This is a genomic window from Streptomyces sp. NPDC085524 (assembly GCF_044541755.1).
GTDB lineage: Bacteria > Actinomycetota > Actinomycetes > Streptomycetales > Streptomycetaceae > Streptomyces.
On sequence record NZ_JBITTH010000013.1, the window covers coordinates 168,756 to 226,426 of the forward strand.

42 protein-coding genes (2 of these 42 cut by a window edge) are annotated in these 57,671 nt (G+C 72.1%); 22 read left to right on the forward strand and 20 right to left on the reverse strand.

Features of this window, described 5'->3' with window-relative positions:
- Positions 1-987, reverse strand: the 5' portion of a protein-coding gene (locus ACIGFK_RS21705; RefSeq protein ID WP_376658851.1) for a DUF5937 family protein. It extends 21 nt beyond the left edge of the window; only the first 987 of its 1,008 coding nucleotides appear in the window; its start codon is at positions 985-987; its stop codon lies off the left edge, out of view.
- Positions 988-1,262: 275 nt separating this feature from the next.
- On the opposite strand from ACIGFK_RS21705, the gene ACIGFK_RS21710 reads away from it, so the two are divergent.
- The 4 genes from ACIGFK_RS21710 to ACIGFK_RS21725 all read left to right on the forward strand — a co-directional run bounded on the left by ACIGFK_RS21710 (position 1,263) and on the right by ACIGFK_RS21725 (position 5,222).
- Positions 1,263-2,507, forward strand: a complete 1,245-nt coding sequence (locus ACIGFK_RS21710) for an MFS transporter (RefSeq protein WP_386469134.1) — start codon at positions 1,263-1,265, stop codon at positions 2,505-2,507.
- Between the two features lie 21 nt (positions 2,508-2,528).
- Positions 2,529-3,038 carry a MarR family winged helix-turn-helix transcriptional regulator gene (locus ACIGFK_RS21715; protein ID WP_376658853.1) on the forward strand — a complete coding sequence of 170 codons (510 nt, stop codon included), beginning with the start codon at positions 2,529-2,531 and terminating at the stop codon, positions 3,036-3,038.
- Between the two features lie 55 nt (positions 3,039-3,093).
- Positions 3,094-3,423: a DUF3817 domain-containing protein gene (locus ACIGFK_RS21720; protein ID WP_376658854.1), complete on the forward strand. Its 330-nt coding sequence runs from the start codon at positions 3,094-3,096 to the stop codon at positions 3,421-3,423.
- Positions 3,424-3,521: 98 nt separating this feature from the next.
- Positions 3,522-5,222, forward strand: a complete 1,701-nt coding sequence (locus ACIGFK_RS21725) for a methylmalonyl-CoA mutase (protein WP_376658855.1) — start codon at positions 3,522-3,524, stop codon at positions 5,220-5,222.
- 246 nt (positions 5,223-5,468) lie between these two features.
- On the opposite strand, the gene ACIGFK_RS21730 is transcribed toward ACIGFK_RS21725, so the two are convergent.
- Positions 5,469-6,089, reverse strand: coding sequence for a TetR/AcrR family transcriptional regulator (locus tag ACIGFK_RS21730; protein ID WP_376662217.1), 621 nt, complete (start codon positions 6,087-6,089; stop codon positions 5,469-5,471).
- 258 nt (positions 6,090-6,347) lie between these two features.
- Between ACIGFK_RS21730 and ACIGFK_RS21735 the strand changes: the two genes are divergently transcribed.
- The 4 genes from ACIGFK_RS21735 to ACIGFK_RS21750 all read left to right on the forward strand — a co-directional run bounded on the left by ACIGFK_RS21735 (position 6,348) and on the right by ACIGFK_RS21750 (position 10,564).
- Positions 6,348-7,349, forward strand: coding sequence for a tetratricopeptide repeat protein (locus tag ACIGFK_RS21735; protein ID WP_386473794.1), 1,002 nt, complete (start codon positions 6,348-6,350; stop codon positions 7,347-7,349).
- 617 nt (positions 7,350-7,966) lie between these two features.
- Positions 7,967-8,605, forward strand: a complete 639-nt coding sequence (locus ACIGFK_RS21740) for a DUF6230 family protein (RefSeq protein WP_376662219.1) — start codon at positions 7,967-7,969, stop codon at positions 8,603-8,605.
- Between the two features lie 113 nt (positions 8,606-8,718).
- Entirely contained in the window at positions 8,719-9,294 is a 576-nt protein-coding gene (locus ACIGFK_RS21745; RefSeq protein WP_376662220.1) for a DUF6114 domain-containing protein, read from the forward strand.
- A complete protein-coding gene (locus ACIGFK_RS21750; protein ID WP_376662221.1) occupies positions 9,284-10,564 on the forward strand; it encodes a hypothetical protein in 1,281 nt (426 codons plus the stop codon). The genes ACIGFK_RS21745 and ACIGFK_RS21750 overlap by 11 nt, the downstream gene beginning before the upstream one ends.
- 122 nt (positions 10,565-10,686) lie before the next feature.
- Here the strand turns inward: ACIGFK_RS21750 and pyk are convergent, their stop codons facing one another.
- The 3 genes from pyk to pta form a co-directional block, all read right to left on the reverse strand.
- Positions 10,687-12,117, reverse strand: a complete 1,431-nt coding sequence (gene pyk / locus ACIGFK_RS21755; protein ID WP_382639961.1) for a pyruvate kinase — start codon at positions 12,115-12,117, stop codon at positions 10,687-10,689.
- 63 nt (positions 12,118-12,180) lie between these two features.
- Positions 12,181-13,395: an acetate kinase gene (locus ACIGFK_RS21760; RefSeq protein WP_400053181.1), complete on the reverse strand. Its 1,215-nt coding sequence runs from the start codon at positions 13,393-13,395 to the stop codon at positions 12,181-12,183.
- A gap of 34 nt (positions 13,396-13,429) precedes the next feature.
- Complete coding sequence (gene pta / locus ACIGFK_RS21765) at positions 13,430-15,517, reverse strand: phosphate acetyltransferase (protein ID WP_376659539.1); 2,088 nt, start codon at positions 15,515-15,517, stop codon at positions 13,430-13,432.
- Between the two features lie 270 nt (positions 15,518-15,787).
- On the opposite strand from pta, the gene ACIGFK_RS21770 reads away from it, so the two are divergent.
- Positions 15,788-16,813 (forward strand): ATP-dependent 6-phosphofructokinase, encoded by a 1,026-nt coding sequence (locus ACIGFK_RS21770; RefSeq protein ID WP_376659538.1) that lies wholly within the window; start codon positions 15,788-15,790, stop codon positions 16,811-16,813.
- 154 nt (positions 16,814-16,967) lie between these two features.
- Here the strand turns inward: ACIGFK_RS21770 and ACIGFK_RS21775 are convergent, their stop codons facing one another.
- Positions 16,968-17,660 (reverse strand): helix-turn-helix domain-containing protein, encoded by a 693-nt coding sequence (locus ACIGFK_RS21775; RefSeq protein ID WP_400053183.1) that lies wholly within the window; start codon positions 17,658-17,660, stop codon positions 16,968-16,970.
- 418 nt (positions 17,661-18,078) lie between these two features.
- On the opposite strand from ACIGFK_RS21775, the gene ACIGFK_RS21780 reads away from it, so the two are divergent.
- Complete coding sequence (locus ACIGFK_RS21780) at positions 18,079-18,471, forward strand: MerR family transcriptional regulator (RefSeq protein ID WP_400053185.1); 393 nt, start codon at positions 18,079-18,081, stop codon at positions 18,469-18,471.
- A gap of 82 nt (positions 18,472-18,553) precedes the next feature.
- Complete coding sequence (locus ACIGFK_RS21785) at positions 18,554-18,907, forward strand: thioredoxin family protein (RefSeq protein ID WP_376659535.1); 354 nt, start codon at positions 18,554-18,556, stop codon at positions 18,905-18,907.
- On the opposite strand, the gene glgB is transcribed toward ACIGFK_RS21785, so the two are convergent.
- The 4 genes from glgB to ACIGFK_RS21805 form a co-directional block, all read right to left on the reverse strand.
- Entirely contained in the window at positions 18,897-21,194 is a 2,298-nt protein-coding gene (gene glgB, locus ACIGFK_RS21790; RefSeq protein WP_376659534.1) for a 1,4-alpha-glucan branching enzyme, read from the reverse strand. The genes ACIGFK_RS21785 and glgB overlap by 11 nt on opposite strands.
- On the reverse strand, positions 21,191-22,624 hold the full coding sequence (locus ACIGFK_RS21795; RefSeq protein ID WP_376659533.1) for a maltokinase: 1,434 nt from the start codon (positions 22,622-22,624) through the stop codon (positions 21,191-21,193). Before ACIGFK_RS21795 ends, glgB begins: the two co-directional genes overlap by 4 nt.
- A 153-nt stretch (positions 22,625-22,777) precedes the next feature.
- On the reverse strand, positions 22,778-24,496 hold the full coding sequence (gene treS / locus ACIGFK_RS21800; protein ID WP_376659532.1) for a maltose alpha-D-glucosyltransferase: 1,719 nt from the start codon (positions 24,494-24,496) through the stop codon (positions 22,778-22,780).
- A complete protein-coding gene (locus ACIGFK_RS21805; protein ID WP_400053188.1) occupies positions 24,493-26,487 on the reverse strand; it encodes a maltotransferase domain-containing protein in 1,995 nt (664 codons plus the stop codon). Before ACIGFK_RS21805 ends, treS begins: the two co-directional genes overlap by 4 nt.
- A 451-nt stretch (positions 26,488-26,938) precedes the next feature.
- On the opposite strand from ACIGFK_RS21805, the gene ACIGFK_RS21810 reads away from it, so the two are divergent.
- Positions 26,939-27,910, forward strand: a complete 972-nt coding sequence (locus ACIGFK_RS21810; protein ID WP_386470441.1) for a helix-turn-helix domain-containing protein — start codon at positions 26,939-26,941, stop codon at positions 27,908-27,910.
- Positions 27,911-28,059: 149 nt separating this feature from the next.
- A complete protein-coding gene (gene glgP, locus ACIGFK_RS21815) occupies positions 28,060-30,696 on the forward strand; it encodes an alpha-glucan family phosphorylase (protein WP_376659529.1) in 2,637 nt (878 codons plus the stop codon).
- A gap of 18 nt (positions 30,697-30,714) precedes the next feature.
- Here the strand turns inward: glgP and ACIGFK_RS21820 are convergent, their stop codons facing one another.
- Positions 30,715-31,740, reverse strand: coding sequence for an Lrp/AsnC family transcriptional regulator (locus ACIGFK_RS21820; RefSeq protein ID WP_400053190.1), 1,026 nt, complete (start codon positions 31,738-31,740; stop codon positions 30,715-30,717).
- 146 nt (positions 31,741-31,886) lie between these two features.
- Between ACIGFK_RS21820 and ACIGFK_RS21825 the strand changes: the two genes are divergently transcribed.
- Together ACIGFK_RS21825 and ACIGFK_RS21830 are read left to right on the forward strand one after the other, a co-directional pair.
- A complete protein-coding gene (locus ACIGFK_RS21825) occupies positions 31,887-33,416 on the forward strand; it encodes an MFS transporter (protein WP_400053191.1) in 1,530 nt (509 codons plus the stop codon).
- Positions 33,417-33,681: 265 nt separating this feature from the next.
- The gene (locus ACIGFK_RS21830) at positions 33,682-34,242 is read left to right on the forward strand and encodes a hypothetical protein (RefSeq protein ID WP_400053192.1); all 561 of its coding nucleotides are present in this window, start codon (positions 33,682-33,684) and stop codon (positions 34,240-34,242) included.
- A 206-nt stretch (positions 34,243-34,448) separates the two neighbouring features.
- Here ACIGFK_RS21830 and ACIGFK_RS21835 read toward each other — a convergent pair whose 3' ends face one another.
- A complete protein-coding gene (locus ACIGFK_RS21835; protein ID WP_376661630.1) occupies positions 34,449-36,713 on the reverse strand; it encodes a M4 family metallopeptidase in 2,265 nt (754 codons plus the stop codon).
- A 381-nt stretch (positions 36,714-37,094) separates the two neighbouring features.
- Here ACIGFK_RS21835 and ACIGFK_RS21840 point away from each other — a divergent pair, with 381 nt between their 5' ends.
- Complete coding sequence (locus ACIGFK_RS21840; protein WP_376661631.1) at positions 37,095-38,570, forward strand: sugar transferase; 1,476 nt, start codon at positions 37,095-37,097, stop codon at positions 38,568-38,570.
- 15 nt (positions 38,571-38,585) lie between these two features.
- Here the strand turns inward: ACIGFK_RS21840 and ACIGFK_RS21845 are convergent, their stop codons facing one another.
- Positions 38,586-39,551, reverse strand: coding sequence for a GDP-L-fucose synthase family protein (locus ACIGFK_RS21845; RefSeq protein WP_376661632.1), 966 nt, complete (start codon positions 39,549-39,551; stop codon positions 38,586-38,588).
- A 540-nt stretch (positions 39,552-40,091) separates the two neighbouring features.
- Here ACIGFK_RS21845 and gmd point away from each other — a divergent pair.
- From gmd to ACIGFK_RS21860, 3 genes are all read left to right on the forward strand, one after another.
- Positions 40,092-41,105, forward strand: coding sequence for a GDP-mannose 4,6-dehydratase (gene gmd / locus ACIGFK_RS21850; RefSeq protein WP_376661633.1), 1,014 nt, complete (start codon positions 40,092-40,094; stop codon positions 41,103-41,105).
- Between the two features lie 235 nt (positions 41,106-41,340).
- On the forward strand, positions 41,341-44,130 hold the full coding sequence (locus ACIGFK_RS21855) for a DNRLRE domain-containing protein (RefSeq protein ID WP_400053195.1): 2,790 nt from the start codon (positions 41,341-41,343) through the stop codon (positions 44,128-44,130).
- A gap of 157 nt (positions 44,131-44,287) precedes the next feature.
- Positions 44,288-44,962 (forward strand): hypothetical protein, encoded by a 675-nt coding sequence (locus ACIGFK_RS21860; RefSeq protein WP_386470455.1) that lies wholly within the window; start codon positions 44,288-44,290, stop codon positions 44,960-44,962.
- 151 nt (positions 44,963-45,113) lie between these two features.
- On the opposite strand, the gene ACIGFK_RS21865 is transcribed toward ACIGFK_RS21860, so the two are convergent.
- Together ACIGFK_RS21865 and ACIGFK_RS21870 are read right to left on the reverse strand one after the other, a co-directional pair.
- Positions 45,114-46,235, reverse strand: a complete 1,122-nt coding sequence (locus ACIGFK_RS21865) for a glycosyltransferase (RefSeq protein WP_400053214.1) — start codon at positions 46,233-46,235, stop codon at positions 45,114-45,116.
- 17 nt (positions 46,236-46,252) lie between these two features.
- Positions 46,253-46,792, reverse strand: coding sequence for a WcaF family extracellular polysaccharide biosynthesis acetyltransferase (locus tag ACIGFK_RS21870; protein WP_376656768.1), 540 nt, complete (start codon positions 46,790-46,792; stop codon positions 46,253-46,255).
- A 122-nt stretch (positions 46,793-46,914) separates the two neighbouring features.
- Here ACIGFK_RS21870 and ACIGFK_RS21875 point away from each other — a divergent pair, with 122 nt between their 5' ends.
- Positions 46,915-48,429: a hypothetical protein gene (locus ACIGFK_RS21875; RefSeq protein WP_376656769.1), complete on the forward strand. Its 1,515-nt coding sequence runs from the start codon at positions 46,915-46,917 to the stop codon at positions 48,427-48,429.
- A 62-nt stretch (positions 48,430-48,491) separates the two neighbouring features.
- Positions 48,492-49,742: a Gfo/Idh/MocA family protein gene (locus ACIGFK_RS21880; protein WP_376656770.1), complete on the forward strand. Its 1,251-nt coding sequence runs from the start codon at positions 48,492-48,494 to the stop codon at positions 49,740-49,742.
- Between the two features lie 37 nt (positions 49,743-49,779).
- On the opposite strand, the gene ACIGFK_RS21885 is transcribed toward ACIGFK_RS21880, so the two are convergent.
- Genes ACIGFK_RS21885 through ACIGFK_RS21895 form a run of 3 tightly spaced genes read right to left on the reverse strand, consistent with a single transcriptional unit; the run spans position 49,780 to position 53,935 of the window.
- Complete coding sequence (locus ACIGFK_RS21885) at positions 49,780-50,991, reverse strand: hypothetical protein (RefSeq protein ID WP_376656771.1); 1,212 nt, start codon at positions 50,989-50,991, stop codon at positions 49,780-49,782.
- On the reverse strand, positions 50,988-52,733 hold the full coding sequence (locus tag ACIGFK_RS21890; protein ID WP_376656772.1) for a lipopolysaccharide biosynthesis protein: 1,746 nt from the start codon (positions 52,731-52,733) through the stop codon (positions 50,988-50,990). Before ACIGFK_RS21890 ends, ACIGFK_RS21885 begins: the two co-directional genes overlap by 4 nt.
- Complete coding sequence (locus ACIGFK_RS21895; protein ID WP_400053216.1) at positions 52,730-53,935, reverse strand: glycosyltransferase family 4 protein; 1,206 nt, start codon at positions 53,933-53,935, stop codon at positions 52,730-52,732. Before ACIGFK_RS21895 ends, ACIGFK_RS21890 begins: the two co-directional genes overlap by 4 nt.
- A gap of 171 nt (positions 53,936-54,106) precedes the next feature.
- On the opposite strand from ACIGFK_RS21895, the gene ACIGFK_RS21900 reads away from it, so the two are divergent.
- Positions 54,107-54,607, forward strand: coding sequence for an adenylyltransferase/cytidyltransferase family protein (locus tag ACIGFK_RS21900; RefSeq protein ID WP_376656773.1), 501 nt, complete (start codon positions 54,107-54,109; stop codon positions 54,605-54,607).
- Here ACIGFK_RS21900 and ACIGFK_RS21905 read toward each other — a convergent pair.
- Positions 54,588-55,310, reverse strand: coding sequence for a CDP-alcohol phosphatidyltransferase family protein (locus tag ACIGFK_RS21905; protein ID WP_400053197.1), 723 nt, complete (start codon positions 55,308-55,310; stop codon positions 54,588-54,590). The genes ACIGFK_RS21900 and ACIGFK_RS21905 overlap by 20 nt on opposite strands.
- Before the next feature lie 61 nt (positions 55,311-55,371).
- Positions 55,372-57,671 carry the 3' portion of a glycogen debranching protein GlgX gene (gene glgX / locus ACIGFK_RS21910; RefSeq protein WP_376656775.1) on the reverse strand. 49 nt of this gene lie beyond the right edge of the window, so the window shows 2,300 of its 2,349 coding nt (coding positions 50-2,349); its start codon lies off the right edge, out of view; its stop codon occupies positions 55,372-55,374.

A 57,671-nucleotide genomic window follows, 5' to 3' on the forward strand; every position in this document is an offset into this window, starting at 1 on the left:
CACCGAGGTCAGGGCGATGGCCAGCGGGGTGCGCTCGTACAGGACCTGGTGGCCGTGGCGGGCGGAGGTGAGCAGGCCGGCCGCGTGCAGGACGCCGAGGTGCGCCGAAACGGTGGACGCGGCCAGGCCGAGCCGGCGGGCCAGCGCGGTCGTCGAGGCCGGTTCGTCGAGCGCGCAGAGCACCTCGGCCCGCGCCCGGCCGAGCAGCCGGGCCAGCGCGTCCGGAGCCGGGCCCGCCGTGGCCGCCCACAGTGCGCCGATGCCCCGCGCGGGGTAGACGAGCGTGGGCTGCCAGGGCGGGTCGTAGCCGCCGACCACCTCCGGCCAGCCGAACGCGCTCGGCATCAGCAGCAGGCCCTGGCCGGCGAGCGCGCGGTCGTGGCGGCCGGGCCGGTCGATGGTGAGGGTGTCGGTGTCCCCGTGCCACCGCAGGTCCGGATGCAGGCCGTCGAACAGCGCCTGGAGCCCGCCGGCCGCCAGCCGCCGGGAGTGGAACAGGACGTCGGCCTCCAGCAGGGCGCGCAGCCGCGGCCAGTCCGGGGCGACCAGCATCCGCCAGGCGCGCTCCATCAGGTCGGCGAGCTCGCGCACCGCGCGGGCGGGATCGGCGAGCAGGTGCTGCCCGATGTCGCTCTCCAGGGCGCCCGGGGTGCAGGCGAGGGAGCGCCGCAGATCCTCCCGGACCAGGCCCGGATCGGCGGCCCGCACCCGGGCCAGCTCCTCCTCGAACGTGACGGAGGGCCCCGGCGGGGGCGGGCTGAGGAAGTCCGGGTTGTGCCCGGTCCGCGGCATGAGCAGCCAGAGCGGCCGCAGGTCCAGCCCTTCGGCTGCCGCCGCCGCGCGGACCCGGCGCAGCCAGGGCAGGTGGTACGCCTGCCGGTGCGGGCGCAGCAGGGTCCGGACCGCCTCCTGCGTCTCCCAGCGGGGCGACACCGCGAAGCGGCACCGCAACAGGTCCCCGCGGCCGAACCGATAGTGAAACCCCATCGCTTCCCCCTCCCCCCACCCGGTCCCCGCCCGGTTTTCACCCCGGGCTCCGCCCCGTCCCCGCATGGGCTCCGCCCCCGCCCCTTTCCGGCTCCGCCGGGGCGAATCCAGCCCGCCGGAGGGGCTGGAGTTTGCCCGGCGGAGCCGGACCTGTGCGGCAAAGCGGGGATGCGCGGGACCGGGCGGAGCCCGGTGGGGCCGGGGCCGGAGCCGGGGAAGATTCGGGGCTGGGCGAATGTCTACCCGGTCACGGTAGCCGCCGCGAGGCTGCCGGCATGGCAACCGTCACCCCCGCCGCCCCCGGCGGCTACCGCTCCGTGTTCCGGATACGGGAGTTCCGGGCCGTCTTCGCCGCGCACCTGATGTCCGTACTCGGCATCGTCGTCGCCGAGATCGCCCTCACCGTCCTCGTCTACCGGGTCACCGGCTCGCCCCTGATGAGCGCGCTCACCTTCGCCCTCGGGTTCCTCCCGTACGCCCTCGGCGGCACCCTGCTCGCCGGGACCGCCGACCGGTACCCCGCCCGGCGGGTGCTCGTCGGGTGCGACCTGGTCTGTGCGGCCTGCGCGGCGGCCATGGCCCTGCCCGGTACGCCCGTCGCGCTGCTCCTCGTACTGCGCTGCGCCATGGCCTTCGTGGCACCGCTGTTCCAGGGCACCCGCAACGCCTCCCTCGCCGACGTCCTCGGCCCCGGCGACGCCTTCGTACTGGGCCGCTCGCTGCTGCGCATGGTCGCCCAGAGCGCCCTGCTCATCGGGTTCGGCCTCGGCGGGCTCCTGCTCACCGTCCTCGCGCCGCGCGGCGCCATCGCACTCACCGCCGCCGGGTTCCTCGCCTCCGCCCTGCTGCTGCGGTTCGGCACGCTGCTGCGGCCCGCCCGCGGCGCGGGCACCCGTACGTCTGCGCTCGCCGGAGCCCGGGCCGTGCTCGGGGACCGCCGGCTGAGGGCGCTCACCCTGCTCTTCTGGCTGCCGCCGCTCTTCGCCGTCGTCCCCGAGGCGCTCCTCGCCCCGTACGCCTCCGGCATCGGGGCCGGCACCGCCGTGCTCGGCCTGCTGATGTGCGCCATGCCCGTCGGCACCATCGCGGGCGAACTCTGGGCCGGCTCCGCCCTCACCGCCCGAACGCGTTCCCGGATCACGGCCCCGCTCGCCGCCGCCGCGCTCCTCCCGCTGCTCCTCTTCGCGGTCCGGCCGGGCGTGCCCCTGGTCCTCCTCGCCCTGCTGCTCGCAGGCCTCGCGCACGCCCACACCCTCGGGCTCGACCAGTGGTACGTCGACGCCGTCCCCGAAGAGCTGCGCGGCCGTGCGATGACCCTGCTCAGCACCGGACTGATGACCCTCCAGGGCGTCGGCATGGCCCTGGCCGGCCTCGCCGCCGAGTTCCTGCCCGTGCACGCGGTCGTCGCCGCGTCCGGGACCCTCGGCACGGTGGCCGTCCTGCTGCTCCTCGCCGAGCTCCGTAGCTGCGCCCGGCCGCGGCGAGGGCCGAGGAATGAGACGGGGGTGGCCACCAAATGACCGCCCGGTAGGGTCGGGTGCGTGCCCAAGCCGCTCAGCCTTCCCTTCGACCCCATCGCCCGCGCCGACGAGCTCTGGCGGCAGCGCTGGGGGCCGGTGCCCTCGATGGCCGCCATCACCTCGATCATGCGGGCGCACCAGATCCTGCTCGGCGAGGTCGACGCGGTGGTCAAGCCGTACGGACTGACGTTCGCGCGCTACGAGGCGCTGGTGCTCCTCACCTTCTCCAAGGCGGGCGAGCTGCCGATGTCGAAGATCGGCGAGCGGCTCATGGTCCACCCGACGTCGGTGACGAACACGGTGGACCGGCTGGTGCGCTCCGGGCTGGTCGACAAGCGGCCCAACCCCAACGACGGGCGCGGCACGCTCGCCTCCATCACCGACAAGGGCCGCGAGGTCGTCGAGGCCGCCACCCGGGACCTGATGGAGATCGACTTCGGTCTGGGCGTCTACGACGCGGAGGAGTGCGGGGAGATCTTCGCGCTGCTGCGCCCGCTGCGCGTGGCGGCCGCCGACTTCGACGAGAAGTAGGGCGGGAACCGGCCCGCGTCAAGATCGCTCAAAACGGACGGCTACGCTCGACGGCATGAAACGAAGCGTGCTGACCCGCTACCGCGTCATGGCCTACGTGACCGCGGTCATGCTCCTGATCCTCTGTGCCTGCATGGTGGCGAAGTACGGCTTCGACACCGGCGCCGACCTGACCTTCGCGGTCTCGCAGGCCCACGGTGTCCTCTTCATGATCTACCTGGTCTTCGCCTTCGACCTGGGCTCCAAGGCCAAGTGGCCCTTCGGCAAGCTGCTGTGGGTGCTGGCCTCCGGCACCATCCCGCTGGCCGCGTTCTTCGTCGAGCGCAAGGTCCGCGCCGAGGTCGAGCCGCTCGTGCTCGGCGTTCCGGCCGCCGCGAACGCCTAGTGACCGGCTAGAGCCGCACCGCGACATCCGACCCCGGGGAGACACTCCCCGGGGTTGCCCATCGACATTTACTAGGACGTCCTAGTAAATTCATGGGTATGGACGCAGACGCCATCGAGGAGGGCCGCCGCCGCTGGCAGGCCCGTTACGACAAGGCCCGCAAGCGCGAGGCAGACTTCACCACGCTCTCCGGGGATGACGTCGATCCCGTCTACGGGCCCCGGCCCGGGGACTCGTACGAGGGGTTCGAGCGCATCGGGTGGCCGGGGGAGTACCCGTACACCCGCGGCCTGCACGCCACCGGCTACCGGGGGCGGACGTGGACGATCCGGCAGTTCGCCGGCTTCGGCAACGCGGAGCAGACCAACGAGCGCTACAAGATGATCCTGGCCGCCGGCGGCGGCGGGCTCTCCGTGGCCTTCGACATGCCGACCCTCATGGGCCGCGACTCCGACGACCCGCGCTCGCTGGGCGAGGTCGGGCACTGCGGGGTCGCCATCGACTCCGCCGCCGACATGGAGGTCCTGTTCAAGGACATCCCGCTCGGCGACGTCACGACCTCCATGACGATCTCCGGCCCCGCCGTGCCCGCCTTCTGCATGTACCTGGTCGCCGCCGAGCGGCAGGGCGTCGACCCGGCCGTGCTCAACGGCACGCTCCAGACCGACATCTTCAAGGAGTACATCGCCCAGAAGGAGTGGCTCTTCGAACCGGAGCCGCACCTGCGCCTCATCGGCGACCTGATGGAGTACTGCACCAAGGGCATCCCCGCCTACAAGCCGCTGTCCGTCTCCGGCTACCACATCCGCGAGGCCGGGGCCACGGCCGCGCAGGAGCTCGCGTACACCCTGGCGGACGGCTTCGGCTACGTGGAGCTCGGGCTCTCGCGCGGCATGGACGTGGACGACTTCGCGCCCGGCCTCTCGTTCTTCTTCGACGCCCACCTCGACTTCTTCGAGGAGATCGCCAAGTTCCGCGCGGCCCGCCGGATCTGGGCGCGCTGGATGAAGGAGGTCTACGGCGCCAAGAGCGACAAGTCCATGTGGCTGCGCTTCCACACCCAGACCGCCGGTGTCTCGCTGACCGCGCAGCAGCCGTACAACAACGTCGTGCGCACCGCCGTGGAAGCCCTCGCGGCCGTGCTCGGCGGCACGAACTCCCTGCACACCAACGCCCTCGACGAGACCCTCGCGCTGCCGAGCGAGCAGGCGGCCGAGATCGCCCTGCGCACCCAGCAGGTGCTGATGGAGGAGACCGGCGTCGCCAACGTGGCCGACCCGCTGGGCGGTTCGTGGTTCGTCGAGCAGCTCACCGACCGCATCGAGGCCGACGCCGAGAAGATCTTCGACCAGATCAAGGAGCGCGGCCTGCGCGCCCACCCGGACGGGCAGCACCCCATCGGCCCGATCACCTCGGGCATCCTGCGCGGCATCGAGGACGGCTGGTTCACCGGCGAGATCGCCGAATCGGCCTTCCAGTACCAGCGTTCGCTGGAGAAGGGCGACAAGCGGGTCGTCGGCGTCAACGTCCACCACGGCTCGGTCACCGGCGATCTGGAGATCCTGCGGGTCAGCCACGAGGTGGAGTGGGAGCAGGTCCGTGCGCTCGGTGCGCGCAAGGAGCGCCGCGACGACGCGAAGGTGACGGCCGCCCTGGAGGCCATGCTGGCTGCTGCCCGTGACGGGTCGAACATGATCCCGTCCATGCTGGACGCGGTGCGTGCCGAGGCGACGATGGGCGAGATCTGCAACGTGCTCCGCGAGGAGTGGGGCACGTACACGGAGCCTCCGGGCTTCTAGCCGGTCCGGCTCCGCCGGGGTTCGGGGGCGGGTGCGGCGCCGTTGCCGGGGGCCGGCCCCCGGTCCCCCGGGCCTCAAACGCCGGACGGGCTGGATGTGCCTCCGGCTGCGCCTCACACGCCGGCGGGGCTGGAGTTCCAGCCCCGCCGGCGTGTGAGGCGCGGGGTCTGGGGCGGAGCCCCGGGGAACGGTGGAAGGGCGGGTAGGGGACGGGCCCCGCAGGGTTGCCCGACCCGCAGTGCCGGGTCAGGCCGGGGCCGGCCCGCGGAGGCCGTGCATCAGGAGGGTCGTGAACATGCCGACCCACAGTTCGTCCACCGGTTCCGAGCTGACCAGCGCGCGGTGGACCACCGTCCCCGCGATCACGTCGAAGATCAGGTCCGTGGTGTGGCCGGCGACGGCCGCGTCCTCCTCGTACGCGAGCTCGCCGCGGGCCTGCGCCCGCTCGCGGCCCAGTACGACGAGACGTTTCTGCCGGTCCACGATCGCCGACCGGATCCGGTCACGCAGGGCCTCGTCCCGGGTGGACTCGGCGACGACCGCCATCAGGGCCGTACGGGCCTCCGGGCGCCGGAGCAGCCCGGCGAACTGCAGCACCACGTCCTCGATGTCGGCTTCGAGCGAGCCCCGGTCCGGGAGTTCGAGGGCGTCGAAGAGTTCCGCCACCGCGTCCACGACCAGCTCGTTCTTGCCCGCCCAGCGGCGGTAGAGGGTGGTCTTGGCGACGCCGGCCCGGGCCGAGACGTCTCCCATCGTCAGCTTCGACCAGCCCAGCTCGACCAGCGCGTCCCGCGTCGCGGCCAGGATGGCCGCGTCCGCTGCGGCGCTGCGAGGACGGCCGGTCCGGCCGGGGCTGGGGTTGCGCATGGCCGAGACCATACCCGTCAGTAGCGGAACCGTCGGGTCCCGAATCGGTGTGCTTCAAATCACGGGGCGCCGAGGACTCCGGAGGAGTTACGCTACGGCTCGTAGCGTAAGAGCGACAACCACGCGAAGAGCTACAGGCGCCAGGTGGGGACCCGGCGCCGACCGCAGGACACGGCATCACGATCGCGCCACGGCGGCACTACGGCCAAATCACGCGATCTTTTTCGTCGGCGCGCGCACACGGGGGAGGATGTACGCATGCAGCCCAGAAACATGTCCATGAGCGGCGTCGTCGACCTCGCCGCGGTGAAGGCGGCCGGCGAGGCCAAGGCCAAGGCCGAGCGGGCCCGCGCCGAAGCGGCGCGCCAGGCCGGCCAGGGCGGCGGGAGCGGCCCGGCCGCCGGAGCCGTGCCGCCGTCCGCGCTCGTCATCGACGTAGACGAAGCCGGCTTCGAACGCGATGTGATCCAGCTTTCCGCAGAGGTTCCGGTCGTCCTGGACTTCTGGGCCGAGTGGTGCGAGCCGTGCAAGCAGCTCAGCCCCCTCCTCGAGCGGCTGACCGTCCAGGCGAACGGCCGCCTCGTGCTGGCCAAGGTCGACGTCGACGCCAACCAGATGCTGATGCAGCAGTTCGGCATCCAGGGCATCCCGGCCGTCTTCGCCGTGGTCGCGGGCCAGGTCCTGCCGCTGTTCCAGGGCGTCGCGCCCGAGCAGCAGATCCGCGAGACCCTCGCCCAGCTGGTCCAGGTCGCCGAGGAGCGCTTCGGGATCATCGGCATCGAGGTGGACCCGAACGCGGAGGCGGCCGCTCCGGCCGAGGCGGCGACCGAGGTCCCGGCCGGTCCGCACGACGCGCTGCTGGAGGCGGCCGTCCTCGCACTGGACGCGGGCGACCTGGGCGGAGCCGTGCAGGCGTACAAGAACGTACTCGCGGACGACCCGGCCAACAGCGAGGCCAAGCTGGGCCTGGCGCAGGCCGAGCTCCTCGCCCGGGTCCAGCACATGAACCCGCAGGCGGTGCGCGCCGCGGCCGCCGAGAACCCGCGCGACCCGGCGGCGCAGATCGCCGCGGCCGACCTCGACCTCGTCGGCGGTCACGTGGAGGACGCCTTCGGGCGGCTCGTGGACACCGTGCGCGTGACGTTCGGTGAGGAGCGGGACGCGGTGCGGCTGCGGCTCCTGGAGCTGTTCGAGGTCATCGGCGCGGACGACCCGCGGGTCACGGCGGCGCGTACGGCGCTGGCGCGGGTGCTGTTCTAGAACGGGCTCCGCATCGGGCCCGGATCGGGCCCGATGCCCGGTCGGCGGAGGCTCGAGAAGCCGACGATTTGTTGACACGGAGATAAACAGCGGCCGCACTTTGCCAAAACTTGGTAATCGCGGCCGCTGTTACTCGTAGTAAGTCGAACCCCGTGAACTGTCCGGAGTGTTCACTCTTCCGCCGTTCTGTCGTGGCCTTCGGTGACACCCTGTGTCGTCACCCGGCGGCAGCGGGTCGCGTCCCGGTTATCTTGCCGTTACCCGCCAGTAACGAACCCCCTTGTGCCCCGGCCTGGAATGGACCACGATCGGCGACGCTCGGTCCTTCCCGCAGAGCCGCTCACTCGGAACCGCGGTGGAGGGTCCCCACCGAGCCGGCCGGTGGCAGTGGCACCGGCCGTGGGACAGGGGGGTTCCTGCCACACGGTGGGGCCTGTCCTCCAGGTTGCGCGAACGCGTGGCCCAGTGGTTGTCGCTCGGGGGTGATCGCCGGTGTTTCGGACGTGGCATTGCCGCGGCCCGGCCGCCTGCGCTCCTTCCCGAGGACGTAGCACTTCTCCCATCCCAGGACGGGCAGGGCCCGGACCGGAGATGTACGTCCGAGAAGGAGGAACGAAATGAGTTCTCAGGTTCGTGGCGGGACCAGATGGAAGCGCTTCGCGCTCGTCATGGTGCCGAGCATCGCGGCCACCGCCGCGGTCGGTGTGGGTCTGGCGCAGGGTGCCCTCGCGGCGTCCTTCAGCGTCTCCGGCCAGGACTTCAAGGTCTCGGCCGACAAGCTCGACGGTGACAACCTCATCCAGTACGGCGGCATTGCCGAGGGCCACGACCTCAAGGGCAACGCGCAGCACCACCCGGTCACCATCTCCGGGTTCAGCCACGCCGAGATCACCAACATGTGCCAGTCGCTGGTGACCCCGACTCCGCTGGGCAACATCACGCTGCAGCTGCGCACCGGCCACAAGGGCAAGCCGGCCGTCGCCGACAACATCTACCTGGATGTTGCGGAGCTCGACACCGACGCCGAGTTCAAGAACCTGGACATCGGTGTCGCGGTCGGCGACCCGAGCCACAAGACGAAGCCGCAGGCCGGCACGGTCGCCAGCCCGTACGCGTTCTCGCAGCGCGCGGACAAGGCGATCCTGACGAACGTGCGCCAGAAGGCGTGGGCGACCACGGCGGGCACGTTCAAGCTTCCCGACCTGAAGCTGCGTCTGCTCGGCGGCGACCAGCCGTGCTACCAGGACGAGAAGTAGTCCGTCCCGGTTGAGCGACCGGAGGGGCGGCCGGCGGCGTGATTTCGCCGCCGTCCGCCCCGTCCGGGCTCCACAGAGTTCTCCGTACCACCGTTTCCAGGGAGCTGTTGTCCATGAACCCCCAGGCCCCGGTTTACGTTCGCGCCGAAGACGACGCCTGGCTCACCGTGGTGTACTACTACGTCCACGCCTGGACCGGTAGGCGTCCGTTCTGGGCCGGGCTGTTCACGCTCGTCAGCGGCTTCCCGATCGCGTACTTCCCGTACGCCGACCTCCGCCTGGGCAACATCACCCTCGCCATGGCCACCACGGGTGGCGCCGGTGCGCTGATCATCGGCGTCCTGCTGATCACGCTGGGCCTGGCCCTGTGGTTCCAGCAGGCCATCCGCGTCTTCGCCGGTGTCGCCGCGATCCTGCTGGCCCTGGTCTCGATCCCGGTGTCCAACCTCGGCGGATTCGGCCTCGGCTTCATCCCCGCGATGATCGGCGGCGCCCTCGCGCTGTCGTGGGCCCCCGGGCAGCCCGCGGAGGAAGAGCCCGCGGACCAGCCGCCGGCCGCCGGAGTCGACATGGCCAAGGCGGAGCCGATGGCGGGCCCCCAGGGCGTACCCGCGCCGCGCGGGGCGGAAACGGCACACCCGAGCGAGATGACTGCCCACGCCGATGGCGGGAGGAACAGTGCGGGGTGACGAGACGCAGCGGGGTGTGGCCCCAGGCGCAGAGTCCCGTGAGATCAAGGGTCCGCGGCACGCGGCCCCCAGGAAGTCGCTGCTGAACAAGCTCCAGATACCCGTCGGCAAGACGATGGCGCTGGCGGCGATGCCGACGGCCGTGTTCGTCGGGATGGGCATGGCGCCGAAGCTGGCCGTGGCCGACGACAAGGACATCCCCTTCGCGCCCGGGCCGTGCGTGACGCGGTCCGACGAACCCGCGGAGACCGAGTCGAAGTCGCCGTCGCCTTCGCAGTCGCCGTCCCCGAGCGCATCGGCGAAGGAGACCCCCAAGCCGTCCGCGTCGGCGAACCCGAAGCCGAGCGGTACGACGTCCCCGAGCCCGACGGCCACCAAGCCCGCGGCCGGCACGTCCACGGCGGACAAGAAGGCGGCTCCCGTGGCGGCGGCGCCCGCTCCGGCCAAGACCACCAACCCGCTGGACCCGCTGGGCGTCGGAGACGCGCTCAAGGGCCTCGTCGACGGGCTCACCAAGCCCCTGACGGACCCGACGGCCACCCCCGCGCCCACGCCGTCCGCGACCGCGTCCACGCCCCCGGCCAAGACCCCGCCGAAGGCCCCCGCCCCGGACCCGGCCGCGGACGCGATCCGCGACGCCGCGAAGACGGCGGGCGTCGACGTCACGGAGCTGTCCGACGAGGTCAAGGACACCGTCAACACCCCCAAGGACGAGACGGGCAAGAAGGCCGACGAGGAAAAGGCCAAGGAAGAGGCGGCGAAGGACCCGGACGGGAAGGAACCCTTCCCCTGTCCGACCTACGACGCCAAGGCCCTGGCCGACGCCGAGCTGGAGCAGGGCATCCCGCTCCTGCCGGACGAGCCCTGGTACCTCGACAGCTCGCTGCTGACCCTCTACGGCCTGGACTACCACGGCATCGTCGAGGTGAAGACGGCCGGCGGCAAGACCAAGAAGGTCCTGAAGTTCACCGCGGACTCGCTGGACATCAAGGACCTGTACCAGACGGTCGGCAAGGACGGGAACGTCGCCCACCTGAAGTCGCGCCCGGGCTCCACGTCCAGGATCCGCGGCGGCACGGTGACGATGTACACGGAGAGCCTCAAGGGCAACCTCTTCGGCCTGATCCCGATCGAGTTCACCCCGAACAGCCCTCCGCCGCTGAACGTCCCCTTCGCGTTCTTCACGAACGTCAAGGTCGTCCAGGCCGGACAGTTCGGCGGCACCCTGACGGTGCCCGGTCTGAAGAACTACATCGGCCCGCCGGAGTAGTCACGGGCGGTCCCGCAGCGCACAGGAACACATGCCGAGGGCCGGCACCCCGATCGATCGGGGTGCCGGCCCTCGGCCTCTGTGCGGCAGAGTTGCAGCGGTGTGGCGCAGAGCCCGCGACGTCAGTCGCGCTCGCCGCCGCCCAGGTGGTGGACCCGGACCATGTTGGTCGTGCCCGGGACGCCGGGGGGCGAGCCGGCGGTGATGACCACGGTGTCGCCCTCGTTGTTGCGGCCGAGCTTCAGAAGCTCGCCGTCCACCAGGTCGACCATCGCGTCGGTGGTGTCCACGTGCGGGACGATGTACGACTCGACGCCCCAGCTCAGCGTGAGCTGGTTGCGGGTGTGCGGGTCGGTGGTGAAGGCCAGGATCGGCTGCGTGGCGCGGTAGCGCGACAGGCGGCGGGCCGTGTCACCGGACTGCGTGAAGGCGATGAGCGCCTTGCCGTCGAGGAACTCCGCGATCTCGCAGGCCGCGCGGGCGACGGATCCGCCCTGGGTACGGGGCTTCTTGCCCGGCACCAGCGGCTGCAGGCCCTTGGAGAGGAGCTCCTCCTCGGCCGCCGCGACGATCTTCGACATCGTCTTGACGGTCTCGATCGGGTAGGCGCCGACCGAGGACTCGGCGGACAGCATGACCGCGTCGGCACCGTCGAGGATCGCGTTGGCGACGTCGGAGGCCTCGGCGCGGGTCGGCCGGGAGTTGGTGATCATCGACTCCATCATCTGGGTCGCGACGATCACCGGCTTGGCGTTGCGGCGGCACATCTCGATGAGCCGCTTCTGGACCATCGGGACCTTCTCGAGCGGGTACTCGACGGCCAGGTCGCCACGGGCCACCATGACCGCGTCGAAGGCCGCGACCACGGCCTCCATGTTCTCGACGGCCTGGGGCTTCTCCACCTTGGCGATGACGGGGACCCGGCGACCCTCCTCGTCCATGACCTTGTGGACGTCCTTGACGTCGTTGGCGTCGCGGACGAAGGACAGGGCGACCATGTCGCAGCCCATCCGCAGGGCGAAGCGGAGGTCGTCGACGTCCTTCTCCGACAGGGCGGGGACGTTGACGGCGGCACCCGGCAGGTTGATGCCCTTGTGGTCCGAGATGACACCGCCCTCGATGACGATGGTCTTGACCCGGGGGCCGTCGACCTCGGTCACCCGGAGCTCGACGTTGCCGTCGTTGATCAGGACCTGGTCACCCTTGGCGACGTCGCCCGGGAGGCCCTTGTAGGTGGTGCCGCAGATGGACTTGTCACCCGGGACGTCCTCGGTGGTGATGGTGAACTCGTCACCGCGCACCAGCTCGACGGGACCCTCGGCGAAGGTCTCCAGACGGATCTTCGGGCCCTGGAGGTCGGCGAGGACGCCGACGGCGCGCCCGGTGTCCTCGGAGACCTTCCGGACGCGGTCGTACCGCTCCTGGTGTTCTGCCTGGGATCCGTGGCTGAAGTTGAATCGGGCCACGTTCATACCTGCCTCGATGAGCGCTTTCAGCTGCTCATACGAGTCGACGGCGGGGCCCAGCGTGCAGACGATTTTGGAACGGCGCATGAAGCGGATCCTATCCGTTTGTTTCGTAGCGGAATATTCCGTCTGGCGGAAAGTCCAAAGTGACTACCGGGTAACCAGCGCGTAGGCCTGGGAGGCGATCTCCAGTTCCTCATCGGTCGGGACCACGGCCACGGCCACCCGGGCGCACTCCGCCGAGACCAGCCGCGGCTCGGGGGAGCGCGCCGCATTGGCCTCCAGGTCCAGCGCCAGGCCCAGCTCGGCAAGACCCTCCACGGCAGCCTTCCGGATCCAGGAGGAGTTCTCCCCGACCCCGGCGGTGAAGGCGACCGCGTCCACCCGGCCCAGCACCGCCGAATAGGCGCCGATGTACTTCTTCAGCCGGTGCACGTACGAGGCCAGCGCGAGCTGCGCCGAGGCGTCGCCCTCCTCCGCCCGCCGCTGCACCTCGCGCATGTCGTTGTCGCCGCACAGGCCCAGCAGACCGCTCTTCTTGTTCAGGAGCGAATCGATCTCATCCACCGAGAGGCCCCCCGCCCGGGCCAGGTGGAAGACGACCGCCGGGTCGAGGTCGCCCGAGCGGGTCCCCATGACCAGCCCCTCCAGCGGGGTCATCCCCATGGAGGTCTCCACGCAGACCCCTCCGCGCACGGCCGAGGCGGAGGCGCCGTTGCCCAGGTGGAGCACGATCACGTTCACGTCCGAGGGCGCCCTGCCGAGGAGCGCCGCCGTCGCCCGCGACACGTAGGCGTGCGAGGTTCCGTGGAACCCGTACCGCCGGATGGCGTACTTGTCGGCCGTCGCGGCATCGATCGCGTACCGGGCCGCGTACTCCGGCATCGTCGAGTGGAAGGCCGTGTCGAAGACCGCCACCTGCGGGATGTCCGCGCGCAGCGAGCGCGCCACCTCGATGCCCGTCACGTTCGCCGGATTGTGCAGCGGGGCGAGCGGGATCAGGGACCGGATCTCCGCCAGCACCTCGTCGTCGATCACCGTCGGCTGCGTGAACCGCGTCCCGCCGTGCACCACCCGGTGCCCCACCGCGGCCAGTTCGGGGGAGTCCAGGCCCAGCCCGTCGGCGGCCAGCTCGGCCGCGACCGCCTCCAGGGCGGCCCCGTGGTCGGCGATCGGGCCGAGCCGCTCCCGCCGCCCGCCTGCGGCGCCGCTTCCGGTGAGCGGCTCGTGGACCAGCCTGGAGGTCTCCTCGCCGATGCGCTCCACCAGGCCTGCCGCGAGACGGGACCGGTCCGCCATGTCGAGGAGCTGGTACTTGACCGACGAGGAGCCGGAGTTGAGGACGAGTACGCGCGATGCGGTCACGATGAGGGGTCTTTCCTTCGGGTGCGGTGGAGGATCAGTGGGCCTGCGGCAGCGGCTGGGACTGCGCCTGGATCGCGGTGATCGCCACGGTGGTGACGATGTCCTGGACCAGCGCCCCGCGCGAGAGGTCGTTGACCGGCTTGCGCAGGCCCTGGAGGACCGGTCCGACCGCGACGGCGCCCGCCGAACGCTGCACGGCCTTGTACGTGTTGTTGCCCGTGTTGAGGTCGGGGAAGATCAGCACCGTCGCACGGCCGGCCACCTCGGAGTCGGGCAGCTTCGTCGCCGCGACCGAGGGCTCCACGGCCGCGTCGTACTGGATCGGCCCCTCGACGGCCATGTCGGGGCGCTGCTCGCGCACGATCTCGGTGGCCTTGCGGACCTTGTCCACGTCGGCGCCCGAACCCGAGGTGCCCGTCGAGTACGACAGCATCGCGATCCGGGGCTCGACGCCGAAGGCGGCGGCGGTGGCGGCCGACTGGACGGCGATGTCCGCCAGCTGCTCCGCGTTCGGGTCGGGATTGACCGCGCAGTCCCCGTAGACGAGGACCTTGTCGGCCAGGCACATGAAGAAGACCGACGAGACGATCGAGGCCTCCGGCTTCGTCTTGATGATCTCGAAGGCCGGGCGGATGGTCGCGGCCGTGGAGTGCACCGAGCCGGAGACCATGCCGTCGGCCAGGCCCTCCTGGACCATCAGCGTGCCGAAGTAATTCACGTCGGTGACCACGTCGTTGGCCAGCTCGACGGTCATGCCCTTGTGGGCGCGGGCCCTGGCGTAGTACTCGGAGAACCGTTCCCGCAGCGGGGAGGTCTCGGGGTCGATCAGCTCCGCGCCCGAGATGTCGACGCCGAGGTCGGCGGCCTTCTTCAGGATCGCCCGCTCCTCGCCCAGCAGCGTCAGGTCGCAGACCCCGCGGCGCAGCACCACGTCCGCGGCGCGCAGCACGCGCTCCTCGGTGCCCTCCGGCAGCACCACCCGGCGCCGCTCGGAGCGGGCCCGCTCCAGCAGCCCGTGCTCGAACATCATCGGGGTGATCCGCTCCGAACGGGCCACCGACAGCAGGCCGCGCAGCTCCTGGATGTCCACGTGACGCTCGAACAGGCCGAGCGCGGTCTCCAGCTTGCGCGGGGTCGCCGAGTTCAACCGGCTCTGCAGGGAGAAGAGTTCGGCGGCGGTCGGGAAGCTGTTGCCGGCCACCGAGACGACCGGGGTGCCCGGCGCGAGCTTCGAGGCCAGGGTCAGGATGTCCTGCGTCGGGCGCTCGTTCAGCGTCAGCAGCACGCCGGCGATCGGCGGGGTGCCCGAGGAGTGCGCGGCCAGCGCGCCCACGACCAGGTCGGAGCGGTCCCCGGGGGTGACGACCAGGCAGCCGGGCGTCAGGGCGTTCAGGAAGTTCGGCAGCATGGCGCCGCCGAAGACGAAGTCCAGGGCGTCGCGGGCCAGCCCGGCCTCGTCGCCGAGCAGCACCTCGCCGCCGAGCGCCCGGGTGATCTGGGCGACGGTCGGGGCGGACAGCGACTTGTCGTCCGGCAGCACGTAGCAGGGCACGGGGAGCCGGGCGGCAAGACGCCCGGCTATGACGTCGCGGTCCTCGGGGGCCACCCGGTTGACCACCATCGCGACGACGTGGCAGCCCAGGCTCTCGTAGGCCCGGTAGGCGTTGCGGGCCTCGGCGCGCACGGCGTCGGCGGGGTGCTTGGTGCCGCCCACCACGGGGACGACCACCGCACCGAGCTCGTTGGCCAGGCGGGCGTTGAGGGCGAGTTCGTCGGGGAGGTTCGTCTCCGCGTAGTCCGTACCGAGGACGAGCATGACCTCGTAGTCGCGGGCCAGCCGGTTGTAGCGGTCGACCAGCTGCGACACCAGCTCGTCGGTGCCCTTCTCCGCCAGGATCGCCGAGGCCTCCTGGTACTCCATGCCGTAGGCCGTCGCCGAGTCCTGGTCTATCCGGTACCGGGCCTTCAGGAGCTCGAACAGCCGGTCGGGTCCGTCGTGGAGCAGGGGACGGTAGACGCCCACCCGTCCCGTCTGCCGGGTCAGGATCTCCATGATCCCCAGCTCGACGACCTGACGGCCGTCGCCCCGCTCGATGCCGGTCACGTACACGCTGCGCGTCACGCGTGAATCTCCGTCCCGTGGTGGAGTCGATTGACCCGATTGGTAGGGGCTTGCCCTCTTGACGATACCGCCGCGGACGGATAGCACGCCCGCCGGAAATGGGCCTGTCAGGGGGGTCGAAAGGCCTTCGGAGCCGGGCGGCACGAAGCGCGCCCCACCCGGTGCCCGTGGAACAATCGGACACGCTTCACCAATACGCCCTTCATATGTACGGCCGGTCGGTCGCCCGCACGCGCAGGCCGGACGATCAGGAGCAGGAGACACAGCACGATGCGTATCGGAGTTCTCACCGCAGGCGGCGACTGCCCGGGTCTCAACGCTGTCATCCGATCGGTCGTACACCGCGCCCTGGTCGGCCACGGGGACGAGGTCATCGGCTTCGAGGACGGTTTCAAGGGCCTCCTCGACGGCCACTACCGCCCACTCGACATCAATGCCGTCAGCGGCATCCTCGCCCGCGGCGGCACCATCCTCGGCTCGGCCCGCATGGAGCGCGCCCGGCTGCACGAAGCCGCCGAGAACGCGCAGGAACTGGCGAAGCGGTACGGCATCGACGCACTCATCCCGATCGGCGGCGAGGGCACCCTGACCGCCGCCCGGATGCTGGCGGACGCCGGGATGCCGGTGGTCGGCGTGCCGAAGACGATCGACAACGACATCTCCTCCACCGACCGCACCTTCGGCTTCGACACCGCCGTCATGGTCGCCACCGAGGCCATCGACCGCCTGAAGACCACCGCCGAATCGCACCAGCGCGTGATGGTCGTCGAGGTCATGGGCCGCCACGCGGGCTGGATCGCCCTGGAGTCCGGCATGGCCGGCGGCGCCCACGGGATCTGCCTGCCGGAGCGCCCCTTCGAGGTGGACGCCCTGGTGAAGATGGTGGAGGAACGGTTCTCCCGCGGGAAGAAGTTCGCCGTCGTCTGCGTGGCCGAGGGCGCGCACCCCGCCGAGGGCAGCATGCCGTACGAGAAGGGCGAGATCGACGCGTACGGACACGAGCGCTTCGCCGGCATCGGCAACCGCCTCGCGATCGAGCTGGAGCGCCGCCTGGGCAAGGAGGCCCGCCCGGTCATCCTCGGCCACGTCCAGCGCGGCGGCACCCCCACCGCCTACGACCGCGTCCTCGCGACCCGCTTCGGCTGGCACGCCGTCGAGGCCGTCCACCGCGGTGAGTACGGCAACATGACCGCCCTGCGCGGCACCGACATCGTGATGACCCCGCTGGCCTCCGCCGTCACCGAACTCAAGACGGTCCCCGAGGACCGCATGTACGAGGCCGAATCGGTCTTCTGAGTCCCGCGGCCCCTGTGGCCCCTCGGGCCTTCGCGGCCCCTCGGGTCCTTTGCCGCCGGACCGGGACCTTCGACCCCACTCCGGCAGCCGAACGGCCCCGGTTCCGTCCCTCTCCAGGACGGACCGGGGCCGTTCGCACAGGCCCGGACGTGTCCTAACCCGCACCGCCCGCGAGGCTCCAGAACCGGTCCACGATGCCGGCGAGGAACTCCCGCCCCGCGTCCCCGCTCGCCGCCTCGCCCCCGCCGCCGCCCCAGCTGAGCGTCGCCACCATGCGCGACTGGTACTCGGCGTGCAGCTTCTCCAGCGCCTGCTCCAGGTGGCCCCGGGGGATCGGCAGCAGCTTGCCCAGCGGCTTCACGTACGCCTGCCAGCGGGTGGTCACCGCACTGCGCAGGGCCTCGGCGAGCTCGTCGTTCTTGCCGGTGGCGGTCAGGAACTGGGCCAGACTCAGCCCCAGCACCGTCGCCAGCGCGGCGGACTGCCGCTCGTTGCCCTTCCAGCGCCCGGAGTCCTCCATCTTCTGGTAGGCCCCCGGTTCCACACCGATCCGCCGGGCCAGCTCCTCGGGTGCCAGCCCGCGGGCGATGCGGTGCTCCCGCAGGGTGACCGGCTCGGCGAGCAGCTCCCCGGGCGAACACCACAGGACGCCCGCCAGCGCGGTGAGCTCGGCGGACGTGGGTGATATCTCGCCACGCTCCCACGCCATCACGGTCTCGGGCGCGACGACGAGTCCGTACTGGGCGTGAAGGCCGTAGGCGACGTGACCGGGTGCCATGCCCAGGGCCGCGCGCAGGCGGCGCGCGGCGGGGGCATTGAAAGGTGGGCTGGATTGCACACGGCACACCGTAGAAGTGGCCAAGGCGCGGCGCCTACAGACCAAACAAACAAGCCCATAACTCGTAGGAAAGTCCTACGGAGTTAAGGGCTTTTGCCGGTCTACGAGGCGACTGTCCGGTAATCGGGGCACTTGAAGATCCACTTCCGTATACGGTTCCAGGTGGAGCCCGTCCGCGCAAGGGTCTTCACAGCGGCTTCACCAAGAATCCGGAAGTGCGTCGTCCTCCGGGCCGAGGGAGCAAGGCTGCCCCCGGCTGCCGGGCCGAGGAGGGCTCCCACCAGGGCACGGCCTGAAGGGGCGACGGATCGGCGGAGGCGGGGGAGGGCGGGTGCGCCCGGTACGCCTTCCGGCGTGAGTCAGAAATCCCGAGGGCCCAGCGGCACTTCCTTGCCTTGACGTCGGCGTCAAGGAATAGCGTCGGGGCATGCGAATCGGCGAACTGGCGGAGCGGGCCGGGACCAGCACGCGGGCCCTGCGCTACTACGAGTCCCGCGGGCTGCTGTCCGCGCGGCGGAGCGGCAACGGGTACCGCACCTACGACGAGGAAGACCTGCGCCTGCTGCGCCAGATCCGGATGCTCCAGGACTTCGGCTTCGAGCTGGAGGAGACCCGCCCGTTCGTCGACTGCCTGCGGGCCGGGCACCCCGCCGGGGACTCCTGCCCGGCCTCGCTGGCCGTCTACCGGCGCAAGCTCGCCGAGATGGACGCGCTGATCGGGCAGCTCGCCGACGTACGGGAGCAGGTCGCGCGCCAGCTGGCCGAAGCCGAGGCGGTCGCCGGGGAGGAAGCCGTTCCGCGCTGCGAGATGACCGGCTGAGGAGCGGGCGCGCGGCCGCGCCGGAGCGCTCGCGGGACGATCGGCGAACCGGCTTGAGACGAGAGACGAGAGGGGAAACGACATGATCCGTGCCCACGGTGTGCCCGAGGTGACCGACGACGACTTCGAGGCAGAGGTGCTGGAGGAGCGGGGGCGGCCCGTCCTCGTGGAGTTCACCGCCGACTGGTGCCCACCCTGCCGCCAGCTCGCGCCCGTGCTGTCCGCCGTGGCCGCCGAGGAGGCCGACAGGCTCAAGGTCGTGCAGCTCGACGTGGACAGCAGCCCCGGAACCGTCGCCCGGTACGGGGTGCTGTCCATGCCGACCCTGCTCGTCTTCCGCGACGGCGAGCCCGTTCAGCAGATGGTCGGGCTGCGCGCCAAGCGCAAGCTCCTCCAGGAGCTGGAAGAGGAGATGGCGAAGGCCGTTACGGCCTGAGCCAGATCGTCGCCAGCGGCGGGAGCGTCAGGCGCAGGCTCGCCGGCCGCCCCTGCGCCGGCACCGGCTCAGGCCGCAGCGGCCGCGCGTGGTGGACACCGCTGCCGCCGTAGAGCTCCTGGTCGGTGTTGAGCACCTCCCGCCACAGCGGCACCTCCTCCGGCACACCGATCCGGTACCCGTGCCGGACCACCGGGGAGAAGTTCGACACCGCCAGGAGCTGCGAGCCGTCCTGCGCGTACCGCAGGAAGGCGAACACGTTGTCCTCCGCCGCGTCGGCCTCCACCCAGGCGAAGCCCTCCGGCACGGTGTCCCGCTCCCACAGGGCGGGCGCCGCGGCGTACGTACGGTTCAGGTCGCGCACGAGGTTCCGTACGCCCCGGTGGTCACCGGCCGCCGCGTACGAGTCGTCCAGCACCCACCAGTCCGGCCCGTACACCTCCGACCACTCCGACCCCTGCGCGAACTCCTGCCCCATGAAGAGCAGCTGCTTGCCCGGGTGGGCCCACATGAAGCCCAGGTACGCCCGGTGCGCGGCCCGCTGCTGCCACCAGTCGCCGCCGGGCATCTTCGACACCAGCGAGCGCTTGCCGTGCACCACCTCGTCGTGCGAGATCGGCAGCACGTAGTTCTCGCTGAAGGCGTAGATCATCCCGAAGGTCATGTCGTGGTGGTGGTACTTGCGGTGCACCGGGTCCTTCGACATGTAGCGCAGCGTGTCGTGCATCCAGCCCATGTTCCACTTCAGGCCGAAGCCCAGCCCGCCCGAGTCCGTGGGCCGGGTGACCCCGTCCCACGCCGTGGACTCCTCCGCGATCGTCACCACGCCGGGGCAGCGCCGGTACACGGTCGCGTTCATCTCCTGGAGCAGCGCCACCGCGTCCAGGTTCTCCCGCCCGCCGTGCTCGTTCGGCGACCACTCGCCCTCGCCGCGCGAGTAGTCGAGGTAGAGCATCGAGGCCACCGCGTCCACGCGCAGCCCGTCGACGTGGAACTCCTCGCACCAGTAAACCGCGTTGGCGACGAGGAAGTTGCGGACCTCCTTGCGGCCGTAGTCGAACTCCAGCGTCCCCCAGTCCGGGTGCGCGGCCCGGCGCGGATCCTGGTGCTCGTACAGCGGCCGCCCGTCGAACTCCGCGAGCGCCCAGTCGTCGCGCGGGAAGTGCGCCGGGACCCAGTCGACGATCACCCCGATCCCCGCCCGGTGCAGCGCGTCCACCAGGGAGCGGAAGTCGTCCGGCGTGCCCATCCGCGAGGTCGGCGCGTAGAAGCCGGTGACCTGGTAGCCCCACGAGCCGCCGAAGGGGTGCTCGGCGACCGGCATGAACTCCACGTGGGTGAAGCCCAGCTCCTTTACGTACGCCGGGAGCTGCTCCGCCAGCTGCCGGTAGCTGAGCCCCGGCCGCCAGGAGGCCAGGTGCAGCTCGTACACCGAGAACGGCGCCTGGTGGGCGGGGCGGGCGCCGCGCGCCGCCATCCACTCCGCGTCCTGCCACTCGTAGCGGGAGGAGGTGACCACCGAGGCGTTCGCCGGCGGCACCTCCGCCGACCGGGCCATCGGGTCGGCGCGCAGGGTGTGGCTGCCGTCGGGGCGCGTGATGTCGTACTTGTACAGTGCGCCGGCGTCCACACCCGGCAGGAACAGCTCCCACACGCCCGTGGACCCCAGCGAGCGCATCGGGTAGGCGACGGAGTCCCAGTACGAGAAGTCCCCGGTGACCCGGACCCCCTGCGCGTTCGGCGCCCACACCGTGAACCGGGTCCCGGCCACGCCCTGGTGCTCCATCGGCTCGGACCCGAGCGCCTTCCACAGCTCCTCGTGGCGGCCCTCGCCGATCAGGTGCAGGTCCAGCTCGCCGAGGGCGGGCAGGAACCGGTAGGGGTCGTGCACCTCGATCTCGTCGCTGTCGTAGGCGACCAGCAGCCGGTAGTCGGGCACCCCGGTGAGCGGCAGCAGCCCGGAGAACAGCCCGTCGCCCTCGTCGAAGAGTTCGGCGCGCAGCCCCTTGGCGACGACGGTCACCGTCTTGGCGTAGGGGCGCAGCACGCGGAAGGCCACCCCGCCCCGCTGGGTGCGGGCGCCGAGCACGGAGTGCGGATCGTGGTGGCGGCCCTCCAGGAGCCTGGCCCGTTCCTCCCCGCCGAGCGCGGGCGCCGGCCGGACCCCGCGGGGCGGGGCGGCGCGGCGGGCCCGCGGGGCGCGGGCCTTCTTCGCCGGCGCCGCCGCCGGTACGGGTGCAGCGGCTTCGTCGCGGACGGTCGGTGACGGCTGTCGTGCGGCGCTCACGCGAGCGGCCTCCTCGGGGGCTTCGGGTGGGGGGTGGTGCCCGGGGTGGGCGGGGGCATGCGGTGGGCGGGCCGCTGCGGCTCCGACAGCCGGCGGATCGCGGCCATCGGGACGTGCAGCCAGTCGGGACGGTGCCGGGACTCGTAGCGGGCCTCGTACACCGCCTTGTCGGTCTCGTACGCGCGCAGCAGTACGGGGTCCTCGCGCGGGTCGCGGCCGGTGGTGCGGGCGTAGCCCTCGCAGAAGGCGGCCCGGCAGTCGTCCGCCCAGGCAGGGGCGAAGGGCCGGTGCGAGCGGGCCGCGTAGTCGAAGGAACGCAGTATCCCCGCGATGTCCCGGACGGCCGGTTCGGGGCGGCGCCGGTCCGCGAGCGGCCGGGCAGGCTCGCCCTCGAAGTCGATCAGCGCCCAGCTCCCGTCGGTGGTGCGCAGGGTCTGGCCCAGGTGGAGGTCGCCGTGGATGCGCTGGGCGGACACCCCGGTGCCGCGGGAGGCGGCCAGTGCGTCGAAGGCGCCCCGCAGCCCCGCCTCGTAGGGCCGCAGCGCAGGGACCTCCCGGGCGGTGGCCGCGAGCCGCGCCGTCATCCCGGCGGCGAGCCGGGCCGTCTGCTCCGGGCCGAGGGCGAGGGTGGGCAGGGCCGAGGCGAGCGCGCTGTGCACCTCGGCGGTGGCCCGGCCGAGCGCGTAGGCCTCGGGGGTGAAGTCCGCCCCCGCGCCGAGCCGGCGCAGCGCGAGCTGCCAGCCGTCGTCGGAGCCGCGCAGGTAGGGCTGGAGCACGCCCAGCGTCAGCGGCTCGCTGCCGGGCAGCCCCGCCTCGTACCAGGCGACCGGCGCCGGGACGCGGGAGCAGCCGGCGGCGGCCAGCGCCCGGGGCAGCTCCAGGTCGGGGTTGACCCCGGGGCCGACCCGGCGGAACACCTTCAGGATGTACGAATCCCCGTAGATCAGCGAGGAGTTGGTCTGCTCGCCGGACAGCTGCCGGGGCACCAGCCCGGCCGGGATCGGCGCGCTCGGGTCCCGGTCGAAGCAGAGCGGCCCGAGCGTGCCGGGGGAGCGCAGCCGTTCCAGCAGCATCGCCGCGAGCCGGGGGTCGCCCAGCGCCTCGTACACCGCCCGGCCCCGGTAGGGGCCGTCCTCGGCGTGCCCGATCAGGGCGGGTGCGAGGCCCGGCGGGAGCGGGGACGGGCGGATTCCCAGGAGCAGTTGGTAGCAGTCCCCGTCGACGTCGAGGAGCAGGTGGAGCAGCCCGGGCGTGGAGCCCGGCGGCAGCAGTTCGGCCGCCGAGACGGCCCTGAGCCTGTTGATGGTGCGGCCCTTGCCCGCGAACCATCGCTGTGCGGGCAGCCAGGCCCGCAGCATCGGTTCCAGCGGGCCGATCCCGGCGGCCCGGTCGGCGGTCAGCCGGTTCCGGGCGGATGCAGCCTCCGACATGGCGTCGCGTCCTTTCCCCGGGCCGTCACAGAATGCGCAGAGTGTCCCGGATGTGCGGCAGTTGCTTCTCCGGTATGTGGGGGTGTCGGGTCAGGATGATCCGTACAGGGGCGGGCGATTGACCCATCCGAGCTGCCCGCCCCGTACCGGGTCCTACTCGGCGCGCAGTTCGGTGCGCTGTTCCTTGCGTAGCCGGAACCAGTAGAAGCCGTGTCCCGCCAGCGTCAGCAGGTACGGCCACTCGCCGATCGGCGGGAAGCGCACGTCACCCGTGAGCTCCACCGGAACCCGCCCGTTGAACGACCGCAGATCCAGCTCGGTGGGCTGCGCGAAGCGGGAGAAGTTGTGCACGCACAGCACCAGGTCGTCCCCGAACTCGCGCAGGAACGCGAGCACCGCCGGGTTGGACGAGGGCAGTTCGGTGTACGACCCGAGGCCGAAGGCCGGGTTGGCCTTGCGGACCTCGATCAGCCGGCGGGTCCAGTGCAGCAGCGAGGAGGGCGAGGACATCGCGGCCTCGACGTTGGTGACCCGGTACCCGTAGACGGGATCCATGATGACCGGCAGGTTCAGCCTGCCCGGATCGCAGGAGGAGAAACCGGCGTTGCGGTCCGGGGTCCACTGCATCGGCGTGCGGACGCCGTCGCGGTCGCCCAGCCAGATGTTGTCGCCCATGCCGATCTCGTCGCCGTAGTAGAGCACCGGCGAGCCGGGCAGCGACAGCAGCAGGGCCGTGAACAGCTCCATCTGCTTGCGGTCGTTGTCCAGGAGCGGGGCGAGTCGGCGCCGGATGCCGATGTTGGCCCGCATGCGCGGGTCCTTGGCGTACTCGGCGTACATGTAGTCGCGCTCTTCGTCCGTGACCATTTCGAGGGTGAGCTCGTCGTGGTTGCGCAGGAAGATGCCCCACTGGCAGCGGTCCGGGATCGCCGGGGTCTTGGCCAGGATTTCGGAGACGGGGTAGCGGGACTCCCTGCGCACCGCCATGAAGATGCGCGGCATGACGGGGAAGTGGAACGCCATGTGGCACTCGTCCCCGCCCTGCCGGAAGTCGCCGAAGTAGTCGACGACGTCCTCCGGCCACTGGTTGGCCTCGGCGAGCAGCACGGTGTCCGGGTAGTGCGCGTCGATCTCGGCGCGGACCCGCTTGAGGAGCTGGTGGGTGCGCGGGAGGTTCTCGCAGTTGGTGCCCTCCTCGGCGTACAGGTAGGGCACGGCGTCGAGGCGGAAGCCGTCGATGCCGAGGTCCAGCCAGAAGCGCAGCGCCGAGATGATCTCCTCCACCACGGCCGGGTTCTCGTAGTTGAGGTCCGGCTGGTGGGAGAAGAAGCGGTGCCAGTAGTACTGCTTGCGCACCGGGTCGTACGTCCAGTTCGACGTCTCGGTGTCGACGAAGATGATGCGGGCGTCCTGGTACTGCTTGTCGTTGTCGGCCCACATGTAGTAGTCGCCGTACGGGCCGTCGGGGTCCTTGCGGGACTGCTGGAACCACTCGTGCTGGTCGCTCGTGTGGTTCATGACGAAGTCGATGATCACCCGCATGCCGCGTTGGTGGGCGGCGTCCACGAACTCCACGAAGTCGGCGAGGTCGCCGAACTCGGGGAGCACGGAAGTGTAGTCGGCGACGTCGTAGCCCCCGTCGCGCAGGGGCGAGGCGAAGAACGGCGGCAGCCACAGGCAGTCGACGCCGAGCCACTGGAGGTAGTCCAGCTTGGCGGTGAGCCCCTTGAGGTCGCCCACGCCGTCGCCGTTGCTGTCGTGGAAGGAGCGGACGAGGACCTCGTAGAAGACGGCCCGCTTGAACCAGTCGGGGTCGCGGTCCTTGGCGGGGGTGTCCTCGAAGGTGTCGGGGACGGGATCGTTGATCATCATGTGGTGGGTGACCCTCCGGTGGGCGGGGACGGTCGCAGAGCGGCCAGTACGTGCGCGGGCGTGCGGCCCGGCTCTAGGCGCACGTAGTTCGCCCTGCCCCAGTGATAGGTCTCGCCGGTGAGCTCGTCGCGCACCGCGAGGGACCCGTGCCAGTCGAGGCCGAGTACCGGCATGTCCAACGAGACCGTCGCCTCCTGGGTGTGGTGCGGATCGAGGTTGACGACCACCAGTACGGAATTGGCGCCCGCGTGCTTCGAATAGGCGATCACCTGTTCGTTGTCGGTCGAATGGAAGTGGATGTCGCGCAGCTGCTGGAGCGCGGGGTTCCGGCGGCGCAGCCGGTTGAGGGAGGTGATCAGCGGGGCGATGCTGCGCCCCTCGCGGTCGGCGGCGGCCCAGTCGCGCGGCCGCAGCTCGTACTTCTCGGAGTTCAGGTACTCCTCGCTGCCCTCCCGCACCGGCTCGTTCTCGCAGAGCTCGTAGCCGGCGTAGACCCCCCAGGTGGGCGAGAGCGTGGCGGCGAGCACCGCGCGCACCTCGAAGGCGGGGCGGCCGCCCTTCTGGAGGTACTCGTGGAGGATGTCCGGGGTGTTGACGAAGAAGTTCGGCCGCATGACCGAGGCCGAGGGGGTGTCGGCGAGCTCCGTCAGGTACTCGGTGAGCTCGGCCTTGGTGTTGCGCCAGGTGAAGTACGTGTACGACTGCTGGAAGCCGATGGAGGCGAGCGCCCGCATCATCGCGGGCCGGGTGAAGGCCTCCGCGAGGAAGATGACGTCCGGGTCGGACTTGTTGATGTCCGCGATCACCTTCTGCCAGAAGACCACCGGCTTGGTGTGCGGGTTGTCGACGCGGAAGATGCGGACGCCGTGGTCCATCCAGTACCGCAGGATCCGCACGGTTTCCTCGACGATGCCGGCCATGTCGGCGTCGAAGTGGATCGGGTAGATGTCCTGGTACTTCTTCGGCGGGTTCTCGGCGTACGCGATCGTCCCGTCGGCGCGGTGGCGGAACCACTCCGGGTGCTTCTCCACCCACGGGTGGTCGGGGGAGCACTGGAGGGCGAAGTCCAGGGCGATCTCCAGGCCCAGCTCGCGGGCGCGTTCGACGAAGGCGTCGAAGTCCTCGATGGTGCCCAGGTCCGGGTGGACGGCATCGTGCCCGCCCTCGGTGGAGCCGATGGCCCAGGGCACGCCCGGGTCCCAACAACCGGCGGAGAGCGTGTTGTTCGGGCCCTTGCGGAAGGTGGAGCCGATGGGGTGGATCGGCGGCAGGTAGAGCACGTCGAAGCCCATCGCCGCGATCGCGGGCAGCCGCTCGGCGGCCGTCCGGAAGGTGCCGCTGACCGGCGCCTCGCCGGGCTCGACCACCGCCCCCTCCGACCGGGGGAACATCTCGTACCAGGAGCCGAAGAGGGCCCGACGGCGCTCGACCACCAGCGGCAGCGGCTTGGAGGCGGTGACCAGCTCGCGCAGGGGCTTCTTCGCGAGGGCGGCGGCCACCTCCGGGGCGAGGGCGGCCGCGTAGCGCTCGGCCACCTCGCCGTCGTCGTCCCGCATGAGCTCGGCGGCGGCCAGCACGGCATCGCGGCCGTCGCGCTTGGGGATCTTGGCGGCGGCCCGGGTGTAGAGCTCGGCCCCCTCCAGGAGGGTCAGCCCGGTGTCGATCCCGGCGGGGATCTTGATGGCGGCGTGGGCCCGCCAGGTGGCCACCGGGTCGCTCCACGCCTCGACGGTGTACGTCCACCTCCCCTCGACCTCGGCGTGGACCCTTGCCCCCCACCGGTCGGTGCCGGGGGCGAGCTCCCGCATCGGAACGGGCGGCCGCAGCCGCCCGCTCGGATCGCGGAGCACGACGTGTGCGGAGAGGGCGTCGTGGCCCTCGCGGAACACCGTGGCGGAAATCTCGAACACCTCGTCCACGACCGCCTTGGCGGGTCTGGCGCCGCAGTCGACGGCAGGGCGGACGTCCAGCACGGGAATGCGACCGATCATGATGGGATCACCTGGGGGCAGTTCGCAGGGCTCGGTGACAACAGGCCAGCCGGTATCACGGCTGGTAGTGCACGCTCTGTTCGCTCTGTTTCTAGCCGCTCAAGGGACGGCTGGGCTGCGGGCATGGCCGCTCCTGTCCGCGTTCACTCGGGTGGCGGGGAAAGGTTGTGTGCGGGTGCGCCGTGCGTGTACGGCGCGTGCACCGTGTCGTGCGACGTGCGTACCCGGGGAGCCCTTCCCACTCTCGCCCCGCCCAATCCGGGTGCTTGGTTAACTACTCGTACGTACTGGCACGGTCGATACCAAGAGCCGGGTCGACATCCGCCGAGGCTCCGTCAGGTCGGTGTCGGCGCAGCGTCCGTGGGCGGCGCGCGGGGGAGAATGCCCTGTCACCCCGAGGGGCGGGAGTGGCCGATGTGGCGGGCGGGGGTCCTGGAAGATGTGGTCGAAAATGTCCTCGGCCGCGGTACCGCCGGCGGACCGGTTCGCATGGTTCGCCGACGTCGTCGCCAACGAACTGGCACCGACGGAGCTCCTCGGCCCACCGGCCGCCGGCGGCTTCCGGGCGGAGGCGGGGGCGCTCGTTTTGGACGTCCTGCAACTGTCCACTTTCGAGTGCACCCCGTGCCGATCGCGGCGTACGCCCGCACAGGTCAGGCAGAACGACCCGGAGCGGTACCAGTTCTCGCTCATCACGGGATCTCCCATGTGGCTCGAGCAGAACCGCAACGGGTGCGAGGTCAACCCCGGCGACATGGTGCTTTTGAACACCTCGCACCCCAACGCCGTCGGGGCCCGCGGTGAGGACCGCGCCATCCGCAACGTCGTCGTCCAGCTCCCCAGGGACGAGCTGCCCCTGGCGTCCGGCAAGGCGGACCGGCTGGTCGCCCAGCGGATCTCCGGGGAGTCGGGCATGGGCGCGATCCTGGCCGGATTCATGACCACGCTGGCGACCCACGGCGCCGAATGCGGGCCCGGTGAGCGTCGCCGGCTCGGCCGGGTCGCCGTCGACCTGATCAGCGCCTGCCTCGCCGAGCGCTGCGACGGCTACGACGACCTGCCGTCCGAGTCGCGCACGCGGGTCCTGATGGAGCGGATCGACTCCTTCATCGACCACAACCTCGGCGACCCGGCCCTCACCCCGCAGCTCATCGCCGACCGCCACCACATCTCGGTGCGCCGGCTGCACCGGATGTTCCAGGACCGGAGGGAAGGCGTCGCCGCCTCGATCCGGCTGCGCCGCCTGGAACGCTGCCACGCGGACCTCGCCCGCCCCGAACTCCGCGCCCACCCCATCGCCGCGATCGCCGCCCGCTGGGGCTTCGGCAACCCGGCCGTCTTCAGCCGCGCCTTCCGCGAGGCGTACGGCATCAGCCCGAGCGAGTGGCGCGCGCTCGCGCCGGGGGCCCGGCACGGGGCCTGAGACCGGCCGGACTCCCGGCGGCGGCCAGGGCCGCCGCCGAGGCGCCATGGCCGGGAGGGAGGCTCGTCGCTAGCCTTCCGGGGGTGTTGCGCGGGTGCACAGCGTGGTGCGGCCGCTCCGATCCGCAATCCCCTGCGAAGGTGGAACACGTGAAGGCTATCCGTCGATTCACCGTGCGCCCCGTCCTCCCGGAGACCCTGCTGCCGCTCACCGACCTCGCGCGCAATCTGCGCTGGTCGTGGCATGCCGAGACCCGCGAACTCTTCCAATCCGTCGACCCCGAGGGCTGGCAGGCCGCAGGCGGCGATCCCGTCCGGCTGCTCGGCTCCGTCTCCGCCGCCCGGCTCGCCGAACTGGCGGGCGACCGCCGGTTCCTGCGGCGGCTCGCCGTCGTCGCCGCCGATCTCGATGACTACGTGAACGGCGGGAGGTGGTACCAGGGACAGGAGTCCGAGAGCGGTCTGCCCGCGGCGATCGCCTACTTCTCGCCCGAGTTCGGGATCACCGCCGCCCTGCCCCAGTACTCCGGCGGCCTCGGCATCCTCGCCGGGGACCACCTGAAGGCCGCCAGCGACCTCGGCGTCCCGCTCATCGGAGTGGGACTCCTCTACCGGCACGGGTACTTCCGCCAGTCGCTCTCCCGCGACGGCTGGCAGCTGGAGCACTATCCCGTGCTCGACCCCAACGAACTGCCGCTCTCCCTGCTGCGCGAGGCGGACGGCGCACCCGCCCGGGTGTCCCTGACCCTGCCCGGCGGACGCGCCCTGCACGCGCACATCTGGCAGGCCCGCGTGGGCCGGGTGCCGCTGCTGCTCCTGGACTCCGACGTCGAGGACAACGACGCCGCGGCCCGCGAGGTGACCGACCGGCTCTACGGGGGCGGCAGCGACCACCGGCTGCTCCAGGAGATGCTGCTGGGGATCGGCGGGGTGCGCGCGGTGCGTGCGTACTGCGCGATCACCGGACATCCGGATCCCGAGGTGTTCCACACCAACGAGGGGCACGCGGGGTTCCTGGGGCTGGAGCGCATAAGGGAACTGGAGCGGGAGCAGGGGCTCGGCTTCGACGCCGCCGTCGAGGCGGTGCGCGCCGGGACCGTGTTCACCACGCACACCCCCGTCCCCGCCGGGATCGACCGCTTCGAGCGGTCCCTGGTCGCCCGGCACTTCGGGGAGGGAGGGGAACTGGCCGGCGTACCGGTCGACCGGATCCTGGAGCTCGGGGCCGAGAGCTATCCCGGCGGTGATCCCGGGGTGTTCAACATGGCGGTGATGGGACTGCGCCTGGCGCAGCGCGCCAACGGGGTGTCCACCCTGCACGGCGCGGTCAGCCGGGAGATGTTCGCCGGGCTGTGGCCCGGCTTCGACCCGGCCGACGTGCCCATCACCTCCGTGACCAACGGGGTGCACGCCCCGACGTGGGTGGCCGCGGAGGTGGTCCGGCTCGGCGCCCGGCAGATCGGTGCGGGCCGCACCGAGGACGCCCTGTCGGTGGGCGGCTCCCAGCGCTGGGACGCGGTCGCCGAGATCCCGGACCAGGACGTGTGGGACCTGCGCCGGGTGCTGCGCGAGCAGTTGGTGCAGGAGGTGCGGGACCGGCTGCGCGCCTCCTGGCGCCAGCGCGGTGCGGCCGACGCCGAACTGGGCTGGGTGGACTCCGTACTCGACCCGGACGTGCTGACGATCGGCTTCGCCCGGCGCGTGCCCTCGTACAAGCGGCTCACGCTGATGCTGCGCGACCCGGAGCGGCTGCGCAGGCTGCTGCTGGACCCGGACCGGCCCGTGCAGATCGTCGTCGCGGGCAAGGCGCACCCGGCGGACGACGGCGGGAAGCGGCTCGTGCAGGAGCTGGTGCGGTTCGCGGACGACCCGCGGGTGCGCCACCGCATCGTCTTCCTGCCCGACTACGGCATGGCGATGGCGCAGAAGCTCTACCCGGGCTGTGACGTCTGGCTGAACAATCCGCTGCGGCCCCTGGAGGCCTGCGGGACGAGCGGGATGAAGGCCGCGCTGAACGGCTGCCTCAACCTGTCCGTACTGGACGGCTGGTGGGACGAATGGTTCGAGCCGGACTTCGGCTGGGCCATCCCGACCGCCGACGGGCTCGGCGCGGACGAGGACCGGCGCGACCACCTGGAGGCGAACGCCCTCTACGAGCTGATCGAGGGCCGGGTCGCACCGCGCTTCTACGACCGGGTCGGCCGCACCGGCCTCCCCGTGCGGTGGATCGAGATGGTCCGGCGCACCCTCGTCTCACTGGGACCGAAGGTGCTCGCGGGCCGGATGGTGCGCGAGTACGTGGAACGGCTCTACACGCCGGCCGCGCTCGCCCACCGGGCCCTGACCCCCGAGGCGGCCCGCGACCTGGCCTGGTGGAAGGGCCGGGTACGGGCGGCCTGGCCGCGGGTGGGCGTCGAGCACGTGGAGGCGCTGGCCGCGGCTCCGGTGAACGGCACCGCCGAGCTGGGGGCCACCCTCACCCTGCGGGTGCAGGTGTCGCTGGACGCGCTGAACCCCGAGGACGTGGAGGTGCAGGCCTTCGCGGGCCGGGTGGACGCGCAGGACGTGATCCGGGACGGGCGGAGCTTCCCGCTCAAGCCGGCCGCCGGGCCCGACCTGGAGGGCCGCTGGGTGTACGAGGGCCCGCTCGCCCTCGACCGCACGGGTCCCTTCGGCTACACGGTACGGATCCTGCCGACGCACCCGCTGCTGGCGACCGCGGCCGAACTGGGCCTGGTCGCCGCCCCGGTGGACACGGACGCGGGGGGCGGCGTACTGCTGCGCTGAGCCCGGCTCACGGCAGTGCTAGGGGACGGGCGGCGGGTCGACCAGCCGCCCGTCCTCCACGAGCATCCCGGCCCGTTTGACGCTGCGCAGGGCCGGGATCACCTCCACCTGGCCCACGCCGTCCACCGCGCCGATCCGCTCGGTCAGGTACGTGTACAGGGCGTCGGTGTCCCGGCACACCACCACCGCCATCAGGGAGGCCGCCCCGGTGACGGCCGCCGTGAAGGCCACCTCGCGGTGGCCCGCCAGCGCGGCCCCCACCTGCGCCAGCCGGGCCGGCGGGACGGTCAGCACGAGGGTCGCCTCCGCCTCGTAGCCGAAGAGCGCGGGGACGAACTCCACGTCGAAGAAGATCGCCTCCAGGTCCCGCAGCCGCTCCACCCTGCGCCGCGCGGTGGACTCCGACAGGCCGGTGGCACGAGCCAGTTCCGGATACCCGGCCCGGCCGTCCCGCCTCAGTACGGCGAGCAGCGCGAGCTCCGACTCGTCCATGACGTACCGCTCGGGGGCGGGTCCGGCCGGCGGCCGCCGCAGGGCGGCGATCTGATCGGGGCGCAGCACGTCCATGCCCACCCAGGCCTCGTGGCCGCCGAAGAACTTCCGCAGGATGGTGTGGGCACTGATGCCGGTCACCCGGCGGGTGCGCGGCAGCTTGTCCAGCAGCAGGGCGTCCCGGTCCTTGCGGGTCCGGGACCGGGTCATGCAGTGGATCTCCGTGCCGCCCGAATTCAGGGTCACCCAGGCGATGTCCGGGCGGCGGGCCAGCGCCTCAGCCACCGGGAGCGCCACGTCGGGGGCGCACTGCACCCGCAGCCAGGACTCGAACAGGCCGAGGCGGCTGCCCGTCGGCAGCCCGACGACCCGGACCAGGCCGGCGGTCCGCAGGCGCCGGTAGCGGCGCACCGCGGTCTGGTCGGACACCTCCAGGACCTCGGCGAGGCGGCTGAAGGAGGCCCGGCCGTCGAGCGCGAGGGCCTGGACCAGGGACCGGTCGAGAGCGTCCAGCTCCGCCGGCTCGGCCGACTGCTTCTCCGTGATGTTCACGGTTTCCATCATCACAGAGCCCGCCATGGCGGATATCCGGCGGATCGGGGCTTGCGGGTGGGGGATGCGGGCGGGGCGCTGGAAGCCTGGGGCCACCGGGGAACCGCCCCGGAAACCCTCCGCCTCCCCATCCGAGGAGAACTCCCATGCGCAAATGGCTGCCGTTGACGGCCGTCTGCCTCGGGGCCTTCATGCTCCTGGTCGACGTCACGATCGTGACCGTGGCCCTGCCGGACATGGCCGCCGACATGCACACCGGTTTCACCGGACTCCAGTGGACGATGGACGTCTACGCCCTCGCGCTGGCCGCCCTGCTGCTCGGCGCCGGCTCGCTCGCCGACCGGATCGGCCGACGCCGGGTCTACCTCGGCGGGATCGCCCTCTTCGCCGCCGCCTCGCTCGCGTCCGGGCTGGCCACCGGCCCGGCCGCGCTGATCGCCTTCCGCGCCGTCCAGGGCATCGGCGGAGCCGCCATGTTCGCCACCACCATGGCCCTGCTCAGCGGTGCCTACCAGGGCCGCGACCGCGGAGTGGCCTTCGGGGTGTGGGGCGCGGCCAACGGGGCCGCCGCCGCATCCGGTCCGATCATCGGCGGGCTGCTCACCGAGCACTTCGGCTGGCGGTGGATCTTCTTCATCAACCTGCCCGTCTGCGCACTGGCCCTGTACGTCACCCTGCGCGCGGTCGCCGAGTCCCGCGATCCGCACGCCCGGCGCCTGGACCTGCCGGGGATGGCCACCTTCACCACGGGCGCGGCGGCCCTCACGTACGCCGTGATCCGGGGCGGCGAGAACGGCTGGACCTCCGCCACCACCCTCGGGCTGCTCGGCCTCGGCGCGGCCGCCTTCGCCGGCTTCGTCCTCGTCGAACTGCGCAGCTCCCACCCGATGCTGGACCTCTCGCTCTTCCGCAGCCGCACCTTCGTGGCGGTCATGGCCGCCGGACTGCTGCTGACCGGCGCCGCGTTCTCGTACCTGATGTACGTGTCCCTGTGGCTCCAGTCCGCCGGGGCGATGAGCCCGGTCGGCGCGGGGCTGGCCCTGCTGCCGATGAGCGCGGCCGGCTTCGTCGTGGCCGCGGGGGCCGGGCGGCTGCTGCACGGGGTCCCGCCGCGGCTGACCATCGGCGGCGGGCTGCTGCTGGTCGGGCTGGGCGCGCTGCTCCAGGCCTGGCTGCTGGACGCGGGCGACGGCTGGGCGGCGCTCGTCCCGGGCCTGCTCGTGACCGGTGTGGGCGTGGGTGCGGCGACCCCGGCGCTGGCCGCCACCGCGATGGGGGCCGTGGCCCCGGCCCGGGCGGGGATGGCCGGCGGCGCCCTGAACACGGCGCGGCAGCTCGGCACCGCCCTCGGCATCGCGGTGCTCGGCGCGGTCTTCCACGCGGGGCTGCGGTCGGGGCTCGGCGAGGGCGGCCGGGGCCTGGCGGAGCCGCTCGCCTCCGGCGGGGCGGGGCAGCTGCTCGCGGCCGCCCCTGCGGGCGCGGCCCGCGACGCAATGGCGGCGCTGGTGGACGAGGCCTTCGCGAGCGGGCTGCGCGGGACCTTCCTCACCTCGGCGCTGATGGGGCTGGCCGGCGCGCTGGCCGTCTTCCTCCTGCTCCGGCCCTCGCCGCGGGCGACGGCCCCGACCATCCCTGCCCCGGGGGCCCCGGCCCAGGCCCCGGTCACCCGGCCCTGACCCCGGCGGGTCCGGCCGGCTCCTGGGGGTCCGGGGGCGGAGCCCCCGGTTTCGGGAAGGGGCGGGGTGGGGGAGAGCAGCACGCAGGGCCCGCCGTCCCGGCCCGTACCCCCACCCGACCGGGCCGAAGGCTGCCCGGCCTCTTGGGTGAACCACGTACGCGGCTGGGGTGGTGAATCGTTTCGGCAAGGGTCCGCGCTCCTACGCTGCCCGCAGATGCCGGGCGGAACCGGTGTCCGCGGACCCGAGGAACGGACTTCCACCCATGCGTCTTCGCACCACCGCCGCCGTGCTCGCCGGCGCCGTCGCGCTCGTGCTGCCCACCGCCGGCCCGTCGCTGGCCGACGACCACGACGGCCGGAACCTGGGCCTGCTGCACTACCGGTTCCTCGACGAGGCCGGCGAGGAGCGCACCGGGCAGATCCGGCCCGCGGAGAACGACACCTGCTACGTGCTGACGCACACCTCGCGGGACGAGCCCGCCATCGAGGTCTGGAACGACACGGAGTCGCTGGCCGTGCTCTTCGGCAACCGCAGCTGCAACGGCCACGCGGAGCGGGTCCTGGACCCCGGCGAGCGGGCCCACAACGTGGACGTCGTCTCCGTCTTCTTCAAGCCGGCCGGGCAGGGCGGCGACGGCCACCACTGGAACGGCGGGGGCGGTGACGGGGGCGGCCGCTGGGACTGGAACGGCGGTGGCGGCGACGGCGGTGGCGACGGCCGCGGGGACTGGAACGGCGGCGGTGGCGACGGCCGCGGGGACTGGAACGGCGGCGGCGAGGAACTCCTCCGCCGCTTCAGCGGATTCCTGAACCCGCGCCGCTAGGGGGTGTCCGGCGGGCCGGGCCCGGCCCTGATCCGCCGGACACCCCCTAGGCGCCGGGCGCGGGTCCGTGGCGAAGGTCCCCGGCCGGTGGGGCGGTGGTCCCGCGCGGCGACGGCCCAATGGGACAGGGCCGCCCGGGGAGATCTTCCTCCCGGGCGGCCCCGTGTCTGGCGGTTCAGCAGGTGCTCATCCGGCCCCGGTGGGGGTCAGAAGGTGAGCTTCCAGCTGTCGATCTTGCCGGTGTCGAGGGACGCGTTGTCGTTGACGCGCAGCTTCCACACGCCCTGGGCCACCTCGGAGGAGGCGTTGACCGTGTAGGACTTGATGATGTTGTCCGCGCTGCTGCCGGTGCGGTTGTGCAGGTTGTACACGCTGCCGTCGGGGGCGACCAGGTCGACCTTCAGGTCACCGATCCAGGTGTGGAGGATGTTGACGTCCACCTTGAGGGTGCTCGGCGCGTTGCCGGTGCGGTTCACGGTGATCGGCGACTCGACGGTGGCGTTGTCGTTGATCGCGTAGTCCGTGGTGTTCTCGAACACGGTCTGCTGCTGGGTGCCGACCGTCCAGGTGAACGCCGCCGTACCGGTCTGGTTCGCGGAGTCCGTCACCGTCACGTTCACGTTGGACGTGCCCGCGGTGTTGGCCGTACCGGAGATCAGGCCGGTGGAGGCGTTGATCGACAGGCCGGCCGGGAGACCGGTCGCCGAGTAGGTCAGGGCACCGGCGTTGGTGCTGGTGGCCTGGATCTGGAGGCTCACGGCGCTGCCCGTGACGGTGTTCTGGTTACCGGGGTTGGTGACCGAGACGCCGTTCACGATGCGCGCGCCGACGCCGATGCCCGCCCACGCGTTGGCCGTGTTGTTGTAGGTCGCCGAGCCGGCGCCGTACAGGTCGGCCGCCGCCTGCAGGGTGGCCGTACGGGCCGCCGCGTAGTTGGTGTTCGACTTGAACAGACCGGTGGTCAGCGCGCGGAACCAGATCTTCGACGCGGCGTCACGGCCGATGCCGGTGACCGGGAGGCCGTCGGCGGTCGGCGAGTCGTAGCTCACGCCGTTGATGACCTTGGCGCCCGAGCCCTCGGAGGCCAGGTAGTACCAGTGGTTGGCCGGGCCCGAGGAGTAGTGGACGTCGATGGAGCCGATGCCCGAGTACCACGAGTCCTTGGACGCGCCGTCCTTGCTCGGCTTGTCCATGTAGCGCAGCGGGGTGCCGTCGCCGTTGATGTTGATCTTCTCGCCGACGAGGTAGTCACCGACGTCCGTCGGGTTGTTGGCGTAGAACTCGACCGCGGCCGCCATGATGTCGGACGTGGCCTCGTTCAGACCGCCGGGCTCACCGCTGTAGGTCATGTTGCCGGTGACCGAGGTCAGACCGTGGGTCATCTCGTGCGCGGCCACGTCGGTGGAGGTGAGCGGCTTGGCGTTGCCGTCACCGTCGCCGTACGTCATGCAGAAGCAGGAGTCGTCCCAGAAGGCGTTCACGTAGTTGTTGCCGTAGTGGACCCGGCTGTACGGGGCGACGCCGTCGTTGCGCAGGCCGTTGCGGCCGTGCACGTTCTTGTAGTAGTCCCACGTGACCGCGGCGCCGTAGTGGGCGTCGGCGCCGGCCGTCTCCAGGTTGGACGCGAGGTTGTTGCCCCAGATGTCGTCCGGACCGGAGAACAGGGTGCCGGTGCCCGAGGTGCCGTGGTTCAGGTTGTAGGTCTTGTGGCCGCCGCGCCCGGCGTCGGTCAGGTTGTAGGTGCTGCCCGACTGGGTGCTGCCGAGGGTCACCTGGCCGCTGTACATGGTGTTGCCGGTGCCGGTCTCGATGCCCTGCCACTCGGTGATCTTGGCGCCGGTCCGGGCGTCGGTGATCACGTGGAGCTGGCTCGGGGTGCCGTCGTGCTGGAGGCCGCCGACGACGGTCTCGTACGCGAGGACCGGGGCGCCATCGGCGGCCCAGACCACCTTGCGGGCGTTCTTGGCGGCCTTGGCCTCCTTGGCGCCGGAGGCGTTGGCGGCGGATATCGCCTGGCCCTCCGCGGCGGACGCGGTGACCGTGGCGGAGGTGTCCACCTTGATCTCGTGGTTGGTCGCCTTGGTGACGGACTTGGTGACGCCGCCCTTGGCGTGGACGGTGAGGTCACCGCCGAGCACCGGGAGGCCGTCGTAGGTGCGCTCGTACGTGGTGTGCGTGGTGCCGTCCGCGTCCTTCACCACGTCACGGACGACGAGCTTCTCGCCACTGCCGAGGCCGAGCGCCTTGGCGGCCTGCGCGGTGGTCGAGTTGGCCTCGGCGAGGAGCGTCGCACGCTCCGAAGCGCTGAGTTTGGCGGGGGCCGCGCCCGGGTTGGGCTGGGCGGCCGTGCGGGCCTGCGACGCGGTGGCGTCGGCGGAAGCGGTACCGGCCTGGATGCCGACGGCGAGCATGGCAGCCGCGGCAACGAGCGCGCCGGCCGCAGTGGCACGCCTCTGGGGGGTGGACCTCAACGCAGACTCCTTCTGCAAGGGGGGTTCCGGACGGCTGGGTGGGCCTCCGGGCAGATCAGGGCTGTGCGATGAACGGTCGAAGAGTGCCACCCGCGGGACATAATGTCAGGACCGCGTCAAAGGATTGGCCGGAAACGGTTCGTTGTTCGAAGAGACATATCCGGTATCCGGACTGTTCACTTTTGCGTGCATGTCACGGAGTCCGGTATTCGGAGCGATCGGTACCGCTTGCTAACACTTGGGCAACGGGAGGGCCCGTTGCCCCAAACGGCATTTACCGTACTGGCGTTTGTCGTACTGTTTCTCGGTGCGACACATGTCCGTTGCCTGGGGAAGCCGTGGACAGTCGCCGCTGTCATCGACCACGTGCCAGGGGGGCCCATGAGGCATGTCCATATTCCTGCGCAAAGGTTGGCCAGGGCGGCCCGGGACACCCTGGTGCCCGCGAGGCGCCTGAGTGACAAGGCCCGTTGGTACCTGCCCGCCGCCCTCGCCGCCGACTTCCTCGGGGCCGCCGTGCCCGTGGGCCTCGTCTTCCATGCGGCCCAGCAGGTACGACCTCTGTACTGCGCCCTCGCCGCCGCGCTCGCGTGGACGGGAGTGCAGGCGCTGCGCCGGCGTTACGCGGCCCGGGTGCTCGGAGAATCCCGGGGCGTGCTGCCCGTCGTGCACGACTGGCTGATTCTCATCGGCGTCCTGGCCGTCGCCCGCGTGGTGACCGAGGAGGACACGCCCAGGCTGTCCGCGCTGGGCGCCCTCGTGCCCGCCCTCCTCATCACCGTCGCCTGCCACAAGCTGACCTACCGCCACCTCTCGGCCGCCCGCCGCGAGGCCCAGGCCGTCAGCCGGGTCCTGGTCGTGGGCGAGCCCGACGCCGCCGAGGACGTCATCGCGCACCTCGCCTCGCGCACCGACCACCCCTACGTGGTCGTCGGCGTGGTCCCGGTCGGCGACGGCCCGCTCGGCAGCGGCGTACCCGAGGCCGCCCGGCTCGCCGCCGACATGCCCAAGGCCCCGAACGGCGACTCCGCCGCGGTGCTCGGCGCCGTCGGCAGCTTCAACGCCGACCTCGTGCTGGTGGCACCGGGCGCGCGGATCGCGGGGGAGCGGCTGCGCCGGGTCGCCTGGGCCCTGCACGACGCCGGACTGGAACTCGCGGTCTTCCCCGGGCTGGTGGAGGTCTCCGTCAAGCGGCTGGAGACCCTGTCCGCGGGCGGGCTCGCCGTACTGCGCGTCGCGCCGCCGGTCAGCCGGGGCGTGCAGACCCTGCTCAAGTCCGTCCTGGACCGGGCGGGCGCCGCGGGCGGGCTGGTCCTGCTCGCGCCGGTGTTCCTCGGGATCGTCCTCGCCATCCGCTTCGGGTCGCGCGGCCCGGCCTTCTACCGGCAGCAGCGCATCGGCCGGGACGGGGTCCCGTTCACCATGTGGAAGTTCCGCACGATGGTCGTGGACGCCGAGGAGCGCAAGGCCGAGCTCTCGGGGTCCAACGAGAACGACGGCCTGATGTTCAAGATGCGCCGCGACCCCCGGGTGACCCGGGTGGGCCGGCTCCTGCGCCGCACCTCGATGGACGAACTGCCGCAGCTGATCAACGTGTTGACCGGCCACATGTCCCTGGTCGGCCCGCGCCCGCCGCTGCCGGAGGAGGTGGCGCAGTACGACGAGGTCGAACTGCGCAGGCTCACCGTGCGGCCCGGGATGACGGGGCTGTGGCAGATCAGCGGGCGGTCGGACCTGTCCTGGGACGAAACCATCCAGCTCGACCTGCAGTACGTCGACAACTGGTCCTTCACCAGCGACGTCGACGTCATGGGCCGTACGCTCCGCGCCGTCGTCGACGGTCGCGGAGCCTACTGAGGGAACCCGGAGGGATCAGCCGTTCCGCCCGTCCTGCCCGCCCTGGTCCCGCAGCCACCACCGGTAGGTGGCTGCGATGCCGTCGCGCAGCGGGATGCCCGGCTTCCAGCCGAGGGAGGTCAGGCGGGCGACGTCCAGCAGCTTGCGGGGGGTCCCGTCCGGCTTGGAGGTGTCCCAGGCGAGCCGGCCCCCGAAGCCGGTCACCTCGGCGACGGTCTCGGCGAGTTCCCGGATGGTCAGGTCCTCGCCGCAGCCGATGTTGACGGGTTCGTCGCCGTCGTACGACTCCAGCAGCACGGCGCACGCCGCGGCGAGGTCGTCGACGTGCAGGAACTCCCGGCGCGGGGTGCCCGATCCCCACAGGGTGACCTCCTCGCGCCCCTCCGCCGCGGCCTCGTGGAACCGGCGGATCAGGGCCGGCAGGACGTGGGAGGACTGGAGGTCGAAGTTGTCGCCCGGGCCGTAGAGGTTCGTGGGCATGGCCGAGATGTACGAGGCCCCGTACTGCTTGCGGTACGACTGGACCTGGACGATGCCGGCGATCTTCGCGAGGGCGTAGGCCTCGTTGGTCGGCTCCAGGGGGCCGGTCAGCAGGGCGTCCTCGTGGATCGGCTGCGGGGCCATCTTGGGGTAGATGCAGGACGATCCGAGGAACAGCAGCCGCCCGACTCCGGCGGCGTGCGCCCCGGCGATCACGCTCAGCTGGATCTGGAGGTTCTCCTCCAGGAACTGCACCGGATACGTGCTGTTGGCCATGATCCCGCCGACCTTGGCCGCGGCCAGCACGACGGCGTCCGGGCGGACGTCCTTCAGGTACGCCCCGGTCGCGGCGGCGTCGCGCAGGTCGAGGTCGGCGCGGCCGCGGGTGAGCACCTCGTGGCCGTCGGCGGTCAGTCGCCGGGCGACCGCGGAGCCCACGAGGCCGCGGTGTCCCGCGACGAAGACGCGGGCGTTCGGGGGCAGAAGAGGCGTGCTAGTCATACGGCCGATGATGCCAGTCCGCTCCCGCGGGGGTGGCGGCAGTCCGGACCCCGCCGGTCCGGGCCCTGCCGGTCCGGGCCCTGCCGGTCCGGAGCCTGCCCCTCCCGGGCAGAGCCCCCCACCCAGCCCCGTCGGCGTTCGAGGCAGGGGGTACCCCCAGCCTTAGCTGGGGGAGGGTCCGGGCGGAGCCCGGGGAACGGTGGAAGGGCGGGTGGGGGACGGCTCCGCGCAGCGGCCCACCCCCCGCCCCGCACGGGCCGGTTCCGCCGGGGCAGGGCGCCCGCCGGGGCACCTCCTCGGCCGTCGAACGTTTCCGGGAAGCGGACGTGTCCGAGGTGGTTGCGTGCGACGCCCTGCGGGGGCGTCCGGCGCACACCCGGCCCCGTCGGAACCGGGAGGGGCGTGTACGGTACGCATCCAGTCCAGGGTTCCGGACGGCGCCGGACCGGGGGCCGCTGCGCGGGGGCGCGACCGCCGGGCCACGGAACCCGCAGGACACGACCGACCGCAACGAACAGCAACGCACCCCAGGGGGACCGCATGGGCAAGACCGCACTGATCACCGGAGTCACCGGGCAGGACGGCTCGTACCTCTCCGAGCTGCTGCTCTCCAAGGGCTACACGGTGCACGGGCTCGTGCGGCGGTCCTCCAGCTTCAACACGGAGCGCATCGACCACATCTACCAGGACCCGCAGACGGCCAACCGGTCCTTCGTCCTGCACCACGCGGACCTCTCCGACGGCGTGGCCCTGGTGAACCTGCTCCGCGAGATACGCCCCGACGAGGTCTACAACCTCGGTGCGCAGTCGCACGTCCGCGTCTCCTTCGACGCCCCGCTGTACACCGGCGACGTGACCGGCCTCGGCGCCCTGCGCCTGCTGGAGGCCATCCGGGCCAGCGGTGTCGACACCCGCATCTACCAGGCCTCGTCCTCCGAGATGTTCGGCGCCACCCCGCCCCCGCAGAACGAGGGGACCCCGTTCCACCCGCGCAGCCCCTACGGCGCCGCGAAGGTGTTCGCGTACTGGACCACCGTGAACTACCGCGAGGCGTACGACATGTTCGCCGTCAACGGGATCCTCTTCAACCACGAGTCCCCGCGCCGCGGCGAGACCTTCGTGACCCGCAAGATCACCCGCGCGGTGGCCCGGATCAAGGCGGGCCTGCAGGAGAAGCTCTACCTCGGCAACCTCGACGCCGTCCGCGACTGGGGCTACGCCCCCGAGTACGTGGACGCCATGTGGCGGATGCTGCAGCAGGACGAGCCCACCGACTACGTGGTCGCCACCGGAGTGGCCGCCACCGTCCGCGAGTTCGTCGAGGCCTCCTTCGGCCACGCCGGTCTCGACTGGAACGAGCACGTGCGCTACGACCCCAAGTACGAGCGCCCCAGCGAGGTCGACGCGCTCATCGGGGACGCCTCCAAGGCCGAGGAGCTGCTCGGCTGGAAGCCGACGGTCCTGGTCGCCGAACTCGCCCGGATCATGGTCGACGCCGACATCCGCCAGGTCGAGGACCAACTGGCGGGTGTGACGGTCCGTATCGACCGCTGAGGCCTTATATTTCGCCTACGATTTGCCGTGTCCCGGTCAGCCCGTCAGGTATGACCGGGTCAAACCTGCCGTATGTCCGTCGTGCACCCTCCAAGCGGAACCTGTTGATTCCAAATTGGTAGCAATGGGTCAAGCATGGTGACCGGGTCCTTAGCAGGGCCCTAGTCTGCGCAGGTACATATGGCTGTTCGGATAGTTCCAGCCATCAATACCGGGCACTTGCCCTGGGGGGCTCATGCGTAGATCCAGAGGGCTGACTGCTGCCCTCGTCCTGTCACTGGCCGGTGCCGGCACGGGCATAGGCCTGGTGCTGATGCCCGAGGCGTCCGCCATCACGCCTCCGGTGGCGTTCACCGCTGACGAACTGCCCACCTGGCAGACGAACGGCGTGGTCTGGGCGATGGCCCAGGCGAACGGCACCGTCTTCGCCGGAGGTACCTTCTCCGCCGTGCGCCCGCCCGAGGGCACCGCCGGCGCCGAGCAGGAGGCCGTGAACTTCGTGGCGCTGGACGCCGCGACGGGCAACCCCATCTCGTGCAAGCTGGCCTTCACCATCGGCGACGGCACCGCCACGGTGCGGGCGCTGGCCGTCTCGAAGGACAACAAGACCCTCTACGCGGGCGGTTACTTCGGTGCCGTCAACGGCACCCCGGTTTCCAGCCTCGCCGCGATCGACATCGCGAGCTGCACCCCCAAGGCCTCGTTCCACCCGAGCGTCCCCGCCACCGTGCGGGCGCTCGCCGTCACGGACGACACCGTGTACGTGGGCGGTGACTTCAACTCCGTCGAGGGCCAGACCCGTGAGCGGTTCGCCGCGGTCGACGCCGGCTCCGGCGCGCTCAAGCCGTTCGTCGCCGACGTCGACGAGCCGGGCCGCGCCGTCGAGGTCACCCCCGACGGCAAGAGCGTGCTGCTCGGCGGCGACTTCTTCACCGTCAACGGCAAGAACAGCCACGCCCTGGCCGTGGTCGACGCCGGTACGGGCGCGGTCAAGAAGACCTACACCAACATCCCGTCGAACTCGGTCGTCAAGGACATCGCCACCGACGACAACGGCGGCTTCTACACGGGCAACGAGGGTTCCGGCGGCGGTGTCTTCGACGGCCGCATCGCCCTGAACCTCAGCGACTTCAACGAGAAGTGGCGCGACCGCTGCCTCGGCGCGACCCAGTTCGTGCTGCCGTACCAGGGCGTGCTGTACAGCTCCTCGCACGCGCACAACTGCTCCACCGAGCAGGAGTTCCCCGACGGCAAGCGGAACTTCCTCCTGGCCCAGAAGACCAACTGGGAAGGTGCCGCCCCCGCGCCCGTGGACGGCTTCGTCCGCAGCCCCGGCAAGCTCGGCTGGCACCCGACGGCCAACGACGGCATGGACGGCACCGAGGGCATCGGCCCGCGCGTCATGGCCGTGGCCGAGAAGAACGACGTCAAGTACATGTGGGTCGGCGGTGAGTTCACCCTCATCAACGGCAAGACCCAGTGGGGTCTGACCCGCTTCGCCTCCACCGGCGACCGCGGCGCCCCGACCACCCCGGTGGTCAGCGCCGGCAGCGTCAAGCCGGGCGAGGCCCAGGTCCGCTGGCGCACCAGCTACGACTCGGACGACAGCAAGCTGACGTACCGCATCTACCGCAACGGCTCGGCCACGCCGATCGCCACCGTCACCGCGGACTCCCTGGAGTGGGAGCGTCCCCAGGCCTCCTGGAACGACGCCACGGTCAAGGCCGGCCAGACGTACACCTACCGCGTGACCGCGACCGACGGCGCGGGCAACACCAGCGCCCTGTCGGCCACCGCCTCGGTGACCGTCCCGACCGCGGTCCAGGGGTACGCGAACCAGGTCCGCGCGGACGGCGCCCAGCTGTACTGGCGCTACGACGACTCGGTCAGCCCGTACGTCGCCGACTCCTCCGTCAGCGGCAACATCAGCGGTCTGCAGCTCAACACCCCGGCCCTGCGCCAGTCGCCCGGCGCCGTCTCCGGCACCAGCACCGCGATGGGCTTCAACGGCACGAGCCAGCAGGTCTACAGCGACCGCCGTCAGACCGTCGGCAACGCCTACACCCTCGAGACCTGGTTCAAGACGAACACCACCCGTGGTGGCAAGCTGATCGGCTTCGGTGACAACCAGAGCCGCAACAGCATCTCGTACGACAAGCAGATCTACATGACCAACACCGGTCGCCTGGTCTTCGGCGTCTACAGCGGCGGGTTCAAGACGATCGCCACCGGTCTGTTCGAGACGTACAACGACAACAAGTGGCACCACGTGGTCGCCACCCAGGGTCCGGCCGGCATGGCCCTGTACGTCGACGGCCAGAGCAAGGGCGGCACGCTGAACGTGACCACCTCGCAGGCCTACGCGGGCTACTGGCACGTCGGCGGCGACAACCTCGCCAGCTGGCCGAACCGCCCGACGAGCAACTACTTCGCCGGGCAGCTCGACGAGACCGCGGTCTACCCGACGGCGCTCACCCAGGCCCAGGCCAAGAACCACTTCGACCTGGCCAGCGCCCCGACCGACACGGTCTCCACGGTCAAGGCGGCCGAGGACACCTACATCAACCAGGGTGCCCCGAGCACCGCTTACGGCACGTCCACCTCGCTCGCGGTGCGCGGCACCTCGGCGTACGAGACGTACCTGCGCTTCACCCTCCCGGCCGCCCCGGCCGGGCAGGTCCTGAAGTCGGCCTCCCTCCAGTTCAAGACCACGACGCAGACGGGCGCCGGCACCGCCGACAAGGTGTCCGTGGTCCCGGTCACCGGTACCTGGAGCGGCGCGGGCACCACCTTCAACACCAAGCCCACCCTGGGCACCACCCCGCTCGGCAGCATCGCGAGCGTGCCGGACGGCTCGGCCGTCCAGAACGTCACGCTCGACACCGCCGCGCTCTCGGCGGCGCTGGGCAGCAGCTACAGCATGGGCCTGACGAGCACGGGCACCGACCCGCTGTGGCTCTGGTCCGCGGAGTCCACCGCGGCGGACGGCGCCCCGCAGCTGGTGCTCACCTTCGGCGCGAAGTAGCCGTAGGAGCGGGGCCCGGCCGGTGCGGCCGGGCCCCGCGCCCCTTTCCCACCCTGGGGGTGTGCGGCGGATCACGGCCGGGCCCCGGCCGCCGACGCTCCGCGTCGACTCCCCCTGATCCACCGCACATCCCTTGAGCAAGTACGGGAGCCATCCGATGTACCGACGCCCCGCAGCGGCTGCTGTTCTGCTGGCCGCGGCCCTGACGCTGACCGCCTGCAGTTCCGACGGGGGCAAGGGCTCCGGCTCGGAGGCCAAGGCGAAGCCGCCGGCCTCCTCGGCGGTCCCCGACCCGGCGGACACCCCCGCCCCGTCGACCGACCCCGACGCGAAGCCGACGGGCCCCGTGGTGCCCGACGCGAAGCTCACCCCGAAGACGGGCAGCTTCACCGCGCAGGAGAAGCAGTACCTGAGCGGCCGCGTTCCGGAGAAGATGGACCCGGCGGCCGTCCTGCAGGGCGGCCAGGAGGCCTGCCAGCGCGTCTCGCGCACGGCGAAGCACGACAAGGACGCGGCGACCGGATCGATCATCGCCGGGGAGATCCCGGGTGCGAAGGGCGCCATCCCGCTGCTGTGCCCGGAGCAGAAGCCGATCCTCGCGGCGGCCGAGAAGGGCTTCCCGGACGGCACCCGCCAGTCGCCCGCGGCGGGCACCTACCGGGCGCTGACCCAGGCCACGACCTGCAAGTGGGAGGCCAAGGGCAAGGACGGCTCGACCCTGGCCGCGGGCCCCGAGACCACGCCCAAGCCGGGCGACAAGATCACGGCCACCATCCCGCCCGGCACGGCGGAGTTCAACTCGACCGGCTGCTACGCCTGGATCCCCGCGTAAGGCTGCGGGCCGCCTGCCGGAGCTCCGCCCCGGACCCCGGTCCTCAATCGCCGGACGGGCTGGATTTTCCAGCCCCGCCGGCTTTTGAGGCGCGGGGTCCGGGGCGGAGCCCCGGGGAACGGTGGAAGGGCGGGGCGGGGAGGAGAACCCCTCAGCGCCGCACGGCCCCCTCGTACACCGCGAGCAGCGTGTCCAGGACCGAGTCCATCGAGAAGGACTCCCCGGCCAGCTTGCGCGCAGCGCACGAGGCGGAGGCGTTCGCAGCAGGCTCCAGCAGGTCGAGCACCGCCGCGGCGACACCCCCCGGGCCCGGCTCCACGGCCCGCCCCGCCCCGGCCCCCGCCACGTCCCGCGCGAGCCCGTTCGAGTGCGTCACCACCGCCGGCACGCCCACCGCCAGCGCCTCCAGCACCGACATCGGGAACGGCTCGTCCACCGAGGGCAGTACGTAGACGTGCGCCCGGCGCAGCTCCGCCTGCACCTCCTGCGCGGACAGCGCCCCCGGTACCGTGAACCGCTCCGACAGGCCGAGCGAGGCGATCCGCGCGCGGACGGCCCCCAGCTCCCCCTCGTCCGGGCCCGCGACCACGAAGTGCGCGTCCGGGTGTACGGCCAGCACCGCCGGCGCCGCGTCCACGAAGTCCACCGGCCGCTTGCGGGCCTGCAGCCGCGCCGAGTACAGGATCCGCGGCGGGCCGTCGGGTGCGGGCCGCTCCTCCTGCGCCGGGGTCCCGTTCACCAGCCGTACGGCCCGCTCCAGCGGCGGCGCGCCCACGACCGCGTCCAGGCCCTCCCGTTCGTGCGGGGTCAGGTACAGCACGGCGTCCGCGCCGCGCAGCACCCGGCGCACCGCCACCGCGTCGAGCACCTTCGCCAGCAGCTTCCCGCTCGGGTCCACCATCCCGTGGGTCTGGAGCACCAGCGGCCTGCCCGCCCGCAGCGCGGCGAGGGCCACCGGCAGGGTCACCAGGTCCCGCGCCAGGTGCACGTGGACCACGTCGGCCCCCCGCACCAGGCGGCCGGCCGAGGCCAGCAGCGCGGGCGAGGTCATCCCGCTGAAGCCGAGCGGGAGGAGCCGGCGGGCCGGGAACAGCCTCGCGGGCACTCCCTCGACGGAATCGGGCCACGGATCGCCGAAGCCCTCGCCGAGCGCCAGCAGCCGCGCCTCGTGGCCGCGCGCCCGCAGTCCCTCGGACAGGTTCAGCGCGACCCGGACGGGCCCGCCGAAGGCGTGCGAGGGGGAGTGCAGGGTTACGGCGTGCAGGACCCTCAGTCCCGTGTCCGGCGTGCTCACTTCGGCTCCTCGACCGGGCGGCGCCGCCCGTCCTGGGTCTGCAGGGTCAGTTCGGGCAGGTCCCGGTGCACGACCGAGCCCGCGCCCGCGACCGCGCAGCGGCCCACGGTCACCCCGGCCAGCACGGTCGCCCGTACCGCGACCCACGCGCCGTCCTCGACGGTGATGGGCGCATTGCGATAGCGGAAGTCCGCGGCGCGGTGGTCGTGCGAGCCGGTGCACAGCAGGGCCTCCTGCGACAGGCACACGTTCGCGCCGATCGTGACCGGCTCCAGGTTCAGCAGCCAGGCGCCCTCGCCGATCCAGGTGTGGTCCCCGACGGTGAGCTTCCACGGCCACAGCACCCGTACCCGGTGCCGGATCAGCACGCCCTCGCCGATCTCGGCCCCGAAGGCGCGCAGCAGCGAGACCCGCAGCCGCGCCGGGCAGAACCAGCTCATGAACAGCGTGTTCATCACGGCGAACCAGAGCGCCTGCGTCAGCAGCCCACGCCCCTTGTCGTATCCGGCCAGCGTGAAGGCAGGAAGGTCACGCAACTGAAGCCCCGATCGTGTCCGCCCCCGGACTCCATCCGGGGGGACCCCCGCGGGCGCCTCCCCTGGCGCCGCGCGCTCAGACTAGACTGCGCGCGGACCAGGCACATGGGGTGGGGGCGGCAGTGGCAACGGACATACGCAAGCCCCGGATCGCGCCCGGACCGCCCGGCGCCCTCGAGGACGAGTCGCAGTGGGGCAGGGTCACCACCCCGCGCACCCTGCTCTCGCGCGCCCTGTCGGTGCCCCTCGCCCTCGGATTCACCGTCTTCCTGCCGCTCTTCGTCGCCGTGCAGACCGGCGACGGCCAGCGCGACGCGGCCTTCTGGCTCCAGCTCCTGCTCACCATGTACGCGGGCGCCCGGCTCTCCGCGATGGTGCTGACCAGCCGCCGCAAGCTGCTCCAGGGTTCCTTCTGGCTGTTCGTCTACATGGCCATGGGCGTGGCCCCGCTCGCGCAGGCCGTCCTCGGCAGGGTCCCGACCCCCGTCGTCGGCCCCCGCTCCGACCTGACCGTCGCCATCGGGCTGGTGCTGCTCGGCTGTCTCGCGTTCGACGTCGGCGCCCTGCTGGCCCGGCACCGGCCGGCGGGCCGCGCGGGCGGCTCGCAGAAGGAGTCGCGGCCGGTCATGGCGCACCGGCGGCGCCTCCAACTGCTCACGGTGCTGGCCTTCCTGTGCAGCGCCGCCTTCATCATGAAGCTCGGCGGCCCGGCCGTCTTCTTCTCCAGCCGCCAGGAGATCATCGCCGGCATCGAGGAGGCGGGCATCTCCGACGGCGACGGCCAGGCCGGGCAGGCGCTGCTGCGCGGCTTCGGCACCGTACCGGCGCTGCTCGCGCTGCTGCTGTACACGCGCTGGCTGATCACCTCGAAGTTCGCCCGCCGCAAGGTGTCGGTCATCGTCACCTGGGGGGCCCTCGCCCTCCTCAACCTGGTGGTCAACAACCCGATCTCGAACCCGCGCTACTGGTTCCTGACGGTCATGTTCGCGCTGCTGTTCACCGTCTTCCCGGTGAGCGCCGCGATGTACCGGGTGGCGCTGTCGATGGCGGTGGTCGTCGCCCTGCTCGTCTTCCCGTTCGCGGACCGCTTCCGCTACGACGAGAAGAACTACAAGCCGGTCGAGACCACCTCCTTCCTGGAGCCGATGGCGCTCAAGGACTACGACCAGATCGGCATGTTCGCGAACACCATCACCTTCTCGAACTCCGGTCCGGGCCATTTCTACGGCCGCCAGCTCGCGGGATCGGTGTTCTTCGCGGTGCCGCGAGCGGTGTGGCCCGGCAAGCCGCGCGACACGGGCGTGATGGTCGGCCAGTGGATGGGCACGGTCAACACCAACCTCTCCTCCCCGATCTGGGCGGAACTCTGGCTCGACTTCGGGCCTCTGGGCATGGGGGCGGGGCTGCTCGGCATCGGGTACGCCTCCGCCCGCGTGGACCGCCGGTACGCCAAGCGCGCCACCCGCAGGTCCCCGCCGGGGAGCCTGATCTCGGTGGTGGTCCCGCTCGTGGCGGGGTATTCCTTCATCCTGCTGCGCGGGCCGCTGCTCCAGGCGTCGGGCCGGGTCGCGATCGCGGGGCTGTGCCTCGCGCTGGTGGCCACGTACCGGCAGGACAGGGCCACGACACTGCGCTGACCACCGCACGCAACCGCACGCACCTGCATGCAACCGCATGCAATCGACGGAAAGCGGGTCGGATGTCCTCCCTCGTCACCCTCGCAGTCGTCGGCGCCGGAGACCGGGGCACCGGTTACGCGCGCTGGGCCCTGGCCCACCCGGAGCGGGCGCGGGTCGTCGCGGTGGCCGAGCCGCGCCGGATCCGCCGGGACCGGTTCGCGGCCGACCACGGTCTGGACGCCGGGGCGGCGGTGGAGGACTGGCGGGAGCTGGCGGCCCGCGGCCGGGTCGCGGACGCCGTCCTGATCTGCACCCTGGACCGGGACCACCTGGAACCCGCCCTGGCCTTCGCCGCGCTCGGCTGCCACATCCTGCTGGAGAAACCGATGGCGCTCACCGAGGAGGAGTGCCGGCGGATCGTCGCGGCGGTCGAGCGGGCCGGGGTGACCCTCGCGGTCGGCCACGTCCTGCGCTACACGCCCTATACGCAGGCCCTGAAGGCCGTCGTCGACTCCGGCAGGCTCGGGGAGGTCGTCAGCGTCCAGCACCTGGAGCCGGTCGGGTTCTGGCACCAGGCCCACTCGTTCGTCCGGGGCAACTGGCGGCGCGAGGACGAGGCCACGACCATGCTGATGGCCAAGTCCTGCCACGACCTGGACTGGCTGCAGTACGTGCTCGGGCAGCCGCCGGTCCGCGTCTCCAGCTTCGGCCGCCTCTCGCACTTCCGGCCCGAGAACAGGCCGGACGGCGCCGCCGACCGCTGCCTGGACTGCGCCGTGGAGACGACGTGCGCGTACTCCGCCAAGCGCGAGTACGGGGAGCGGCTCGCCCGGGGCGAGCGCGGCTGGCCGCTGCGCGTGGTGGTCGACGAGTTCGACCCGCAGGCGCTGGAGACCGCCCTGCGGGAGGGACCCTACGGGCGGTGCGTGTACGCCTGCGACAACGACGTGGTCGACCACCAGGTGGTCGCCATGGAATTCGCCTCCGGAGCCACCGCGACCTTCACGATGACCGCCTTCACCGAATCGGCGGACCGCCTGACCCGCGTCTTCGGCACCCGGGGCGAACTGCGCGGCGACGGGAAGCGGCTGACCCTCTACGACTTCCTCACGCGCACGGAGGAGACGATCGGGCTCGCCGGCCAGGGGGCGATGGACGCCGCCGGCGGCCACGGGGGCGGCGACGCCGGGCTGATGGACGCCTTCGTCGCCGCCGTCGCCACCGGGGACCCGAGCCGGGTGAAGTCCGGCCCCCGGGAGTCCCTGACCAGCCACCTGACGGTGCTGGCGGCCGAACGGGCCCGGCTGGCGGGCACCGTGGAGAGCGTCTAGTGCCGTGACCGCAAAGGTTCACCGTGTCGCGACAGCACTAGGCGGCGAGGGCGGGGGCGGGCTCCGGCCGCAGACGCCCGACCCGCAGCCAGCCCGCGGTGGCCTTCGCCGCCGAGCCGGCCGCCAGGCCCCACGCGGCGCCCGCCACGCCCCACAGCGCGTAGCCGCCCAGCAGCACGGCCACCGCCAGCAGGGAGTAGACCACCTGGAGGGACAGCGTGGCCTTCGGGGCGAGCACGCGCAGGGTGAGCAGCGCACAGGTGCCGAGGCCCATCACCGCGTACTGCGCCCCGGTGGCCGGGAGCAGCGCGGACGCCGCCGCCCAGGTGTCGCCGAGCAGCGAGGAGCCCACCCGGTCGGGAAGCGCGTACAGGACGGCCCCCCAGCCCGCGCCGAGCGTGGCCAGCACCAGGCCGAGCAGGGCCGTGGCCCGGACGGTGGCCCGCTTGCCCCGCAGCCGCCCGAGGAAGGGGGGCGCGAAGGCGTTCGCGGAGTTGAACAGGACGTTGAGCGGCCCGAAGAGGGTGGTGGCGCCGCGCAGCGCGCCGACGGCGAGGGGGGTCGCGAAGACGCCCAGGCCCAGCACGGCGAGCTGGCTGGAGCCGTTGCCCACCGCGAACTCGACCACGAACCGCTGCCCGAGGTGGCCGCGCCGCAGGTACGGGCGCAGGTCCGCGCGCCGCCCGCGTACGTACGGCCGCAGCAGGAACAGCCCGAGCGCCAGCGCGGGCAGCGCGGAGACGCCCCACACCAGCACCAGCCGCCCCGCCGAAGCCCCTTCGGGCTGGACGCCCAGCGCCGCGACCACGCACACCAGTCGCAGCGCATCGGCGGCCAGCGCCCGCTCGGGCGTGCGCAGCGCGGAGAAGCAGTACCGCAGCCCGTCCTGCAGCAGCACCAGCGGCAGGACGAGGCCCAGCGCGAGGAAGGCCCGCCCGGTCGCCCCGGGCAGTACGAGGCCCACCGCCGCGAGCACCGCGCCCACGGTGGCCGACGCGGCCCCGGTGAACCCGGCCGCCGACCGGGCGAGGGCGCCGACCCCGTCGCCCTTCTCCAGGACCAGGCTCTGGCCGACGTAGGCCATGTTCAGCCCGAGGAGCACGCTGAAGGTCACGTAGACCATCGAGAAGTCGGCGAAGCCGGAGGCCGAGGACAACCGGGCGGCCAGCACCAGCACCAGGATGTTCGTGGCGCTGGAGGCCGCCTGGTCCAGGACCGACGCGATCGCCGCGAGACCGCGCCGGCTCACCGCCGGCCCGGGCGGACCGTACGCAGGGCGACCGTGTCCGTGCCGTCGCCCGGGATGTGCTGCTCGGTCTCGTCGACCTCGTAGCGCAGCGGCTGCGGCTGCGGCTGCGGTGCGGAGGGCGCGGCCGGTTCGGCCGCCGCGGACCCGCCGCGGTCCTTGCCACGGCCCCGCTTCTGGCCGGGCAGCGGCGCGTGCAGCACCGCGCCCAGCACGGTGCCGCCGGCGCCGCTGATGAGCTCGCGGATCCGGGACAGGTCCGAGCGGTGGACGGCGCGCGGGTCGCAGACGACCAGGACGCCGTCGACGCGGTCCACGAGCGCGAGGGCGTCGGCGTAGGAGAGCACGGGCGGCGCGAGCACGACGACGGTGGAGTTGGGGGAGTCGGCCTCGGAGATCAGCCGGGAGGCGCGCGAGGAGGTCAGCGAGCGGGCGACGTTGCGCACCGGCCGGCCCGGGATCAGGTCGAAGGCGCCGGACTCACCGGCGTCCACGACCAACTGGCGCCCGTCGGGCCACTCCGTGTCCCCGTGCTGCGCGGGGGCCTTCCCGGAGCCCGCGCCCTGGCTCCAGCGCGGCCGTCCGCCCGCGTCGGTGGGCAGCTGGCTGGCCAGCACGGGGGTGCGCAGGTCGGCCTCGATGAGCAGTACGTCCTTGCCGGTCTCCGCGAAGGAGGCGGCGAGGTTCACGGCCACCGCGGCGGCCGTCTCGCTGCTGCCGCGCGGGGCGACGACGAGGAGGCGGCGCCGGTCTGCGAAGCGGGCGTCGTAGGCGAGCCGGAAGGCCACCGAGCGGTACTCCTCGGCGAGCTTGGGGTCGGCCTCGCCCGCGGCGAGCAGCGGTCCGCCGCCGGTCCGGTCGCGGGGCAGGTAGCCGAGCACGGGGGAGCGCAGGGCCCGGGCCACGTCGCCCTCGGAGCGCGGCGCCGGGTCGAAGACGAGCCGGACCCAGGCGGCCAGCAGGCCGAGCGCCAGGCCCACGGCCGCACCGAGCGCGAGCGACATCACGATGCCGGGGCCGTCGGAGCCGGGAGGCGCGATCGCGGCGCTGGTGACCCGGCCCGGGGTCATGTCGAGGGCCTGGAGCTTGGTGATGTTGCTGTTGAGCGTGTTGACCTTGCCCTGCAGGTCCGTCTTGGACGCGTAGGCGGCATCGCGCGCGGCGCCCGCCGGCATCGTGTTGACCTGCTTGACGAGCTCGTCGAGCTGCTTGGCGACCGGGTCCCGCTGCTCCTGGTAGCTCTTGACCATCTTGTCGCGGGTGACGTCGAGGGCTTCCTGCCGCTTGGTCAGGTACGCCTCCGTCATCACGTTGGCCCGCTTGGCGGCCTCCTGGGGGGAGGACGCGGTGTAGGTGAAGCGGAGCACCATCGTCTGCGGCGGGTTGGTCACCTGCAGGCCGCTGCGCAGGGCCGCGAAACCGGAGGCGCCCACGCCGAGCTTCTTCGCGGCCTCGTTGGCTATGGAGGAGCTGAGCGCGACCTGGCGCTCCGAGCCGATGTTGATCGCCTTGTCGGGGGCGAGGCTCGGGTTGAACGGGTCGTCGGTGGGCGCGCGCAGCACCACATCGGCGGTGGCGACGTAGGTGTCGGCCGTGGAGACACCGAGGTAGACACCGCCCAGCAGCCCGACCCCGATGCCCGCGCCGATGAGCCGGCGGTACCGCAGGAGCTGTCGGAACTGGTCCCGGAGGAGGTCTGGTTCGTCCTCTGCCGGGGCCGCTGCAGGGCGGTTCGTCTCGATCACGGCCGGGGACCCCCAAGTGCTTCGTCCATCAATGCGTCGATCCGGGCCAGGCCCGCTTCGCGGCTCAGGTGGGCCGCCACGTGCCGCGGTCCGGCCGCTCCCAGTGCGTCCGCCCCGTCCGGGTCCTCGGCGAGGATCCGGACCGCCTTCAGGAGGGCCTCCGGGTCCTCCGGCGGCACGAGCACCCCCGCGCCCGAGCGTTCCACTTCCTGGGCCGTTCCGCCCTCCGCCGCCACGGAGGCGACGACGGGCCGGCCGGCCTGGAAGTAGGAGGTGAGTTTCGACGGCACGCTCATGTCCAGTACGGCGGCGTGCTGCGTGACCGCGAGCACGTCCGCCGCCGCGAGGATATCGGGGAACTCGCCGTCGGCGGCAGGGGGGATGATGTCGAGGTTGGGCACGTCGGCCGCGAGCTCGGCGAGCGCCGAGCGCTGGCTGCCGTCGCCCATCAGGACGAAACGGACGCCGGGGTCGAGGCGGGCCGCGCCCACGAGGACCTCGAGCCCCTGCTTGAGCCCCATGTTCCCGGAGTGCAGGACGACGGTCTGGCCCGGGGCCCAGCCCAGGTGGTGGCGGGTCTCGTCGCGCGGCCTGGTGGGCTGCGCCACGTGCGACCAGTTGGGGACCAGGCGGATCTTCGCCGGGTCCACGCCCATGCCCACGACCCGGTCCACGAAGGTCTCGTGGATGACGCCGACCAGCGTGGCCCGCTTGAGGGCGTACGCCTCCGCGCGGCCCGCGATCGCGGCGGCCTTGTCACCGCCGCTGATCCCGCTCTGCGCGGCGGCCGCGCCCATCAGGTCCTGGACGACCGGGACGTAGGGGACCTTCCAGCGGGCCGCGAGACGGGCGGCTATTACCCCGCCGGCCAGGCTGGGCATCTGCGCGAGGACGGCGTCCGGCTTCGGCATCCGCGGCGGGGCCACGCTGCCGTGCAGCAGAATCGATCCTTCGAACAGGGCCCGTCTGACGGCAGTCTGGCGCGGCGGGACGGTGTGCGCGCGCCGGTGCACGGTGACCCCCGCGCGCCGTTCCGTGCGCTGGAGCGCCCCCTTGTACTCCGGCTCGACCGACCACGCCGGGTAGTGTGGCATGCCGGCCAGCACGTGCGTCTCGTGGCCGAGATCCGCCCAGTGCTCCGCGATCTGGGTGGCGTACGGCCCAATCCCCGCGTGCTCGGGAGCGTAATTCGTGGAAACCAGCAGCAGCCGCCGGTTGCCGGATCTCGACACTGAACGTTCCTTCCACCCCTGGATGATGCGCAGGCCACCCTATTCGTTCACCGGCATGCTGCGGAACGTGCACGCTATTGTCTGCTAATCCGCCGCGCCGGGGGGCGCGGCTCTGGGGGTAAAGAGATGACGGAGCGGGAGATGTCGGACTTTGGCGAGCCCGCGCGGCGCGACCACGCCAGGCCCTACCGGGTCGGATACGCACCGGGTGCCTACGATCTGTTCCACATAGGACATCTCAACATCCTTCGGCACGCCCGGAGTCGGTGCGACTACCTGGTGGCCGGAGTGGTATCCGACGAGATGGCCGAACTCGCCAAGGGCAGGCGGCCGATGATCCCGCTCGTCGAGCGGCTGGAGATCGTCCGCAGCGTGAAGTACGTGGACGCCGCCTTCGTGGAGACCGTCCCGGACAAGGTGGAGACCTGGAAGCAGGTCCGCTTCGACGTCATCTTCAAGGGCGACGACTGGCGCGGTACCCCCAAGGGCGACAAGCTGGAACAGGACTTCGCCGCCCACGGCGTGGACGTCGTCTACTTCCCGTACACCGTCCACACGTCCAGCACCCAGCTGCGCCGGGCCCTGGACGCGCTCGCCGAGGCCCCCGCCGCCCCGGGCCAGCTCACCGCCGAACTGCGCTGAGCTCCCGGAACCACTTCGTGAGGAACGCCGCAAGGAACAGCGCGGCGACCGCCCCGAAGGCCGCGTACGCGCAAGCGAACAGCCGCCCGCCGCCGAGCAGCAGGAAGACCAGGCAGAACACCCCGTAGTCCACGGGCAGCAACGCCACCGCGCGCAGGGCCGACGGCGCCTCGGCGGGGCTGCCGGGGGCCGGCTTCGGCTTGAGCTTCTCGGTCAGCAGCCCGCCGAAGAAGGTGACCACCGCCGCGAGCTGGAAGCCCAGCGGCACCAGCAGCCAGCCGGCCGACCCCGTCCCGTAGGCGTCGGGGAACCGGTAGAAGGCGATCAGCACGCAGCTGTGCAGGGCGGTGAGCTTGGCGGCGTCCACGACGTGGTCGAGCCACTCGCCCGCCGCACTGCCGCCCCCGCGCAGCCGGGCCAGCTGGCCGTCGGCGGAGTCGAAGGCGAACCCGAGGGCGAGAGCCGCCCACACGGCGGGCCCCAGCCCCCAGGACGGCGCGGCCACCGCTACCAGGCCCGCTCCGGCGAAGCTGAGGGCGGCGCTGATCAGCGTCACCTGGTTCGGGGTGAGCCCGAGCGCGTACGACCCGGCCGCCAGGTACCGCCCCACGGGCCGGTTGACGAACCGTGAGTAGAGCGACACCCCCTTCGCCGACTTCTGCGCCCCGCGCAGCTCTCGCAGCGCGGTTCCGACTCTGCCCATCCGGCGACCCCCTCGGTGACGACGTTCGAACACATCATCGCAGGGCGGCGCCGGGCCCCCGTCAGTCAGCCGCTCCCGTCGGCCGGAAGCCGCCCACCCGGAGCAGGAGCACCGAGCGGGCCGGGACCGTCACCGTCTCCCCGCCCCGGTGCCGGGTACCCGGAGGCTCGGCCTGGTCCTCCCGGGAGGTGTCGAGGACGACCTCGTACGCATCCGCCCACGGCGCCCCCGGCAGCACCCACGCCAGCGGCCGGTCCCCGGTGTGCAGCAGGACGAGGAAGCTGTCGTCGGTGACCTGGCGGCCCCGTTCGTCACGGCCCGGGATGTCCCGCCCCGACAGGTACATCCCGAGCGCGGACGCCGGCGCGTACCAGTCCCGCTCCGTCATCTCCGCCCCCGCCGGGGTGAACCAGGCCAGGTCCCGCAGCCCGTCCGCCCCCTGCGGCCGCCCCGAGAAGAACGCCCGGCGCCGCAGCACCGGATGCGCGTGCCGCAGCGCGACCAGCCGGGAGGCCAGGGCGAACAGCGACTGCCAGGCCGGGTCCTCCAGCAGCGACCAGTCCACCCACCCCGTCTCGTTGTCCTGGCAGTACGCGTTGTTGTTACCGCCCTGCGTGCGCCCGAACTCGTCCCCCGCCACCAGCATCGGCACCCCGGTGGACAGCAGGAGCGTCGTCAGGAGGTTGCGCAGCTGGCGGCGGCGCAGCACACCGATGCGGGGGTCGACGCCCTCGGCCGGCTCCCCCTCCACCCCGCAGTTCCACGACCGGTTGTCGTGCGTCCCGTCCCGGTTGTCCTCGCCGTTGGCCTGGTTGTGCTTGCGCTCGTACGACACCAGGTCCCGCAGCGTGAAACCGTCGTGCGCGGTGACGAAGTTGACGGAGGCGTACGGCCGCCGACCGCCCCACGCGTACAGGTCGCTCGACCCCGACAGCCGGTACCCCAGATCCCGTACGTCGGGCAGCGCGCCCCGCCAGAAGTCCCGCACGGCGTCCCGGTAGCGGTCGTTCCACTCCGTCCACAGCGGCGGGAACGCGCCCACTTGGTACCCGCCCGAGCCCACGTCCCACGGCTCGGCGATCAGCTTCACCCGCCGCAGCACCGGGTCCTGGGCGATCACAGCGAGGAACGGCGACAGCATGTCCACGTCGTGCATCGAACGGGCCAGCGCCGCCGCCAGGTCGAAGCGGAAGCCGTCCACCCCCATCTCCGTGACCCAGTAGCGCAGGGAGTCCGTGATCAGCCGCAGCACGTGCGGCCTGCCCGGGTGCAGGGTGTTCCCGCAGCCCGTGTAGTCGGTGTACCGCCGCTGGTCGGACTGGAGCCGGTAGTAGCCGCGGTTGTCGATGCCGCGCAGCGACAGGGTCGGACCGAGCTCGCCCGCCTCCGCCGTGTGGTTGTAGACCACGTCGAGGATGACCTCGATCCCCGCCGCGTGCAGGGCCTTGACCATCCGCTTGAACTCACCGACCTGCTGGCCGGCCGTCCCGCTGGAGGAGTAGCCCGCGTGCGGCGCGAAATAGCCGATCGAGTTGTAGCCCCAGTAGTTGCGCAGGCCCCGCCGCAGCAGGTGGTCCTCGTGCGCGAACTGGTGCACCGGCAGCAGCTCCACCGCCGTCACGCCGAGCCGCGTCAGGTGCTCGACCGCCGCCGGGTGGGCGAGCCCCGCGTACGTGCCGCGCAGCTCCTCGGGAACACCCGGATGGCGCATCGTGAAGCCGCGCACGTGCAGCTCGTAGATCACCGAATCGGCCCAGGGGGTCTTCGGCCGGACGTCGTCCGCCCAGTCGTCGTCATCGTGGACGACGACCCCCTTGGGGACGAACGGCGCGGAGTCCCGGTCGTCGCGCACGGTGTCCGCGATGTACTGTTGCGGCCAGTCGCGGACGTGCCCGTACACCTCCGGCGGCAGGCGGAAGTCGCCGTCCACGGCCCGCGCGTACGGATCCAGGAGCAGCTTCGCCGGATTGAACCGGGCGCCCGTCCACGGGTCCCAGCGGCCGTGCACCCGGAACCCGTACCGCTGCCCCGGCCGCACGCCGGGCAGGAAACCGTGCCAGATCTCGTGCGTGAGCTCGCCCAGCGGGCACCGGGTCTCCGTGCCGTCGGCGTCGAAGAGGCACACCTCCACGGCCTCCGCGCCCTGCGCCCACAGTGCGAAGTTCGTGCCCTCCGTCCCGCCGGCGCCGTCCCCGCCCGGACGGAACCGGGCCCCGAGCGGATGCGAGGACCCGGGCCACACCGGTGGCCCGGGGCGCGTGGACACCCTCGACAGCAGGCCCCCGGCCTGGCCGTTCGGCTGGATCCCGGCGCCGTCGACCTGCGGTGCGGGCGCGGCAGTGCCGCTCCGCACCGCCGGTA

Excerpts from the sequence above, each read along its gene's own strand:
- ACIGFK_RS21825 (WP_400053191.1), top strand. The coding sequence starts at position 31,887 with ATGCGCAAATGGCTGCCGTTGACGGCCGTCTGCCTCGGGGCCTTCATG.
- ACIGFK_RS21720 (WP_376658854.1), top strand. The coding sequence starts at position 3,094 with ATGAAACGAAGCGTGCTGACCCGCTACCGCGTCATGGCCTACGTGACC.
- ACIGFK_RS21880 (WP_376656770.1), top strand. The coding sequence starts at position 48,492 with ATGTCCTCCCTCGTCACCCTCGCAGTCGTCGGCGCCGGAGACCGGGGC.
- ACIGFK_RS21770 (WP_376659538.1), top strand. The coding sequence starts at position 15,788 with ATGCGTATCGGAGTTCTCACCGCAGGCGGCGACTGCCCGGGTCTCAAC.
- treS (WP_376659532.1), bottom strand. The coding sequence starts at position 24,496 with ATGATGATCAACGATCCCGTCCCCGACACCTTCGAGGACACCCCCGCC.
- pyk (WP_382639961.1), bottom strand. The coding sequence starts at position 12,117 with ATGCGCCGTTCCAAAATCGTCTGCACGCTGGGCCCCGCCGTCGACTCG.
- ACIGFK_RS21830 (WP_400053192.1), top strand. The coding sequence starts at position 33,682 with ATGCGTCTTCGCACCACCGCCGCCGTGCTCGCCGGCGCCGTCGCGCTC.
- ACIGFK_RS21780 (WP_400053185.1), top strand. The coding sequence starts at position 18,079 with ATGCGAATCGGCGAACTGGCGGAGCGGGCCGGGACCAGCACGCGGGCC.
- ACIGFK_RS21795 (WP_376659533.1), bottom strand. The coding sequence starts at position 22,624 with ATGTCGGAGGCTGCATCCGCCCGGAACCGGCTGACCGCCGACCGGGCC.
- ACIGFK_RS21805 (WP_400053188.1), bottom strand. The coding sequence starts at position 26,487 with ATGATCGGTCGCATTCCCGTGCTGGACGTCCGCCCTGCCGTCGACTGC.
- ACIGFK_RS21860 (WP_386470455.1), top strand. The coding sequence starts at position 44,288 with ATGTACCGACGCCCCGCAGCGGCTGCTGTTCTGCTGGCCGCGGCCCTG.
- ACIGFK_RS21810 (WP_386470441.1), top strand. The coding sequence starts at position 26,939 with ATGTCCTCGGCCGCGGTACCGCCGGCGGACCGGTTCGCATGGTTCGCC.
- ACIGFK_RS21735 (WP_386473794.1), top strand. The coding sequence starts at position 6,348 with ATGCAGCCCAGAAACATGTCCATGAGCGGCGTCGTCGACCTCGCCGCG.
- ACIGFK_RS21730 (WP_376662217.1), bottom strand. The coding sequence starts at position 6,089 with ATGCGCAACCCCAGCCCCGGCCGGACCGGCCGTCCTCGCAGCGCCGCA.
- ACIGFK_RS21900 (WP_376656773.1), top strand. The coding sequence starts at position 54,107 with ATGTCGGACTTTGGCGAGCCCGCGCGGCGCGACCACGCCAGGCCCTAC.
- gmd (WP_376661633.1), top strand. The coding sequence starts at position 40,092 with ATGGGCAAGACCGCACTGATCACCGGAGTCACCGGGCAGGACGGCTCG.
- ACIGFK_RS21785 (WP_376659535.1), top strand. The coding sequence starts at position 18,554 with ATGATCCGTGCCCACGGTGTGCCCGAGGTGACCGACGACGACTTCGAG.
- ACIGFK_RS21840 (WP_376661631.1), top strand. The coding sequence starts at position 37,095 with ATGAGGCATGTCCATATTCCTGCGCAAAGGTTGGCCAGGGCGGCCCGG.
- ACIGFK_RS21905 (WP_400053197.1), bottom strand. The coding sequence starts at position 55,310 with ATGGGCAGAGTCGGAACCGCGCTGCGAGAGCTGCGCGGGGCGCAGAAG.
- ACIGFK_RS21710 (WP_386469134.1), top strand. The coding sequence starts at position 1,263 with ATGGCAACCGTCACCCCCGCCGCCCCCGGCGGCTACCGCTCCGTGTTC.
- ACIGFK_RS21855 (WP_400053195.1), top strand. The coding sequence starts at position 41,341 with ATGCGTAGATCCAGAGGGCTGACTGCTGCCCTCGTCCTGTCACTGGCC.
- ACIGFK_RS21740 (WP_376662219.1), top strand. The coding sequence starts at position 7,967 with ATGAGTTCTCAGGTTCGTGGCGGGACCAGATGGAAGCGCTTCGCGCTC.
- ACIGFK_RS21845 (WP_376661632.1), bottom strand. The coding sequence starts at position 39,551 with ATGACTAGCACGCCTCTTCTGCCCCCGAACGCCCGCGTCTTCGTCGCG.
- ACIGFK_RS21745 (WP_376662220.1), top strand. The coding sequence starts at position 8,719 with ATGAACCCCCAGGCCCCGGTTTACGTTCGCGCCGAAGACGACGCCTGG.
- ACIGFK_RS21725 (WP_376658855.1), top strand. The coding sequence starts at position 3,522 with ATGGACGCAGACGCCATCGAGGAGGGCCGCCGCCGCTGGCAGGCCCGT.